This window comes from Paraliomyxa miuraensis (assembly GCF_026337845.1).
Lineage (GTDB): Bacteria > Myxococcota_A > Polyangia > Nannocystales > Nannocystaceae > Paraliomyxa > Paraliomyxa miuraensis.
Window position 1 is genome coordinate 576,715 of the sequence record NZ_JAOVZF010000164.1, and the last position, 57,044, is coordinate 633,758.

The window sequence follows — 57,044 nt, forward strand, 5'->3', positions numbered from 1 at the left end:
GGGTGGCGTGGCGGCGGATCACCCGGCTCAGGTCGGAGACCACGTGCTGGGAGCTATCGTAGGCTTGTGTGAACCTGGGGTCGGTGGTGATGTCGCGGCGGATCAGCTTGACGGCGACCGGCCGCCGCTCGAGCTCGTCGAAGGCCTCGTAGACCGCACCGAAGCCGCCCTTCCCCAGCAGGCCCAGCACGCGATACCGCCCGGCAATGCGTTCCGGCATGGGCCGGTCGTCTTGCGGCTCGCCCATCGCTGGGGCGGCGTCTTCGTTGCCATCCGCAGATGTCATCGGGCTCACGGGCGTGGGGACGAACGAGGAGGTCGGGCGGAAAACGCCGAACGGTAACCAGGGTGACGCAACGCGACAACCACCATCGTGGTGACAGGACGGGCAGCCCCGGAGTGGCGAGGCCGGCTGTGGTTGGTGACGGGCGTTGCCCGTATTTCAGGCATCATAGCAAGGGATGGGTACGGGCATCGAATGGGACGCCGTTCTTCCAGGGTAGGACATCCTCCGCCCTTTGGCCTCCTCCAAACGAGGGCGGTCTCGCTTGTTGGCTTAGCGCACGCCGGTCGATGGTTCGGTCGAACCTGCGAACACAGCGTGGGATCGAGGCAGGAGCGAGGACGTTCGGGTCAACGCCGTGGGCCCCATGCAGGGACTTGGCCATCGCGGATCGCGGCGAAGCTCGCCCGGCCGATCGCGGCCTCGCCGGTGTCGACGGTGTGCTCGTACGCCCGACGCTCGAGGTCCAGACGCACGGCCTCCGGCTGGCCCAGGCCATCGAGCAAGGCTTGCTTGAATGCCGCGACGGCGGTGGGCGAGCGCTTGCACAGGTGGTCGGCCAGCGCCTGCACGCGGGCGAGGCCCGCGTCGACATCGGACACGAGCTCCTGGACCAACCCGATGCGATGGGCCTCGGCGGCATCGATGGTCTCGCCCGTACAGCCCAGGCGGAGCGCCTGCGCGGGCCCGACGAGCAGGGCGAGCTCCGCCGTGCCGCGGGCTCCGGGCAGGATGCCGAGGCCCGTCTCGGGCAGGCCGAAGCTCGCGGTGGGGGTGGCCAGCGCGTAGTCGGCGGTCAGCACGTACTCGGCCCCCCAGCCCAGCGTGACGCCGTGGCTGAGGACCACGTGGAACAGCGGCAGACGTCGCAGGCGTCGCATCAGCTCGCGCTGACGCAGCACGTGCGCCTTGACGCGGTCGTCGTCCCAGCCCACGCGCTCGGTGACGTTGGCCCCCGCGATGAAGATGGGCTTGCCCTTGCTCGAGACCCGGCGGCTGGTGGTGCACAGGCAGCTCACCGAAGGGTCGGCCTCGAGCAGCGTGCACAGGGCAGCGAGTGCGTCGAGCTGCTCGCTGCCCATCTCGTTGGCCTTGCCGTGCTCGAGCTGCAGCACCAGCAAGCGGCGAGGGGAATCGAGGGTGGGGTGGAGGGCTGCGATGGGGCCGAGGTCCATGACGGAAGGCGCAGGGTAGCACCGGCGCCGTGGCGGGCCTGGCCCCACCCGATCACCAAGAGGCGCGGAGGCGTCCGGCGTGGGCTCGAAGGCGCCTCTGGGGGTGCGTCCTCGGGGGCTTGTCGGGCACGGGCGATCGGTTAGCATCCACCGCGATGCCGACCGAGCGCAACGACGAGGAAGAGGCGTACTTCAAGGCGCTGGAGATCGAGCAGCGGCGCAAGCTGCGAGAGAAGCTCGAGACGGCCGCCAAGGACCTGGCGGACAAGCAGGCCATCGCCGACTCGGTGAAGACCGAGGATCTGTCGGTGGCCGAGCGCATCAAGGCGCTGGGCTTCTCGGGCGAGTCGTCCAAGGTGTTCGACCTGCTCCCGCTGGTGCACGTGGCCTGGGCCGACGGCTCGATCCAAAAGGGCGAGCGGGCCGCGATCCTGCGCGTGCTCGAGGCGCGCGGCGTGGCACCGGGCTCGGAGGGCTTCACGCTCATGGAGAGCCTGCTCGAGGAGCGCCCCAGCGACGAGTACATGCAGCAGAGCCTGGCGGTGCTCAGGGAGCTGGTGGGCAATGACGGGCGCAGCGCGGAGATCGTCGACCTGTGCCAGACGGTGGCCTCGGCGGCCGGCGGCTTCCTGGGGCTGGGCGCCAAGGTCGACGACAAGGAGCGCGCGCTGATCGAGGAGATCGCCCAGCAGCTTCGCGGCGGCTCGGACGAGCTGCGCAAGAGCTTCTAGTGATACCCGCAGATGTTGCCCTCGGTCGTCATGACGATGGTCCCGCCGTCGCGGAACGCGATGGTGATCCCCTCGTCCTGCGCGTCGCCGAACATGCCCTCGCAGAGGGTGGGGAAGGTGCGGGTGATCGGGGGCATGGGCGTGGTCCAGTCGTGGTGAACGTCGAGCGGGTGCAGCAGGATCCGCTGCGCTCGTGCGGCGGCGACGTTCGGCGTCATCATGTGCAGCAGGTGGATCTCGTTCCACATGCGGGTCATGAGCGTCTGCATGCGGCAGAAGTCCTCGGGGGACAGCGCCAGCGCCAGGAGCGACAGCGCCCGTAGCTCGCGCCCCTCGTCGAGCACCACCGGCATCCCCATGCGAGCCATCGCCAGGCGCATCGTCTTGATCACGATGCAGTCGTCGACGAACCCGTAGCCCCCCGGAGCGTCGTCGCACACGAGGGTCGCCGGCTGGACCAGGTAGGCCAGCGCTCCCAGCATCGCCATCCGCACGTGGGGCGACACCTGGGCGTGGACCAGCTCGACCAGCTCCTCGACGTGGGCGGGGAGCTCGAGGATGAGCCGCAGCTGGGCACGCGCCAGCAGCAGCGCCGCCAGTCGATCGACCTCCGAGGCTTCCGGATCGGCGTCGACCAGCGCCAGGGAGACCGGGCGTGGGATCAACCGAAACGGCTCGGGGTTGCGGGCGAGCACCTGCTCGGCAAACGCCACCGCGTCGCGCTCCACGTCCAGACGGCTGATCACCGCCACCTTCTCCTCCACCAATCGAAACAGCATCGAACACACTCCCCAGCGGCACTGCATGACCGCCCGAGTGGAGGCTAGCCATCACGAGCACGCTGTCGACAGCGCAGGAATCGGCACGCAGCGACGGGGCCGGCGCAAGCCTTGCCGCGGCGGCCCGTGGGACGGGTCGCGTGGCTACTCGAGCACGCGGAACTCGATGCGACGGTTGTTCGCCCGACCTTGCTTGGTGGCGTTGCTGTCGATCGGCTCGTCGGGGCCGGCGCCGCGCGTCGTGATGCGACCTTCGTCGATGCCGTGCTCGACCAGGTACTGCTCGACCGCAATGGCGCGGCTCTCCGACAGGCGCATGTTGGCCTCGCGGCTGCCCGAATTGTCGGTGTGCCCGCTGATCTCGATGCGGATGGTCGGGTACTCTTGCAGCACCTTCACCGCTTCGTCGAGCACGGGCAGCGAGGTCTTGGTGAGGGTCGCCTTCGAGAGCTGGAAGTTGACGCCCTCCAGTCGTCCCGTGAACTGCTGGATCGCATCGGGGACCTCGTCGGGGCAGCCGTCGCCGTCTTCGAAGCCGTTGTAGGACTCGGGCTCGTCGGGACAGGCGTCGTCGGGGACGAGGATGCCGTCCTTGTCGGCGTCGGCCTGCGGGCAGCCGTCGGGCTCCACGCCGGCCTGGTCGGGGCAGGCGTCGTTCTCGCCGAGGAAGCCGTCACCGTCGGGATCCTCGGGCGAAGGGCAGCCATCGGGAGCCACGCCGGGCTCGGTGGGACACGCGTCCTCGCCGTCGAGGAAGCCATCTCCATCGCCGTCGCGCGGGGACTCGGGCTCGGGTTCGGGCTCGGGCTCGGGCGTCGGATCGTGATCGCGCTCGCGGCCGAGGGTGAACGAGAGGCCCAGCAGCACCTCGAGGGAGTTGGTGGCTCCACCTTCGGTGCCGCGGCGCGGGCTGATCACGTCGCGCAGGTCGAGGCGGATCGACCAGCGCCGATCGATGAAGACCTTGGTGCCGATGCCCAGGTGGAATGCGGGGTCGACGTCGCGTCCGAGGATCAGCGGATGGCTGATCACGCCCAGCGCGCCGGCACCGAACACCGCAAACGGGACGATGCTCGCGAACGGGAGCTGTCCCACCACGTGCCCGCGTGCCGTCCACAGATTGGCCGTGTAGCCGTCGTCGAGGGTGGAGGAGGGCATGAAGGCTCCCTCCACCTCCACGCCGAGCGCACGCAACGGAAACCAGCCCGCGCGCAGGCCCACGTCGGGGGCCACGGAGGCGAGCGGACGAAAGCCCTGGTGGGGAATCGCGGGGCGGGGCTCGAACAGCTCGAGATCACGAGCCGGGAAGAAAGCACCGCCGAAGGCGCCGAGCTCGAGCATGCCGCGCTCGGGCCTCCAACGCTGGAGCCACGGACGATCCTTGCGCTTGCTCAGCGGGGGACCCTTGGCGTCGCCGCGCTTGCCGGGCTTGGCCTCGTCGGCGAGCTTGGCCTTGCTGCCGAGCTTGGACTCGGCGAGCTTGGCCTTGCTGCCGGGCTTGGCCTTGCTGCCGGGCTTGGGCTCGTTGCCGGGCTTGGCCTTGCCGCTCGCATCGCCGTCCGGGCCCGCCGAGGCGCTGGCCGCAGGCAGCCACACGAGGCCCACCGACAGGCGGAGGGCGAGAAGCCGGGCAGGAGAGCGCATGGTTGCCTATCAGCGTGCCATGCCCGGAACAGAGGGGAAATTTTACGGCGTTTCCGGGCTACATGTCGGGCCGTGGGTGACCGAAGGACGACGAGGCCTTCAGCCTCCGCGGACGAGGTCGCCGAGCTTCATGGCCACGCTCATGTCGCCCTCGAGGCGCAGGCGGCCCTGACCGAATGCAGCCATGGGGTCGAGCTTGCCGCGGAGCATGTCGTCGAGATCCGCGCGGCTCATGTGCACCGTGCACTGCGCGTCACCATCCTCGTTGCTCACGCGGTTGGGTGACTCGGTGGCGTCGATCCGGATGACCCCGTCGTCGCCGAGGTCGAACTTCAGCACCGCACCCAGCTTGGAGTCGAGGCCCACCTTGCGGCGGATCGTGTCGGTCAGGTCCCTGATACCCATCGGATCAATGGTTATCCCACCGAAGGCCAATGGCGTCCAGTTTCACGGCGAGGGCGCGAACACGCACGAGCGCTCCCGCGCCCATCGGGTGGGTGAATCCCTTGCGGGTGAGGGTCGAGGTGCACCAAGGGGACGTCAGGATGGCGCGAATGGGGGGATGCGATCCTGGCGACGAAGCTCGCGGGCGAGCAGGGGGAAGCGACGGTCGAGGTATGGGAGGTCGAACAGGCCAGCTTGGTAGTCTTCGTACCAGCCGGCTCTGGTTTGCTTGCAGTCTTCGTCGTTGAGTCCAAGCAGGCCGATGGTGGCCTCGATGCGCGCGGTCAACTCGGCAGGAAGGCCCGGGGCCGGATGGAGCTGGAAGCGAACGAGCTCGAGCCGGAACCATCCGTCTTGGATCTCGAACGGGTCGAGCACCTCGGCCGCGACGCCCTTGCGAGCATTCATACGGGCGCAGGCGAAGCGGTAGTTGCTCCACTCATAGGCGAGGCGAACGTCGAGCGACTTGGGGACGTAGTGGTCGACGGTGTCGGTGCCCGTGAAGGGTTCGACGTAGAGGCAGGAATAGGCGCAGATCCTGCGGTATGCTTCGGCGAGCTGTGGCAGGCAGCGGCGCCAGAGCGGAGGGAGATCGTCGTGGCGGAGGTCCTCGATGCGATCGGCCTTCTTGCTGCGTCGTGGGCCGGGACGCTGTACCGTGAGCGATTCACCGATGAGCTCGGCCAGGGCGCTGTGCCCCGGCTGCCGGACCCTGGCGTCGAAGTCGTAGGGCTGGGGCTGGGGTTCTACGCGGATCACCGCACCCCTCGCTGCTCGAGGAAGTAGCCCCAGCGGGCCCAGAACGGATCGTCGTCGGGGAGCACGCGGCGGAGGGCTTCGTCGGCTTCGCGGAGCTTGGGTGGGTCGGGTGCGGGCTCGCGGAGCAGGGCGTCGGCTTGCTGGAGCGCGGCCTCGGCCTCGAGCGAGCGCGCCGTGGGGAGGTCGAAGACCTCGGAGGTGAGCCAGCGATTGTGGCTCGCCGATCAGATCGCTCGCCTTGACGTGCTCCTGCCAGGTCCACACCAGCATGTACGCGAGAGCGATGATGCGACGCATGCCTGCCGACGCATGTACCACGGGCACATCCTGGCCGTAGGACATGCGGAGGGTGGGAATGTCGCGGGCTTGGAAACCGAGACGTGTGAAGTCACCGGGGACGAGTCGCTCGTCGGCGGATGGTGAGAGGCTCTCGAGCACGGCCCCGAGCTGGTCGAACGGTTGTCCTTGTTCCTTTTGCCAGCTCGCCCAGTCGCGGATGAGCCCCTCGCAGAGCGAGACTCCATTTCGCGTGAGACCTTGCCACACCTCGGTCGGGTTGAAGACGAAGCTCGGAAGCTCCTCCCCTTCGACCAGCTGCTCCGCGAGCCAATGATTGCGAGCCGAGTCCCAGACCGCAAGACCGCCGTCGACCAGCGCGTAGAGCACGATGCCGCGGGCATCGCCTTCGGACTCGTTCGCAGGATGCCAACCCTGACTCCGTCGATCCCATTCGATCGTCGGAGCGGGCAGCCACGTGGACCCGCGGAGGTTCCCTTGGGTCCGAGACGAAATCGACGCCTCGTGCACCCCTCTCGGCGGTCGCGCCATCTCCCGCGCCCACGTCTGCGTGAGCGCCCACCAGGCCACGTCGAGCAGGAAGCTCTTGCCGAGCCCGTTGTCCCCCGTGATGAGGTTCAGGCGCTCGGCGAAGTCGATCTCGAGCTTCGGGGCCGGTCCGACGTTGGTCAGCTCGAGGTGTCCCAGCATGGTCGGCGCTCCCCGACTACTGTAGCCGCGCCGCCGCTCGCTTGGCGATCTCCGTCCCCACCTCGCTGCACCGGGCGGCCTTGGCCTCGCCCACGATGTCGTAGGTCAGCGGCTCCCCGGCCTCGAGCACCTCGACCACGGCGTCCTCGATCGCGGTCGCGGCCTTGCGCAGGCTCTCGTCCTGCTTGCGGTCGGCGAGCCAGTCCAGGCCCTCCTTGACCGACAAGATCATCGCGATCGGGTTGACCTTGTCCTTGCCCGCGTGCCGGGGGGCGCTGCCGTGGATCGGCTCGAACATGGCGTGCTCGCGACCCACGTTGGCGCCCACCGCCATGCCCATGCCGCCCTGCAGCACCGAGGCCAGGTCGGTCACGATGTCGCCGAACATGTTGGTGGTGACCAGCACGTCGTAGTACTCGGGCTGGCCGATGAGCCACTGGGTGAAGGCGTCGACGATCGCGGTGTCCTTCTCGATCTCGGGGTACTCCTCGCCGATCTCGAAGAACACGTCGCGGAAGAACTGACAGCCGTGCAGGACGTTGTCCTTGACGATCGCGGTCACCCGCAGCTTGCCGTCCTTGGGCGCGCCCTTGCCCCGCCGCCGGCACAGCTCGAACGCATGGCGGATGATCTGCTCGCTGGCCCGTCGCGTGATCACGCGGGTGTCGATCGCCACGTCGGTCTTGCCGCCCGGCTGGAGCTTGCCGCCGGTGGGTGCATAGAGGCCCTCGGTGTTCTCGCGCAGGAACACCATGTCGACCTGGCCCGGCTCCCACACCTGCTTGTGCGCGCCGTGGATGCGGTGTGCAACGCCCTTGTAGAGCTTGACCGGCCGCACGTTGGCGTAGAGGTTCAGCTTGATGCGGTTGCCGATGACGGGCGAGAAGCCCGCCATCTTGCCGTCATGGCGCAGCACCGGGCCGCTGCCCTTGGGGTCGGGCCAGCCCACGGCCCCGAGCAGGATGAGATCGGCGGCGGCGCAGCGCTCCTGCGAGCCCGCCGGCCAGTCGTCGTCACCGTGCTGCAGGAAGTACTGGCCACCGCAGGGGATCTCGTCGATCGACCACGTGATGCCGAGCGGCTGCGAGACCGCGTGGAGGACCTTCATGCCCTCGGCCATGACCTCGGGACCGGTACCGTCCCCTGGGAGCGTGACGAGCGAATACGCCATGCCGGAGGTGTACCGCAGGGCACGGGAGGCCCGGGGGTGAAGGCGGTTGCGAATCCTCACCCGTTGGGCGCGTGTGCCGGTGCGACGGCGAGAGCATCCCGTCTCGGGTGACAGCCCTGCGGGACACCGTGCATGATCCCGACATGGCCCCACGCCGAATTGGCTCATGGCTCCCCCTCTCGATCGCCTTGGTCGCGGTCGGTGCCTGTGCAAGCACCCGCGATCACGTTCGCGAGCACCAGGGCACGCAGACCCTGCGCCTGGTCAACGCGACGGCGGCCCCGATCTGCAAGGTCCACGTCGCGAGCCGTGACGAGCGCCTGTGGGGTCCGAGCTGGATCGACGGGGCCGTGGCTCCGGGCGAGCAGGTCGAGCTCGCGGTGCGCCCCGACGACTACATCCTCCGCGTGGGCTCGTGCAGTGGTCACACCACCGTCGTCGCGTACCATGTACCGGTCGATGACGACCTCGCGGTGGTGGTCCACGATGGTTACCCGAGCGCCGCGACCGACCCCGGCATGTCGGAACTGGCGCTGCCCTCGTGGATCATGGACGAGCACGCGCGGCTCGTCGTTCCCGGAGCGAGCACCGATGGCGTGGAGTTGCGTGTGAACAACCAGTGTGCCCGGGACCTGCGGGTCGTGCTCGGCGGAGACCCGAGCACGCGCTCGGGCGCACCCTCCACGCTCCCGGCCCGCGCGTCGCTGGACTACTTCGCGCCCGTCGGTACCGATCTGTGGCTGGTCGACCCGAGCTACCGCGTCATCGCGCGCACGGAGCTCTCGGCGAGCACGCGACGGGTCGCGGTGGCGCCGACGTGCGATGGCTTCGTCGAGGGGTGAGAGAGCTGCGCTCACTCATCGCGCTCGAAGCTCTTCATCTCGTCGACGATGCGTCTCGCCTTGCGCAGGCTCCCCCCCGCAGCAGCGTCGTCGAGCCGCTCCCCCAGGCCGCCGCGCGCTGGATGATGGGCCCAGCGGCGGAAGAGCCAGGTGCCGAGCAGACCCACGAACCCGAGCAGGATGCCCAGGTTGGCGGCGAGCGGGATCCGGGCGTACAGATCCACGCCGAGCAGCACCGCGAACGACACCATCGCGAATGGCACCCACAGCACCCACCACGGCAGCCCCACTGCCATGCCACAGCGGATGTAGAACAACCGCAGGCTCGCGAGCTGACGCTGGATCACGACCACGGGCGCCGCGTAGTCGATCCGGAACATCCGGCCCAGCATGATCCCCGCGAGCATGGTCACGATCACGCCATAGGCGTGCACGACGATGCCCGCGATCAGCACGTGTGGCACGTCGCTGTGTGGCTGCCAGGCCGCCACGCCGAGCACGATCACCACGATGCCCACGAGGATCTGTACGACCTGGCCGAACACGAGCGGCCACAGGCTGTGTCGCGCCCTGGTGAGACGCTCGTCCCGCAGCTGCCGCAGGAGGAGCGCCTCCTGTCGCTCCATCCGGCGGTCGAGCTCCTGCCACGCAAGCTTGATGTCATCGGTTGCCATCTGAAGTCTCCAGTCGGTCGGTGTCGTCGCCGAATGCGCCCTTCATGCGATTCTTGAGGCGGTTCAACTTGGTCGACACGTTCGTCGCGGTGATGCCGAGGATGTCCGCAATGTCCGAGTTGCTGTGATCCTCGAGGTAGAGCAGCAAGAGCGCTCGGTTCATCTCGTCCAGCGCATCGATGAAGCGGTACAGCGCCAACACGCGTTGGTCATGTTCGAGCGCATCGTCGGCTCCGTCAGCGAGTTCGTGGGGCGCGTCGCCGAGCGGCACCGTGGGCCGCCGTACCTGATAGCGCATCCGCGAGATCGCGACGTTGAGGGCAATGCGGTACATCCAGGTCGAGAACGAGCGCGCCGGATCGTAGGAAGGGAAGGCCCGCCACAGCTGCCCGATGATCTCCTGGCCCAGATCCTCGCGGTCGGCCTGGTTGCGGCAGTACGTGTGGGTGATCTTCAGCACGATCCGGCGGTGCTGTTCGATCAGGGCACAGAACGCCTGCCGTCGCTGCAGGCTCGGGGTCTTCGCTCCCATCCGGGTCCTCGGCTCCGTCGCCCCGTGATTCGCCGGCGCCGGGAGATCGTCACACGACCCTCGCCCCGGATGCGACGAGCCGCTGGGAGGGGCCCAGGAAGCACGAATTTTCCAGGCTACGAGGTAGGCGAGGGAGCGGGAGACGAGAGCGCATGGGCCCAAGATGATGCATTCGAGCACTATGCTTGGATGCATCATCCGTTCAGGCTGCGGTGTGGTCCACGATCAGGACCTCGCCGAGGGCCCCTTTGGGAGCTGGCGTTTCACTGGGTGCCTCGCTCCATGGATGACCCGGCCCGAGCCCAGCCCCTCGCGGCCCCTATGCCCTACGTCGAGCAATCCCGGACCCGGGCGGCTCATGCTCGCCACCGCGCAGGCGGTCCGGCGGCAACCGTCTGCCACGATCACGGGCCGATCAAATATCGAGTGGGCAATCATCTCTCGGTCTCGCACCGGTCCTCCTGGGCCATCGTGCTCGGTTCGACGTTCGAGCGCCGCGAACCCCGTTCCATTCGTGCCGTATTGCCTGCATCGAAGTTGCCATGCCACCATGGCCGTTCGTGGGCTCGCACATCGAGATCGCCGTGCGATCGTTCGCTGGCGGTCGTTGCTTCGCACGCGCCATGCTCGGCGTTGCGATCCTGGTGGTCACACCTGCATGCGGTGACGACAGCGGCCCTGCTGGATCCGGCACGGGCGGCGACGAGATGCCCGACGACCAAGACCCTGGCCCGGGAGGACCGAGCTGCCCCGCACAGGTGGCTCCGCCCCCGGGGTGGTCGCCCGACGACTTCGAGGCCCGCGCACAGCCGGGGACGATCACGCGCGTGGTCACCCTACGCGGCGACACCCCGCCCCCGGTCGAACCCAGCTCAGGCCATGCCGCTCACGCCGAGCCGTTCGCCCTGACCGCCCCGAGCCGTCCCTTCGGCGCGACCACCCAGGGCCCGCACATCCACGAGCGGTGGGGTGAGTCGCGCAAGCTCGAGCTGTCGTACTGCATCACCGCGGTCCCTGGCGACGACGCGGAGAACGAGGACAACTACCGCCGAATGATCCGCTCACTGGCTGACACCACCGCCGAGTGGGAACGCGTCACGGGGGCGAACTTCGTACACGTTGTGGGCGACGATACACCTGGGGTTGATCCATATCCTACCCTGGCACCCAACGGCGACGTGATCCTCAGACCAGACTGTGCCGCGGGTACGCCATCCTATTTTGGTTTCCTTACCTATTCGCTGGGTGCCACGCAAGGAGTGACCAACCCGGTTCCCCAAGCTTGGAACGACCCAGACCTCGACCCCGTTGGGGGAATACTTACACGCGCGATGCTGCTCAACGGCGATCTGCTTTGGAACGTCGACGAGTCACTCCTCCGTACCGTTCTTCGGCACGAACTCGGCCATGTCATGGGGTTCGTCCACGAGGAGGTCAACCACCCAGGTTCGGTGGGAGCTGGTTGTAGTGACGCAGATCCACGCCCGGTCACCCCTGTCGATTCTGCATCGATCATGACCACGCCGGGGTGCACGGGCCTGTCCGACGGCGCTGAGATCCTCACGCACCGCGATCGACTCTCCGGCTTCTACTTGCATCACACTCCACGTTCACGGTTCGAGACGAGGCCACCCACCATGGGCTACCGCTACGGTGGAATCCCGGGCGGGGGCGCGGAGCTCCTCTGGCATTCCGAGGGGTCCATCCAGGGTTTGCTCTGGCGTCCGCAGGTCGTGGGTAGCGCGATCTCGTTCATCGAGCAACCGTTCCCGTACTGGTCACCGAACAAGAACCCACCCGACGGCTGGTACCCCAACCAGAGCGAGGTCGTCATCCCGTTACGCATCGCCGCGCCCGACAGTTTCGGTTTGCTGTTCCATGGCCCCGGCTCCGATGTCCGTGACTTCGTCGTGCTCAACTCGGGCGGAAGCACGACCGCCATCGAGTGGTCGCACGACGCCTTTGCGGTGCCCGTGGTGGGTCGCTTCGACGGCTCGGATCTCGCGCGCGACGTCGTGTATCTCTACCAACCGGGCACCGAACAGAGCACTGCGCTCGTGACCTCGAACGACCAGGTCTCGGTCGTCACCGAGGTTCCGCAGCAGACCGCCTACGCCTACCCCCTGGCAGCCCCCTACCGTGGCGTCCAGCACCCCGACGACATCCTGTGGCTCGAGCCTCAGGCTGGGGGCAACGTGATCGCTTGGCGCCATGGTGGCGGACTGCTCGACCTCGTCGAGGTCACCACGACGGCTCGAGGCGACCTGGGACTCGTCCCCGGTGAGCACATCCCAGCCATCGGAGACTTCAACGGCGATGGCTTGGCCGACATCATGTGGCAGGGGGTCAGCAACCAAGCCGCTGGCTTCTCCGAGATCGAGGACGTGCTGTGGCTCTCCCAAAGCACGGCGAACGAGCTCGTCTTCGCAGTCATGCCCAAGGCAGTCGGCAGGACCCATCGCCCATTCGTGGGCGACTTCGACGGCGACGGCATCGACGACATCTTCTGGCACCGCAGCTGGGGCATGGTCGCCGAGGGCCCGTCGGCGTTCACCACCGACCCGAGCTACATCTGGTACTTCGACGCCACAGGTGGCCACGCGACCGAGGCCTTCGTGCTCGAGGGCGATTACAGTCCCTATGTGGGCGACTTCGACGCCGACGGCTGCCACGACATCGGGTGGTTCGACGCGGTCGGTGACGAGCTGCACGTGTGGCGGTGCATCCCAGGGGCGCGTGACTTCGATTGCGCAGGCGTCGCGCCGACACCGCCAAACGCTGCACCGGTCGGCATGCACTGGGGATTCTAGCCATGGTTGCATCGAACACACACGAAACGGGGGAGCCCTGCTACAAGGGAGACGAGGTCATGAGGAGAGTCATCATCACCGCGGCGGTCTTGGTGTCGCTGGGCGTGGGCTGTGAGCCCGAGCCCCAGCGCGACCCCGAGCCGCCCGGCACCCTCGAGTACGGGCACCCCCACACCCAGATCTTCCGGCTCGATCGCCGCATCGACATCATCGGCATCAAGGGCGACGACGATCGTCGCGAGTGCGGGATCCTGAGCGAGCGCGCCCACACCGAGCTCCAGAACACGCTCTCGGCCCTCGATCCCCACGCAGACCACGGCCATGATCCCAACGATCAGAGCTGTGCTCCCGGAGCCTTCGTCTACATCGAGGGCTTCGAGCACAGCCCCTTCGCGTGCGACTTCCAGTGCTGCGGAACCGAGCTCGCCCGCGCTGCGTTGATCTATTCGCTCATCGAGCTGCACTTCGAGGACTCGGGTCCGCTCGTGTTCGATGGCGAGCCCTACATCGCCATCGAGCCCGACACGCCATGCCCTTGAGGGTGGCCCGGCGTGCCATGCCCGTGACGGTGCAACTGGGTATCGCGATACCCGACCGCTACGGCATCACCCCGAGACACGGCATCGGCCGCCCCGTGCTGCCCTCGTCGGTCTCCGAGCCACCGCCCGTGCTCGACGCCCCCGCGTCGCCCTCGCTCGCGCTCGAGCTGCTGGGCCCCTCGCTGCTCCCGGCCGTGGTGTCGCCGTCGTCCCCGGTCGCACTGCCGTCGCTGCCCCCGGTCGTGCTGCCGTCGACCTGCCCGGTCATCCCCAGCGTGCTGCCGTCGTCCTCGGCGGTCGACGTGGTGACCGGCCCCACGTCGAGGCACGGCATCGGAGTCGGGGACGGACCGTCGTCACCGCAGGCCACGGCGAGACCCGAGAGCGCGAGCGCGATGAAGCGCTGCCGACGGGCCAGGATGGCGGCGCGATCGGGATCGTCGGTACGGTCGTCCATCGGCTCGACGGTATCACGGGCGAGGCGCGCGATGGTCAGTGGCGGTGCTCCCCGCCACGTCGCAAGATCCTCGGCGTGGAGACATCGAGCCAGCCCAAGGTCGAGGTCGCGCTGCGCCAGGCCGGTCCCGAGGACGCGGCGCAGCTGCTGCCGTGGATGCGGGACTTCAACGCGAGCGAGGGCATCGTGGTGGACGAGCACGCGCACGCGCGAGCGCTCGACCGGCTGCTGTGCGAGCCGATCCTCGGTCGAGTGTGGATCCTCGAGCACGAGCGCGAGCCGGTCGGCTATGCGGTGGTCACCTTCAACTTCGATCTCGAGCTACCGGGACTCGACGCGTTCCTCACCGAGCTCTACGTGGTGCCGGAGCATCGACACCGAGGAATCGCCCGCCGGGCGCTCGTGATGATCGAGGCCGAGGCCGCCGTGCTCGAGGTGATGCGACTGCAGCTCGAGGTTCGCTCCGACAACGACCCCGCGCGCCACTTGTACGGCGGGCTCGGCTACCACCAGAGCACCCGGCTGCTGATGGGCAAGCGGCTGGGTTCGAGTGGCGCTACGACCCCGCCCTCCGGCTGAGCAGCACGCCATCTGCCGCCTCGACCACGACGAACGCAGGATCGAGCGTCTCCTGCAGCGACACGTGCGAGGCGACGATGCTGACGATGCCCTCGAGCAGATCGCTCTGCGCCTCGGGAGGCACGAGGAACCGTGGATCGTCGAGCGTCTGGCTGCCAAAGCGCAGGCCGAAGTGGGCGATGACGTCGTTGGCCAGCTTGGCGCTGGTGCCCGTGGGCGTCGAGCACGAGCGATCGCCGAGGGCGAGCACCCCCATGCCCACCTCCAGCAAGACCGTGACCACCTCGCCATCGATCGGCTCGCAGAAGTCCGCGACCACCACGTCGTAGGCGAACGGATCGGTGGCCTCCGGCGGCATGAAGTCGATGGTGCCCAGGCTGTCGACCAGGTCGAAGAAGGGCTGGACGTCACCGACCCCGCAGCCCTCGGCGTCGATCCGCGGATCGCAGTCGGCAATCCACAGGATCGTCAACGGGCCCTCGCCCGGAGCCACCCCGGCCAGATCGTGGAATACGTTGGCCATCAGCTCCAGGTTGACGGTGGGGATGCCCGACTTGCCCCACGCCGAAAGCCGCGACTCGGGGCTCAGCGGCCGCTGCTCCGGCCAGGCCCTCGTCGGCCGGCGGTGGACGTCCGGCTCGCTCGCGGTGGTCGTGCCGTCGTCACTGCTCGTCCCGTCGGGATCGTAGGTCGTGGAGTCGTCGTAATAATCGTAGGTCGTGGAGTCGTAGCCGTAGTCGTCGTAGCCGTAGTCGTCGTCGGGGATCCCCCAGCGCACACAGCCGCCGAGCACGAGCGGTGTCACGAGCAAGAGCAGTGATTCGCGGCTCGCCATCAGAACCTCCCCGTGAGGCCGAGGCCAGAGAAGCCGCGCCCGAAGCGGGGCGCGAGCGAGAGTTCGTGGTGCTTCTGGGCACGCTTGACCCCAGCGCCATACATGAGCAGCCCGGCCCCCGCGGCAGAGATCGCCGCCCCCGCGGCCACGGTGAACGTCGAGAGGTTCTGGCGGTTCTGGACGCAGGAGTACTCGAGGCAATCGGTGGTCCCGATCCAGAGGAACAGCCGGGCCATGCCCATGCCGAGCAGACCCAGCGGCAACAAGGTCGATCCCGTGATGATCATGGGCACCCCATCGGGCGCACGGCCGGAGTAGACCGAGTAGGGCGCGCGCTTGCGGGCCCCGAGACCAGTGAAGGTGATGCCCAGTCCATAGCTGGAGGCGGCGAGGGTGTGCATGGCGAACGAGCCGATGCTCCCGTCGGCACACTCCCCGGTCGAGCTGTTCGGCCCGCAGTTGTTGCGCCAGGCGGCATTGCCCACGAGTGACATCGGCACGGCGACGAGCACCAGCAGCGGACCGGTGACCAGCATGCCGAGGCCGGCGGCGGGACTCGGTTCGGGTCCGGCCGGAGCGGTGCGTGACGAAGGAGCCAGCTCGCCGCCGGAAGCAGGCTGGACCGGCGCGGGCGTGGGCTGGACCGGCACGGGCGCAGGCTGGACCGGTACGGGTGCGGGTTGGACCACCTCCGCTGCGGGCTGGGTCGGTGCAGGCTCTCCCGCGGGCGCGGCGGATTCGGTTGCCGGAGCGGGCGCGGGTGCAGGCGCAGGCGGGGAGGTCGTGTCCGTCGGCTGGACGGACAGGATCGAGGCGAGCACCAGGTCGAGGCAGAACATCGGTCCTCTTCAGTTCCGATCGGAGCGTCCCCCGATCACCATCCCCATCGTACCGAAAACCGAGTCCAAGGGGCCACCGCGCTACGCCGGAGCAACGGCGTTCGAGCACGGTGGTCGTCTTCGGTCGGACCGGGTCCGCCCGATCCTGGAGGCAAGGCCCCTCACTCTGGCGCCGCCACATCGACCGCTCCGGCGCGCCCCGAGGGCACCCCGGTCACCAGCACCGTGTGCTTGCCGGTCACGTAGACCTTGCGTCGATGCTGCTGCAGATAGCGGCGCCAGAACGCCACGCCCTTGACCAGAAGCGAGAGCTCGGGCTGGCGAAAGTTCTTCATGCGCGCACCGTGGAGCTGCTCGCCGTCCACGTAGCGGCAATTGGGCACGCCCAGGATCACGCTCCCGTTGGAGCGCAATCGCTGCTGCACCACGTGGCGCAGCACCGCGCGGTCGTCGACCCCGGGGCTGTGCAGGGTGCCCAGGGCGATCACCAGATCGAACGGCTCGCCCAGCGGAAGCTCGGGCAGCGCGGCGAGCTCGGCACACACGAAGTGATGGCGCGTCGAATCGGAGAACCGCGAGCGCGCCACCTCGATCGCCGATGCGCTGTGGTCCACGCCCACGAAGCACCCCGAGCGCGCGAGCTCGGGCCACAGCGTGCCGAGCAGCTGCAGCTCCTCACCGGTGTTGACCCCGAGATCGAGCACGCGTGCCCCGGGTCCCAGCCCCACGCGCTCGAGCGCATCGGCCAAGTCGAGCACCAGACCCGGATCCTCGGCCTTGTCGATCCGCTGGTAGCCGGAGCCGGCGCCGTACTTCTCGGTCACCGGCACCGCGTCGCCGGGCTCCCAGCGAGCAGTCGGGTCGAGCGGCCGCAGCTCCAGCCGCATCAGGCCCTCGCCGTCGGGGCGCGGAGTGGAGAGCCGCAGACCCATGCGATCGGCCAGGTCGACCCACACGCGCAGCGGCCGGTGCCGATGCGCACGCTCGCCCACCACCACGGGCTCGCCCGCGTAGCGTCCGGCGCCGCGATCCGGGTCGAGCACCCGCAGGCGCACCACCCCGGCCCCCTCGAGCAGGCGCGACCGAATGTGCTCGATGATCGACGTGAGCGGCTCGCTCGCGAGCACGGGGGCGTCCGATTCCATGCAGCATCATGCCACGGATGTCCGACGCTCCCGGGCTCGCTCAGCGGCCGGCGGGCTCGCCCAGGTAAACCGACAGATACCGCACCAGCATCAGCTTGGTCTCCTCCACGATCGCATCCCCGCGCACCGGGTCGGGGTCGCGGGCGAGCACCAGCATCATCGAGGCCACCGTGTTGACGACCATGGTCGCGACCACCTCGCGCCGCTCGTCGCCGAGCGTGGGTACCCACCCGGCGAACAGAGCGGCGGTCGCCTGCACCAGCTCGCGCAGCAAGGCCTCGTCGGCCTCGGCGTACTCTCCATAGATCTCGAGGTTGCGCCACACCGCCTGCATCATCACGTTGCTCTGGTGCAGGCGGCGAAAGCCGTCGATGAAGCGCGACAGCAGCTCCGACCACGGCTGCCGCACCGGGTCGGGACCCAGGAGCTGCGCGTAGCCCTGTCGCGCCAGCTGCATGCAGCGCTGCGCCACCTCGCGAAACACCGCGGTCTTGTTGGGGAAGAACTGGTAGAGCGAGCCGATCGAGGTGCCCGCCCGCGCGGCGATCCCCTCCATCGTGGTGTCGGAGAAGCCGTGCTCGGCAAACGACTCCGCCGCTGCCTCGAGGATCGCCTCGAGCCTGCGCTGGCTGCGCTGCTGGGTGGGGCGCCGCCGCCGAGCGCCTCCGGCCTCGGCCACACTGCCCCGCGAATGGCCCTCCACGGCCCTCTTGGCCGCCTTCTTCGGGCTCCTGGTCTTCGTGCTCGTCCCCACCGCTCGACAAAATCTGAGGCAAGCCTCATGTTCTTGTCAAATATGAGGACGGCCTCACATTCTCTCGGTCGCTGGCTCGGGTTCGATGACGACGGACTGCCCCCGGGTCCCTCCGGACGCAATCCCTTCGCGGTGCTCGCGTTGCTGCGAGATCCGCTGCTGCACCTGACCCGCGCGCGCGAGCAGTACGGCGATGCAACCTGCTTTCGCGTGGGCCCCTTGCGCTTCGTGTCGGTGGCCAACCCCGACTACGCCCATCACGTGCTGGTGGGCAACCATCGCAACTACGTCAAGAGCCGCAACTACGCGGGCCTGCGCCTGGTGATGGGCGACGGCCTGGTGACCAGCGAGGGCGAGCACTGGAAGCGGCAGCGCAAGCTGGCCCAGCCCGCGTTCCACCGCCAGCGACTGGCGGCGCTGGCCGACACCATGAGCGAGTGCGTCGGCGAGCGGCTCGACCAGTGGGATCAGCGGGCTCCCGCCAACGTCGACGTGCACGAGGAGATGATGCAGCTGACCCTGCGCATCGTGGGCCGCACCCTGTTCGGGACCGACCTCGGCACGGACCTCGGCGCGCTCGGTCCCGCCGTCACCACCTGCATGCACAAGGCCAACGAGTACGCCGAGTCGCTGGTCCGCATCCCGCTCTGGGTGCCCACGCCCAGCAACCTGCGCTTTGGTCGGGCCAAGCGCACGCTCGATGCGATCGTGCACGGCATCATCGAGCAGCGCCGCACCGACCTCTCCCGCGGCGAGGCTCCCCGCGACGACCTGCTCGGCATGCTGATGGCCGCCACCGACGAAGACGCGGCCGAGGTGGCCAGGTCCGAAGACGAGTCGACCGGCATGACCAACCAGCAGCTCCGCGACGAGGTCATGACCCTGTTCCTGGCCGGCCACGAGACCATTGCCACCGCCATGAGCTGGACGTGGATGCTGCTGCATCAGCACCCGGAGGTGGCCGCCCGCGTGCGCGAGGAGGCCACCTCCGTGCTCGGGGGCCGAGCGGCTCGCTTCGAGGACCTGCCTCGGCTCGTGTACACCGGCCAGGTGATCGACGAGGTCCTGCGGCTCTACCCGCCGGCGTGGATCGTGGAGCGGCAGGCCCTGGCCGAGGATCGCCTGGGTCCCCATCGGATCCCCGCAGGCACCGTGGTGGCCACGGCGCCGTGGGTGTTCCACCGCCACCCTGCCCTGTGGAAGGATCCGCTGCGCTTCGACCCCGATCGCTTCGCCCCCGATGCCCCCGCGAGCCTGCGTGAGCGTCACAAGCTCGCCTACATGCCGTTCGGTGCCGGCCCTAGGATCTGCATCGGCAACCACTTCGCGCTGATGGAGGCCAAGATCATCCTCGCCACCGTGATCCAGCGCTACGCGGTGGAGGTATTCGACCCCGAGTCGATCGGGTTCGATCCGGCCGTGACCCTACGCCCGCGCGGAGGCATGCGGGGCCGGCTGCATCGGCTCGCGGATCTCGACCCGGCGCTCGCCGCCTGAGCCGACCCGGGCTATCGCGCCTTCCCCGGCATCGCTACCCTCCGGCGCATGCTCTTTTGCAGCGTCGAGCTCGCAGCTCGCATCGAGCAGGCCGAGGCACGGCTCGTCGTGGATTGCACCCGGACGGCCGCGCGCGAGCGCGAGGGTCAGCAGACGTTCGTGCTCCCGTTCGCGGGTGGCTGGGCCGCTTACTCCGGCCCCGGCTCGCCGCTCGCCAAGGTCGCCGGGGCCGGCTTGCAAGGTGCCTTCGTGCCGGACGAGCTCGAGGCGATCGAGCAGGCGTTCGCACGGGTGCGAGCGCCGGTGCAGATCGAGCTGTCGTGCCTGGCCGATCCGTCGATCGGCCGCCGGCTCACCGAGCGTGGCTACGTGCTGGTGGGCTTCGAGAACGTGCTCGGCCGCCGGCTGACCCCGGCCGCGCCCGACCGGCCGCCGATCCCATCGGCCCAGGGGGCGGCCCAGGGGGCGGCCCAGGAGGTGGAGATCTCCCCGGTGGAGGGCGACGGGCTGGCGGCGTGGCTCGACACCGTGGTGACCGGCTTTGCTCACCCCGATGGACAGGGCGTCGAGTCGCACGAGGAATTCCCCCGCGAGAGCCTCGAGCCGGTGATGGGCAGCATGGCCCGCACCGAGGGCTTTCGCTGCTACCTCGCCCGCCGCCACGGCGAGCCGGCCGGCGGAGCCTCCATGCGCATGCACGAGGGCGTGGCCCAGCTGTGCGGCACGTCCACGGTGCCGGCTCACCGCCGTCGCGGGGTCCAGGGAGCCCTGTTGGCCGCGCGCCTGGGTGAAGCCGCGTCCGCGGGCTGCGATCTGGCCGTGGTGACCACTTTGCCCGGATCTCGCTCGCAGCACAACGTCCAGCGCCATGGGTTCGAGCTGCTCTATACCCGCGCGATCCTCGTGCGCGAAGCCCTGACCTCCTGACCAGTCCGGCTCACGCCCAGCTCGTCGATCTCCTGGAGATCCTTGGCCAAATTCGCGGTCGGCCGGCGCCGGCGGGGGCTCGAGCCGGCCGCGTCTCCCACCCGGCCGGGCCGGCCTCGAGTGCCGGCCCCGAGCGCCGACCCGAGTGCCGGCCTCGAGCGCCGACCCCCGCCCGACCCCCATCCGCCCCGAGGATCATCCCAACGGCCTTGCCCCAAGGGCCCTTGGACGCGATCATGCGCCACGGTGCCAGTGCCGCGGATGCGGTCCCCTCGGCTGGCTCCGCCGACTTCCCGGGAAAGATCATCCAAGTGTCGACGCCACCTCGTCCTCGGGTCCTCCTCCGCGCCGCGCTGTCCATCTGCTCGCTCGCTGCCGCGCCCCTCGCCGCCGCCGCCGTGCTCGTTGGCGCGCCGTCGGAGGCCTACGCAGCCAGCGGCACCATCAGCGGCGTCGTCACCAACGCCGGCACCAAGGAGCCGGTCGAAGGCGCGCTCGTGATCCTCCAGTGCTCCTGTCTACAGGAGGCCCGCGAGACCCAGACCAACTCCAATGGCCTCTACGCGTTCCGCGACCTGCCCCCCGGCACCTACACGGTGCAGGTGCTGGTCGGCCAGGCCGACGTGTCCAAGGTCGCCACCCTCCCCAGCGGCGCCAAGTTCCGCGCCAACTTCTCCATCGACCCCGACAACGAGTTCCGTCGCGTGATCCGGGTCGAGGCCCAGCCGGTCGAGCAGAAGACCTCCGTGGGCCGCACCGTGAGCATGGAGGAGTTCCGCAACATCCCCATCGGCAACTCCACCAGCCGCGACTTCACCCAGGTGGTCGAGAGCTCCGCCACCGCCTCGCGCGACGCGGCCGGCATCAGCCTGGCCGGCACCACCGGCGCCGAGAGCAAGTACGTGGTCGAGGGCGCCAACGTCAACAACCCCGCGTTCGGCACCGTCGGCGCCTCGATCGTCCAGGAGTTCATCGAGGAGGTCGAGGTGCAGGAGGCCGGCTACGACGCCGAGTACGGCGGCGTGGCGGGCGGGCAGGTCTCGGCTCGCCGCCTGTCGGGCACCAACACCCTGCGCGGCGTCGCCCGCTTCACCTACACCCCGCGCCTGGCCGAGCCGCGCTTCATCCAGGGCACCGACAACGCGGTCCGGGCCACCGAGACCCCCGACTTCGTCATGCAGGGGGTGGTCGCCGCCAGCGGTCCCATCATCAAGGACAAGCTGTTCTGGTCGGCCGGCATCTCGACCACCGGCGGCCGCAACTCGCTGGTGCAGACCTTCCACAACCGCATCGACAAGGACGGCTCGGGCGGCTACGAGGACTGCCCCTACAAGAACGGCGACTTCGACTGCGCCGATGGTGGCGACTACATCGCCACCGAGGAGTTCGCCAACCAGAAGTTCTTCACCGGCGGCGTGCAGGCGGGCTACCAGTTCGGCCTCGACTGGGCCATCAATCCCCGGCACCGCATCCGCGCCACCGTCAGCGGTACCCCCAGCTTCGTGCGCCGCACCTACCGGCGCTCGGCCACCAACCCGTTCAACCCCACGCTCACCGCCGATCCGCTCGGCGGGGCCGCGCTGACCGCCAACGGCGTGGTCAACGAGCACTTCGGCTGGGACCGCTTCAACTTCTTCAGCACCGCGCTCGGCTACCTCGGCCGCGTGGCCGACGACAAGATCGAGATCGACGCCAACGTGTCGTACTCGCAGTTCGCCAACGAGCTCGCCTGGCGGCTCGACCGGCCCGAGCTCAAGGACATCCCCACCACCCAGGAGTCCGACACCGAGGGCGAGAACCTGTTCGAGTTCCTCGACCGCGACGGTCGTCTCGACCTGGTCCCGGGCGTGGCCGAGGCCTGCAACGCCTCGAACCTGCCCGGCCTGGCCTGCCCCGTGCGCCTGTGGCTCTCGGGCGGCATCGGGGCCTTCGGCGTCGACCGCAGCCGTCGCGTCGAGAGCCGCCTGGCGCTCACCCACTTCTTCAATGCCGCCGGCTCGCACCAGGTCAAGTACGGCATGCAGTTCGAGCACCTCGCGCGGCGCACGATCTCGCAGTACTCGGGCTCCAACTCCGCCGACTTCTACGACAACTGCTCGCAGATGGGCCTGGGTGGCCAGGCCGACGACGAGGGCGGCGAGTGGTGCTACGACGCCGCCAACAACGACTACGTGATCTCCACCGCCAACCGGGTCGACAACCACCGCTACATCCGCGTCGACACCGACAACCCCGACCTGCGCCAGTCGCTCGGCTACGGCCGCGTGCGCAAGGAGCAGGGCGAGCTGCGGGCCATCTCGACCCCGCTGGGCGCCGGCGTGCGCGTGCCCCGGTACGACGAGACCACCACCACGCAGAACTACGCGTTGTTCCTGCAGGACCGCTGGGCCATCCTCAGCAACCTGTTCCTCTCGGCCGGCGTGCGCTGGGAGCTGCAGGACATGCGCGACATCCTGGGTGATCGCGCCATCCTCATCTGGGACAACGTGGCCCCGCGCGTGGGCGTCGTCTACGACTGGACCGACGAGGGTCGCAGCCGCCTGTTCGCCAGCTACGGCTGGTTCTACCAGCAGCTCCCGCTCCAGCTGAACTCGCGCGTGTTCGGCGGTCTCGTCGACGTGTACCGCACCTACCGCAACGCCCAGTGCCAGGGCCAGCAGGTCACCATCAACGGCGAGACCTTCCCGCGCGAGGAGAACGGGCAGCCCACCGAGTACTGCCCCGACTTCGCCCAGGGCACCACCCAGCTCACCGAGGGCGCCGTGGTGCCCAAGCTCAAGGGTCAGTACAACCAGCAGTTCCAGATGGGCTACGAGCAGGAGGTCATCGAGGACCTCACGCTCGGGGTGCGCTGGCTCCACACCAACCTCGGGCGCGCGGTCGAGGACATCTCGACCAACGGCGGCCTGAACTTCATCATCGCCAACCCCGGGGTCGAGGTGGCGCAGGAGGACATCCAGCGCCAGCAGGCCCAGTGCGACGAGCTCGATGCCCAGCTCCAGTCGCTGGAGATGGACGACCCCTCGCGGCCGCAGATCGCCCGCGAGCTGCAGCGCTGCTCGTTCCTGGCCGACGCGTTCGGCAAGATCAACTCGCTGTTCGACCGTCCCACCCGCAACTTCGACGCCTTCACCTTCGAGGTGAAGAAGCGCTTCGCTCGCAACTGGACGCTGCTCGGCTCCTACACCTTCAGCCGCACCGTGGGCAACTACGACGGCTTCGTCGATCCGATCACCGGCGCCATCAACCTCGGTGCGAGCGCGCAGTACGACATCCCCGAGCTGGTGCGCAACAGCTTCGGCCCGCTGTCCAGCGACATCCCGCACCGCGTCAAGCTCGACGGCTTCTACTCGTTCGACCTGCGCGAGGCCGGGCGCCTGACCCTGGGCACCAGCTTCCGCTTCACCTCGGGCTACCCGATCTCGCTCAAGGCCGGCAACAACCTCTACGGCATCGGGGCCGTCTACGTGGTGCCGCGCGGCGCGGGTGGTCGCGTCGAGCCCAACTACTTCTGGAACTTGAGCATGAGCTACGCCTATCCCCTGCCCGGGGACCTCGAGATCGAGGCGGCGGCGCGCGTCATCAACATCACCAACTCGCGGGCCGTGATCCGAGTGGACGAGATCTACTCGTTCCAGAACACCCGCCCGGTGGCTGGCGCCGACCTCAACGACCTCAAGCACACCAAGATCCAGAACCAGGGCAACCCCACCGAGTTCTTCCAGCGCACCGTGCTGGCGCCGCAGGGCAACTTCGGCGTGGAGACCTCGTTCCAGACGCCACTGGCGGCGAGCTTCGAGCTGCAGCTGCGATTCTAGCCTCGGCCCCCGCGGGCAGCGGTAGGCAAGCATCGGCTCGAGCTTGCCCTACTCTGCTCGCGGCGTAGGTCGCGGTGGTAGACGACGCCTAGCCCGCTGGGACGCGCGGACCCACCGGCCTCGCGACCGCCGAGCTCCGACGTCCATGGCAGGACCCTCTCGTGGAGGTGGTAGGCTAATCGAGGGCGCTCGACACCCGCCGCGCCGTGCCATGCTCCCGTTCTTCAATACCTCCGGTCCGTGCATCCCGGGCGAGCACTACATGCTCCCGCCCGAGCGCCGGCTGGACGACGTGCTCGCGCTCATCGAGGCACGTCGCTACTTCACGCTGCACGCCGGGCGGCAGACGGGCAAGACCACCAGCGCGATGTGGCTCGAGGATCACGTCAACGCAACGGGGGACCGTTGGGGGCTGTGGGTCGACCTCCAGACCGCGCGCGAGAAGCCCGACGTCGAGCGGGCGATGAAGGTGATCCTGGCCAGCTTCGAGGACGTCCTCGCCGCCCGGCGTCCGGATCTTCCCCGGCTGCCGCGCGACGAGCTCGATGCCATGCTCGCCACGGCCGACCGAGCGTTGCTCCGCTACCTTCGGCGCCTCGTCGCCCTCGACCCACGCCCGCTGGTGCTCCTGCTCGACGAGGCCGACGGTCTGGTCGGCGAGGCGATGGTCTCGTTCCTCACCCAGCTGCGGCATGGCTACATCGAGCGCAGCCGCGTGCCGTTTCCGGCCAGCGTGGTGCTGGTGGGGCAGCGGCAGGTGCGGGACTACGCAGTGCGGGAGGAGGAGCGCCAGGCGCTCGCGTGGCTCGGCACGACGTCACCGTTCAACATCACCGCCGAGGCCACGACCTTGGGCCCCTTCACCGAGGCCGAGGTGGGCGAGCTGCTCGAGCAGCACACGGCGGCCACCGAGCAGCGGTTCTCGCCCGAAGCCGTGGCGCGAATCGGAGTGCTGGGCCGCGGGCACCCATGGCTCACCAACGCCCTCGCCGATCAGATCGTGCGCCGTGACGTGACCGATCGCGCGGAGGAAATCACGGCAGCCCACGTCGACGCGGCCAAGGAGACGATCATCCTTGAGCGCCGCACCCACATCGACTCGCTGGTCGCCCGGCTGCGCGAGGACCGGGTGCGGCGGATCCTCGCGCCCATGCTGGTGGGCGACCGCGCCACGGGCGACGTGCTCGACGACGACTTTGCCTACGTGCTGGGCCTGGGCCTGTTGCGCGCCAGCGGGGGCAAGTACGAGATCGCCAACCCGATCTACGCCGAGGTCCTTCCTCGTGCGCTCACCTACAACCAGCAGATGCAGATCGCCAACGAGCCCGCGTGGTACGTGCGACCCGACGGCTCGCTCGACATGCCCAAGCTCATGGCCGACTGGCAGGAATTCTGGCGCAAGGATGGGCACCTCGCGGCCGACGGCTTCCACTACCGCGAGGCGGGTCCACACCTGATGCTCATGGCGTTCCTGCAGCGGGTGGTCAACGGGGGCGAGCGGATCGAACGCGAGTACGCGCTGGGTCGAGGGGCGCTCGACTTGCTGGTGGAGTGGCGGGGGCATCGACACGCGATCGAGCTCAAGCTGCGCCGCGATACCGAGACCGAGACCGAGGCGCTCGACCAGCTCGTGCGATACCTCGACCACGCCGGGCTGCCCGAAGGCTGGCTGGTGATGTTCGACCTGCGGTCGACGCTGCCCTGGAAGGAGCGGTTGACCACCCGCGAGGTGGAGCACCGCGGCAAGCCGGTGCACATCGTGGGGTGCTGAGGACGGCGGGGCAGCGCCACCCTGCTCGAGCGCAACCTGGCCCTCAGCCCCACCGACCGCATGAGACAGCACGATGAAGCCCACAGGCTCTACTTCGAGAGCCGGCGATGAGCCATGCTCGTCCTCCTCAACAGGGCGGATCGTTGGTGTCCGACCGGGCTCGTGGGCTCGTGGCTCGGATCGAAGATCGAGACGCGCGTCTCCTGCGTCAACCGGATCGCGGTGCTGGTGCCGGTGGCGGTGCCGGGTGGGGCTCGGGCGCCGGCGTGGGCTCCGGCGTGGGATCGGTGGTCGGCACGTGCTCTTGTGCCTTCTTGCCCCGGCCCGGCTTGCGCTTCGCAGCGTCCGTGTGTGGCGTGGACCACCACCCCACCGGGCTCGCGTCGCTGCTGAGCAACAGCTCCACCCGGCGATCGAGCTGGTGCTTGCGTTCGGCCGAGGGGCGGTACACGGGGCGAGACGCTCCCTCGCCGCGGGTCGAGATGCGGCTGGCATCGAGCCCCTCGCTCACCAACCACGCACGAACTCGCTCGGCGCGGATGAGGGCAAGGGACTGCGGCTCGTCCTCGTCGGTCCCGGCGTGGCCCACGATCAGCAGGCGAGCGCTCGGATCCTTGCTCATTCCGTCGGCGAGCATCGGCACCAGCTCGGGATCGGTGGGGACGTCGGCGGAGCCCGACTCGAACAGCAGCCACTCCGCGTCCCAGCGCAGCCGACAGTGACGACCGGCCCGGCACGGCGCGTAGAGCTCGGGCCTTGCGTTGCCGCGCAGGGCGAGTTCCCAGCGTGCGAGCAGCCAGGCCCGGTATGCATCGGTGAGCTCGGGGGCGAACGCCGGCGTGCTCGCGGCCGGAGCATCGACGTGCGCCGGCGTGAGGTCCGGCTCGGACGTATCGGCCGCAGCACAGCGACCCGCGGCTCGGTCACAGCGGTCCGGGGAGCACTGCGCGTCCTCGGTGCACACCTCGCAGCTGCCCTCGATGCACACGAGCCCGGCGTTGCAGTCGGACGTGGCGGTGCAGGGCGGCGGTGACACCGGCGCCTGCGAGGGACCGGGCTGTGTGGTGGGCGGCTCGGTGCAGCGGAACTGCTCGCAGCGGGGCTGAGCCGGATCGGTGCAGTCGGCGTCGGTCTGGCACTCCTGGCAGACGCCCTCGACGCAGCGCTCGCCCTCGTTGAGCTTGCAGTGCTTGTGGTGGTTGCACGTGGGGTAGGGAGGAGCGCACGCCGGGCTCGCGGCGAGCGTCAGCCCCAGCGCGAGCCCCATGCACCACGTGCTCCGTGTCGTCGGACCGAGCATCTGGCCTCAATTGGTATCCTCGCGCCGGGTCAGCGGCAAGCGAAACGGTTCCATCGACCTCATGACGAGCACCGGGCGCTGCGGCGCACCGCGGATGCTCCGGCCGGGGAGGCCAAGGCCGACTGGGCTTCCGCTCACGGCCGATCGAGCTCGCCTGGCAACGACGACTCGACTCCTGCTCATCGTCGTCGCCGAGGCGCGAGGTGGATCGCGAGCCCGCAGACCACGTTGTAGCCAAACGCCGCCTTGGACACCGGGCGGTCGAGCGGCCACTCGAGGGCGGTGACCGTCGACTCGAAGAAGAAGCCCACGCCGAGATCCTCGCGGATCATCTTCCACGCCCGGATCTGCACGGGAAACGCGAGCGCGACGTACGAATAGTTGCCGAACGGGTAGTGCTGGATCGTGAAGTCCAGCTCGTCGGTGCGGTCGGCGGCCTGGAGCTCGCGAATGTGGTCGCGGTGGGCGTCGGGATCGGGCACCTCGGAGTGCCCGGGCCGATTCGGGGTCAGATTGGCGCCGATGCGTAGGTTGGCGAGGTCGACCTCCGCGGTTACGAACCACCGCCCCATGCGAGGCACGACCGCGCGGGGCGGCTCGGTGAGATAGACCCCCAGCCCGCCAAGCCCGAGCTCGACGCCCAGCAGGTTCATCGCGCCGCCCATCGACCAGGTGTTGGTGTACTGCAACCGGACCGAGGGCGCGTAGTAGAGCCGGCGGTGGCCGGTGCGGCTCCATCCAACGAACACCGGGACGTCCTTGCGCGAGCCCTGCACGCCGGGCTCCCATGTCATCGCCCGGGTCGCCCCGCTGTTCTGCCACCCGGTCCCGGCCTCGATCGTGTGGCCCGCCCGAGGCTCGCCCGCGTGAGCCTCGCCGATGAACCTCAGGGCCACCATCACGAAGCCGAGCAGCATCGCGAGGGTTTGGACGACGAGCGGGGGACTCGGAAGCGAGCGTCGGTGCATGGCCAGACGACCAAACACCGGCGCTCCGACCAGGTGTCACCGCACGACGGTGATCGCCACGCCCCCTTGCTTGCGTCCCGCCTCGACGTAGCGGTGCGCCTGCACGATCTCCTCCAGCGCAAAGCTGCGATCGAGCACGGGGCGGATCGCTCCCGCCTCGATCAGCTCGCGCAGCTCGATCAGCTCCGCAGTGGTACGGCTGGCCGTGCCGAGCACCAGCCGCTTGCGGCTCGTCAGCGACACCCACCATCCCCGCAGCATCAGCAGCACCCGGAAGTTCGGCAGCACGTAGCGCCCGCCGTCCCTCAGCGCCCGTACGCTGCGACGAAACGGGCTGCGCCCCACCACGTCGAAGATCACGTCGTAGGTCTCGCCGCGTCGCGTGAAGTCCTCCCGGGTGTAGTCGATGACGTGGTCGGCCCCGATCGAGCGCAGCATCGGGAGCTTGTCGCCGTGGTCGACCGCGGTCACCTCGGCCCCGTAGTGCCGGGCCAGCTGCACCCCGAAGGTCCCGATGCTCCCGCCGGCTCCGTTGATCAACACGCGCTCGCCCGCGCGGAGCTCGGCCTTGCGCAGGAAGTAGAGCGCTTCGAGCCCACCCAGCGGGACGATCGCGGCCGTGGCGTGGTCGACGTTGGCGGGCTGGCGGGCAATCGCTCCACCGTCGGCGATGATGGGGACGCGGCGGAGCTCGGCATAGCCACCCAGGCCGAAATCGGTGGCCACGAAGACCCGGTCGCCCACGGCGAAGCCCGTGACCCCCTCGCCCACCTCCACGATCTCCCCGGCCAGCTCCTGCCCCAGCACGGTCACCCGCCGAGGCCGCCAAAAGCCCACGTACAGCCGAAGCGGCAGCCGGAACAGCAGCGGTAGCGCGAGCGACCGCATCTCGCAGTCTCCGGTCGAGACCGAGGTGGCGTGGACCCGCACCAGGACCTCGCCCGTGCCCGCGACCGGGTCTGGCACCTCCTGCAGCCGCAAGACCTCCGGAGGGCCGTAGCTCGTCCAGACGACAGCCTTCATCGCGGTCGACCATGCCACTTCGCGTCGCGAAGGACGAGCCTCGGCGATCCGCGGGCTTGCAATCGATTAACGTATCGGTTAAATATTTCCGGAAACGGAAATCATCTCTCTCGAGGAGCCCACACCCATGAAACCCACTCCCAAGGACTGGCCCCGCATCTCCAGCGCCGTGTTCTACGAAGACCCCGCCGCGGCCATCGACTGGCTGTGCACCGCCTTCGGCTTCGAGGTCCGCCTCAAGGTCGAGGGTGAGGGCGGCAGCATCGTGCACAGCGAGCTGACCTATGGCGACGGCCTCGTCATGGTGGGGGGCCTGCGCACCCACGAGGAGGATCCGAACCGCATCCCCTGCGCCAGCCCCCGGGGCGTGGAGGGCAAGAACACGCAGGCCCTGTGCGTGTTCGTGGACGATGCCGAGGCCCACTGCGCGCATGCCAAGGCCGCCGGGGCCGTCATCGCCGACGTGCCGGCCGTGCACGACTACGGGGACGACTACTGGGCCGACAAGACCTATCGCGCGGTGGATCCCGAAGGGCACCACTGGTGGTTCATGGAGCGCGTGCGCGGCTAGGAGCTCCCGAACTCTCGTGAGCACCGCGCTCGACCAGACCCTCGACGCGCTCGCCGACCCGGTGCGCCGCGCGGTGGTGGACCTCCTGGGCGAGGAACCACGCCGCGCGGGCGCCCTGGCCCAGGCGCTGTCGCTGAGCCCACCGGCCATGAGCCGCCACCTCCGGGTGCTGCGGCGAGCGGGCGTGGTGGAAGAGCAAGCCCACGAGGACGACGCGCGGGTCAGGATCTACCGGCTGCGCCCCGAGCCCTTGCAGGAGCTGCGAAGCTGGGTCGACGAGGTCTCGGCCTTCTGGGGCGATCAGCTCGAGGCGTTTCGCGTGCACGCAGAAGCGAGCGCTCGCACCAAGACGAAGGCCACCAAGAAGGCGAGGCGCCCGCGATGAACGACGGTGTGCAGCCCCGGCCGGGCGATCAGGCCAAGGTCAGCGTGAGAGTGGCCGTTCCGCGGCCGGAGGCGTGGCGGATCTTCACCGAGGAGATCGACCAGTGGTGGCGCCGCGGGCTGAAGTACCGCGTGGCCGGGTCGCGACGCGGAATCGTGCACCTCGAGCCGGGGCTCGGAGGACGACTGTTCGAGTCGTTCGAGACCAAGCAAGGCACGGAGAAGGTCGTGCAGACCGGCGAGGTGATCGGCTGGGAGCCTCCCGAGCGCCTGCTGCTGCGCTGGCGCAACGTGAACTTCAAGAAGGACGAGAGCACCGAGGTCGAGGTGCACATGGCGGATGCCGCAGGCGGAAGCGCCACGCTGGTGACCGTGATCCACCGCGGCTGGAGCGAGATCCGGCCGGACCACCCCGCGCGCCACGAGCTGCCGGTGCCCGCATTCGTGCGGATGATGGGGCTTTGGTGGGGCGAGCTGATGACCTCGCTGCGCATGCACGCCGAGCGCAGCGAGTGAGCTGGGCTGGCTCCCCGACCGGCCTCACCGGTCCGAGTGATCGCGTCGACCGAGCAAGTGATCGTCGATGCACTCGGGCAGCCGGGCCGCCGCGCTCGACTCACCCACGGCTTCGAAATGCTCGGCCATCAGGCCCACGCCCACCAGCTCGCCACGGTGGACGAAGGTCGGCCACTGCTCCCCGCCGGCCCGGGAGACGAGCCACTCGCGAGCGCCCTGGGCCAGCCGCTGGCACCAGGCAGCCTCGGAGTGCGTCCACGACGACAGGCGCGCCACCAGATCCCCCGATGCGGCCACGGCCGCCCGCGTCTCGCGACACGCTCGAAGCGAGGCTGGACCGCGGATTGCCGTGGGCACGGCCACGGCACCGGTCCGCCCAACCATCGCCCGAGGTGCGCTGCGCAGACAGTGGGCTGCGATCTGGCTGAACCCGCAGTCCTCGTCGACGAGCACCACGTCGAACGTGCGCAGCACGCTGCGCCAGGGGGTGCTGTCCACGAGGGGAATGGTGATTCCCAGACCCAGGAGGAAGGCGGCACCGAGGATGAAGACGCGGCTGTGCATGGACGACGATCTCGAGCTCATGGTGCGTGCTCCTGCAGGTATTCGAGGTAGCGCCGGTAGTCATCGTGTCGACCGCGCTCGAGCAGCAGGCTGTAGTAGAGGTTGTCGAGCGACCGCCGGCTGCGAAGTCCCTCGTCCTCGGCGCGCTGGTAGGCCTGCTCTCGCTGCTCCATCTTCGCCTCGAGCTGGGCCATGGCCTCCTCGTAGCGGGCTCGGTACGCGGCCGGATCGAGACCGTACGCCTCGAGGTGGTGCACCCCCGAGCGCAGCGCGACGAGCTGCGCACCGTCCTTGGTCGTGGTCACGCGATCGTCGACCCCGTGGGGAAACCGGCCCGGACGTTCCTTCCAGGCCGCGGCCACGCACCGCGCCCAGGCCCGACAGTCGGAAGCCATCTCGCTGGTCTCGGGGCTGTGCTCGCCCGGAATGGTTCGCGGCTCGACCGCGACCACGGTGGTCTCCCCGTCGGGGGAGCGCTGCAAGACCACGTCTTGATCCCAATTGCAGCGGCCTCGCTGGTGTCGCTCGTGCGAGCGTCGGCACTCGGCCACGGCCCGGCCGAACGCGTCGTCGGTGACGAGGCCCTCGAGCCATGGGATCAGCTCGGTATTGCTGTCGACGTCGAGGAGGACGGCATCGAGCGGCTGCTCGAGCACCTGGTCGAGGAGCTCCGGGTCGAGCTCGCTGCTGCGCCACCCGGCGGAGGGGATCGCAGGATCGACGGCTCGCACCACGACTCCCACGCCCCGGCCCTCGCGACCGTCCTGAGCTCCAACGGGCACGGGCGCGTCTTCGCCGGGCGAGTGAGCACGCAGCTCGGCGTGACCGAGGTGCGAGGTGCTGGCGCGAAGCACCAGCAGCCCCAGCACCAGGGCCACGAGCACGCCGCCCAGCAGGATTCGTCTCTCGTCGTTCATCGAGACCTCGTCCCACCGGTCGGAGTGTGTCTGCAAGGGGCCGACGCTCCGACCAGCGGGTCTTCAAGCCAGCTAGATGGTCAGGTCGGGACAGGTCGTTCGATCTTCGTAGCAGGTGATGTCCCAGCCGCTCCCGCAGACGATGCAGCTATTGGACCCGTCGGCCTCGCAGAACAGGTTGTTGTACCCGCAGTCACGGGCTCCGAGCTGGGGTGGGGTGGTGAGGTTGGCCTGCGCCGTGGTGGGGGCCCAGGTCATGCCCAGGCCGACGATGGTGCCCGCGAGGCAGGCAAGGATGGCTCGCGTGATCATGATGTCTCTCCGTCGCTGACCCTGACTCGTGCCGCGAGGGGAGCAAGTGCGAAAGTGAACGAATTGGGCTCCTGTGGTGGCATCGAGCGGGCTGTGCGTCCGGTCCACCGACACGAAGGCGCGGCCCCATGCCGAGCGGGGGCAACCCTAGTATCCTCCCGAGCGAGGAGGATCCCATGACCCGATCCAATGCTCTGCTGCTCGTGGCCGCGATGGCGGTGCTGGGTGGCTGCACGTCCGGTCCGGCCAAGGTGTGCGCCAAGATCGACGAGCTGGCCACCAAGGCGGCCGCCGGCGGTGACGAGGGGGCCAAGCGCCTGGCCAAGACGACCCAGGGCGACGACACCTGTCTCACGCGCATGCAGACGCTCCACCAAAACGATCCAGAGGAGTTCGATCGATCGGCCGCCTGCATCGAGGGAGCGACCGACCTCAAGCAGGTGCCGCGGTGCATGTTCGATGCCGCGGGGGTCAAGGAACGACTCGACGCGATCCAGACGCCGCCTCCGGGTGGCGCGGTGCCGAGCTCGTAGCGCTCGCTACGGGCCGAGCGAACGGGCGCGCGTACGTGCCCCTCGGGGCTCGATTTTGGCGTGGGCCGCCGTTTGCGTCGCTCTGCGAACGTTGCAACCCTGTCATCCATGCAGCTCGATCCCGACGACATCCACGCGCGAGCCGAGGCGTTGGTGGGTCAGGTCATCGGGGGCCGCTATCGCCTCGATGCGGTGCTGGGCATCGGCGCGATGGGAGCGGTCTATCGCGGCTACCACACGGGGCTCGAGCGCTCGGTGGCGGTCAAGCTGCTGCACAAGGATCTGATGGGCAGCGAGGAGATGCGCGCTCGCTTTGCGCGAGAGGCATCTGCGGTCTCCAAGCTCGACCATCCCAACTGCGTGCGGGTCACCGACTTCGGCAACGACGAGGAGTATCAGTTCCTCGTGATGGAGCTGCTGGAGGGCACGCCGCTCGGCCACGAGCTGCAGCAACCGCTCCCGGCCGAGCGCGCGCTGGGGATCATCGACGAGGTGCTCGCGGGACTCGAGCACGCCCACGGCCACGGCCTGGTCCATCGTGACATCAAGCCCGACAACGTGTTCCTGGCGCGCGACGGCGACAAGGTTCGGGTCAAGCTGCTCGACTTCGGCATCGTGAAGCTGCAGGAGGGCTCGGGCAACAAGCAGCTCACGCAGATGGGGATGATCTTCGGGACCCCCCACTTCATGAGCCCCGAGCAGGCCACCGGGGGCGAGATCGACGCCCGCGCCGATCTCTACGCGGCCGGGGTCGTGCTCTACACGATGCTCGCGGGGCGGCTGCCGTTCGACGACGACGATCCGCTCAAGGTGCTCCGCCAGCAGATCCGCGACGAGCCGCCTGCGCTGCCAGACGACGTGCCCGATCCCGTGCGGGGGCTGGTGACCAAGCTGCTCGCCAAGAAGCCCGAGCAGCGCCATGCCAGCGCGGCCGAGACCCGCAAGGCGGTCGCAGACGTTCGCGAGGCGCTCGCGCCCGCACCCCAGCCCGCACCCCAGCCCGCGCCCACGAGTGGAATGGCAGCGACCCCGGGCACGCTGACGGTGCCCGCGATGCCCGGGGCGGCACCGTCGCCAGTCCCCGCGGGTCCTCCCGTGATGGTGCCGCCGCGTGGGGGCGGGCCCGCGTGGGGGCCACCCTCGAAGACGACGAAGCTGGCCGCCGGGGGCGTGGGGGCGCTGCTGCTGGTGGTGATCATCGCGGTGGCGGCGGGGGGAGGCGACGACGAGCCTGCGGCGCCCGCTCCCGAGGCTCAGGCCGAGGCTGCGCGCTCGGGTCTCGAGGCGCTGCTCGGGGGCTCGAGCGAGGCGGGCAAGGCGAAGACCGGCGAGGCGGGGGAGGACGCCGACGGGGAGGACGCCCAAGAGGACGCGCCCAGCAATCGCTCGCTCGAGGCGAACTACACCGGGGTCGACCTGCTCATCGCGGCCAAGCAGTACGAATCCGCACGCATCACCCTGGGTCCGCTGCTCGAGGCTCATCCGAACGACGCGGGCCTGCACCGTCGCATGGGCCAGGTCCTCGTCGCGCTCGCGGGCGCCGACAACCGCGCGGCGGCGCTGCAGAGCTACGCCTCTGCGATTCGAGCCGACGCGGGGCAGCTCGACGACGAGACCTTCATGACCGAGCTCGGCGAGCTGCTCGACGACGCCAAGCTCCGCGAGCCCGCGGTAACGCTGGCGATCGAGCTGCTCGGTACGCGGATGGACGATCAGCTGCTCGAGTGGCTCAACGTGCAGGGCAAGCCGCTGCCGTTCGAGTCCCGGCACGCGCTCATCACCCACCTCGAGGGGCACGACCGCGGGCAGGAGATCAGCCGGCCGCTGCAGCGTGCGCTCGATCTGTGGCAGGCGTCGGAGGCCGAGGACCCCTGCGCGGCGTTCGGCCGTGCGCTCGAGGACGCCAGCGCCCACCCCGACAGCTTCCTGGTGGGGACGTTGCGGGGGGTGACGGTCCCCACGGGGTCGGCTCCCAAGGACGACGCCGAGCCCGCCGCGTGTCCCGGGGCAGCCGACCAGCTCGAGAAGGCCCGTGCCACGCACGACCGGATGTTCGCGGGGATCGACCCCGTGGTGCCCAAGGCCTATCGGGCGCGACCGTCCAAGGGCACCAGCAGCTCGGGCGGTCGCAAGCGGCGTCGCTGAGGCCGCCAAGAACAGGCACGCGAAGCGTGCCGGCAGGCCCTGCGGCGCCGCCAGGCGACGCCCCCAAGCGGGCCGCCAAGAACAGACACGCGAAGCGTGCCTGAGGTACGGTCGCGGCCGATGCAGGCCTCCTCTCGCGACCCCGACGTGGTGGTGATCGGCTCGGGCCCCAACGGGCTCACGGCGGCCTGCGTGCTGGCTCGCGCCGGGATGCACGTGCTGGTGCTCGAGGCCCATCCCGAGCGCCCGGGCGGGGCGGTGGGCTCGGTGCAGAGCACCCTGCCCGGCTTCGTGCACGACGTGGGCGCAGCGTTCTTCCCCTGGGGGGCGCTCTCGACCGCGTTTCGCGAGCTCGATCTGGTGGGGCATGGATTGCGCTGGTGCTCGTCGGAGATCGAGAGCTGCCACCCCGCACCCGATGGCACCTGGGCCTGCATCTCGCGTGATCACGACGTGACGGCCAGAGGATTCGGCAGCCCCGAGGACGGCGAGGCTTGGCGCCGCGTGGCCACCTGGTATGCGGGCATCGAGCCGCACCTGCTGCCGCTGCTGATGGAGCCGTTTCCCGCGATCGCGCCGATGCTCAGGCTGCTGCCCGTGAACCTACTGCGGCTGGCCGGGGTGTTCCTCTCGAGCGGGCGCGGGCTGGCACGGCGATGGTTTCGCAGCGAGGCGGCACGTCGCGTGCTCCCGGGCCTGGCGCTCCACGTGGACGTGGGGCCCGACGACTGGTTCGGCGCGGCGCTGGGCTTCATGCTGGGGATGACCGCGACCACCGGGGGCTACGTGGTGCCCGAGGGCGGCGCCCAGTCGATCGCCGACACGCTGGTGCGCGTGCTCGAGCACCACGGCGGCAGCGTTCGCCTGGGCGCGCGCGTGGACGAAATCGTGGTTCGCGACGGCCGGGCCCATGCCGTGAGGCTGGCCGGGGGCGAGGAGATCACGGCTCGCCAGGCGGTGCTGGCCAACACCGACGCAGGCGCGCTGTTCTTGCGCCTGCTCGAGCGCGAGCACGTACCGGGCCGGCTGGTGGAGTTCGCCCAGTCCTACCCGCGGGGCTGGGGCACGTTCAAAGTGGACTGGGCGCTCGCCAAGCCGGTGCCCTGGTCGGTGGAGTCAGCGCGCCTCGCCTCGGTGGTGCATGCGGGGGACGACCTCGATGATCTCTCGCGGTTCACCGCGCAGGTGCGGCGGGGCGAGCTGCCCGACAATCCCTACCTGGTGGTGGGTCAGCAGAGCCTGGCCGATCCCACGCGCGCGCCGGAGGGCAAGCACACGCTGTGGGCCTACTCGCGGGTCCCGCCGCGGCTCGAGGGGGGGTGGTCGGCCCATGCCGAGGCGTTCGCCGATCGCGTCGAGGCACGGCTCGAAGGGCTCGCCCCCGGCTTTCGCAGCACGATCCTCGGGCGCGCCGTGGTCAGCCCGCCCGACCTCCAGGCGATGGATGCCAACCTCGTCGGTGGAGATCTCGGCGGCGGCTCCAACGCATGGAACCGCCAGCTCTTGTTTCGCCCCGTGTTCCCCTACTTCCGCTACCGCATGCCGGTGGAGCGGCTCTATCTGTGCTCGAGCTACGCGCATCCGGGTGCCGGAGTGCACGGCATGTGTGGCTACAACGCGGCCCGCATTGCCCTCCGCGACATCGCGTGATCGCTCCGCGCTTCGCGCCGATCACGCAGTCCTTGTCTCCCCCATCGACCTGGGTTAGCCTGGGGTCATGAAAGTTGGGTTTATAAGTTTTGCGGTGCTGAGCGCGTCCCTGTCGCTGGCTTGTGGCAGTGACGGACCCGCGCCCACGCTGGGTCCCGATCCCGAGCTCGACCCCGCTCCAACGCCCGACGAGGATCCCCATCCCGAGCTCCCCCTGCCCGAGCCCGACCCCTTCCTCGAGCAGTACGCCGAGGTACAGGCCGAGGCGGCCCAGATGTCGGTCGACGCCTTCCTCGCCCGCTACCCCGCCCCCGAGATGGTCGCGAGCCTGTCGTACGACCCGCTGTCGTCGGTCTTCCTCGACGAGATCACCGCGTTCGCCGGCATCGATCCGGCGCAGCAGGCCGTGCTGGCCGATCAGGGCTTCGTGGCGCTCTCCCATGCGCCCGTCGACACGTTCGAGTCGGGCTACCACGATCTCTACTATGCCGATCTTCCGGTGCTCGTCACCAGCGACAGCATCCTCTATGCATTGCATCGCTCCTTCGATGCGATCCTGATGGATCTCGAGCTCGTGGCGCTCGAGCCCGAGCTGCGCCTGCTGCTCGCCGAGACCCACGTGGCGCTCGGCGAGGCGATGAGCACCAGCGCGCTGCCGCCTGGCCTCGACACGGCCGCCAACGACCTCGACGTGTACCTGACGGTGGCGCGCCAGCTGCTGTCGGAGACCCCGATCGAGCCCGTCGGTGACGTGGGCAACCTCGACCGCGTGCAGGCGATCCTCGACGGCGTCGCGGCGGAGGGGATCGGGCACCTGCAGCTGTTCGGGGCGAGCTACGACTACGACTTCAGCCAGATGAAGCCGCGCGGGCACTACGAGGACGACCCCGTGCTCCAGCGCTACTTCCGGGCCATGATCTGGCTGGGCCGCACCGATCTAGCCATGGTGCTCTACCCGCCCGGCGAGCCGGTCCAGTTCAATCGCACCGCGCTCGAGGGCGCCGTGCTGCTGCAGACGCTCATGGAGGACAGCGGCGCGCTCGCGCGCTGGGATCGCATCGACTTCGTGCTCGGGCGGATCATCGGCGAGCGCGACAGCATGAGCCCCGCCGACGTGCCGCAGTTCCTCGCCGACGCCGGCATCGCCGACCTGTCGCAGCTCGCCGCGACCGCCGACGAGAAATTGCGCGACGCGCTGATCGTGGGTCGCTACGGCATCCAGCGCATCATGTCGCAGATCATGTACACCAACCCGATGGATCCGCCGCTGCGGCTGCCGCGGGTCTATCAGCTCCTGGGCCAGCGCTTCACCATCGACTCCTACGTGTTCCACAACGTCACGTACGATCGCGTGCTCGATCTGCGAAGCGGATCCAAGGTGACCCGCATGCTGCCCGACGAGCTCGACGCCCAGTTCGTGCTGGGCTCGAACGCCGCCGCCCAGCACCTGGCCCCGCAGCTCCAGCAGTACCCCTACCAGGGCGTGCTGCACGAGCTGCGCTTCCTCGTCGACAGCCACCCCGCCGACTTCTGGGAGGCCAACTTCTACAACGCGTGGCTCTCCGGGATCCGGGCCCTGACCAACGCCGACGAGCGCCCGCAGTACCCCGAGGCCATGCGCACGGCTGCCTGGCAGGACAAGGCGCTCAACACCCGTGCCGCCGCGCGGGGCGAGCTGCGCCACGACACGCTGCTCTACGTCAAGCAGTCGTACTCCGGGGGCATCGGCTGCGAGTACCCCGATGCCTACGTCGAGCCGGTCCCGGCCTTCTATGCCCGCATGGAGAGGATCGGCGTGCTGGGGCGCACGATGATGGAGGAGCTCGACGCCATCGGGTACGGGCTGCCGAGCGCGACCCAGTACTTCGAGGGCTGGGAGACGACCATGCAGACGCTGCGGCGGATCGCGGTCAAGGAGCTCGACCAGGAGCTGTTGTCGGGCGAGGAGATCGCCTTCCTCGGCGGGACGATCGAGCAGGAGATCGTGGGCTGCGGCGAGGTGGTCTACGACGGCTGGTATCCCGGGCTGTTCTACGATCCAGACACGGTGGCCGAGTTCGCGCCGACCATCGCCGATGTGCACACGGCCCCGACCGACGAGGCGGGCAACGAGCGCGGATGGGTCCAGCACATGGCCACCGGGCATCCGGTGCTGATGGTGCTGACCGTGCCGCAGTGCGACGGACCGCGGGCGTACGTGGGGCCGATCTCGAGCTACTACGACGTGTTGACCGAAGGGTATGATCGGTGGTCCGACAGCGACTGGAGGGCCGCGCTCGATGGCGGCAGCGAACCGGCACGGCCGGGATGGACGGGGTCGTTCCTGCCGTAGCGGGGCGGGGGGCCCTGCGCGACGCCTGGCTGGGCAAGGTCGATCTCGTCGCGGCCCGGAACGAGGTTCGACTCGTGGGAGGACGGTGTACCGAACGGCGTGGCCGGTGACGGTAGTATTTCGTGCCTGCCGTTTGCCATGCTCGGCTCAGTGGCAAGACTGAGAGTCGATGGAGGCGCCGGGCAGCCGCGGAGCTTCGATGCGCGGCGAAACAGCGCTCGTGGCGCTGGCATGGGCGCTCCAAGCGGGCGCGTGCGGCTCCGATGATGAGGTGGCGCTCGGCTCCTCGGTGCTGCCACCGCCCGCGCCGAGCTCGACCTCGATGAGCGATAGCGGGGATGTGCCGCCGGACGTGGGTGAACCGCTGCCCGAGGGGTGCGGGGATGGGATCGTCGATCCGGAGCAGCTCTGCTATGCGAAGCAGCGCGTGGTGTGGGCCGACCTCGACATCGAGTTCTTGTCGGCCCCGCGCATCGTGACGACCGATCTCGACCAAGACGGTCGCGACGAACTGCTCGCGCTCGCCAGGCCAATCGACGACCCGTTTCCCGACATGATGTCGATCGTGTACGAGGACGGACGATTCGTGAAGCGCTGGCAGACCGAGCCTGGGGTCGGCAGCTTCGGGGTGGCCAGCGCCGATCGGGACCTTGACGGCGATGGTGACCCGGACGTCCTCTTCCAGTACGGCCCAGGGATCGTCTCGTATCACGAGAACCTCGGCGGCACGCTCGCCCCGGTCACCCACCTCGCAAACACGTGGTACGGAGACGACGACTGGCTGGCCAGTGGGCTGCCCGTGCCGATCGATGGCGACGGCGACGGCGAGCTCGAGAAGATCGTGGCGACGATGTGGATGCCCGGGGAGGTCCGCGGAGGGTGGATCTTCGAGCGGGAGGGGGAGACCTGGCAAGGAATCGAGGGGCCGATCGAACTCTCCGGGTGCCAGAGCTTCGGAGAGTCGCTGTTCGGCGATTTCGACGGAGACGGCGTGGACGACTTCGTCGTTCGAGAATTCGGAGACGTCTGCGACCCGTACGTTGCGGACTACGATCCACAGTGGTGGCGCTTCTACGTGTTCCTGACGCGGCCGAGCCTGCAGACCGTCGAGTACGTGGGCTCGTTCCCGGCCGGAGGGACGCATGCCATTGGCATGTACCGGGTCGACTTCGACGAGGACGGGAACCTCGATCTGATCTTCAGCATCTCCGGCGGCGTCGCGTTCATCCGTGGGAACGGCGACGGAATGTTCGAGGAGCCCGTGGTGCACCATACGGACGCCATGGGATTGGATGCATACATCCTGATCGATATCGCCGAGTTCGACGGAGACGGCCGACCGGACGTGTTCGCAAGGGTCGATGGCAAGTACGTCGTTGCTTCACTCGAGCCAGTGCCGGATCCCGCACGACTTCGCCCCGTCGATGGGTCGGATGGGTTGGATGTTTACGCCGTGGCCGATCTCAATGGGGATGGACTGATGGACATCCTCCTCGAGGATCTCAAGGGTGACGCAATACCCCGAGATGGGATCGCCTTGCTTTCCACCCCGTAGCTCGTAGACCGCATTCCAGGAGGGTACGTGGTGCGCGCGTCGAAATGGCGTGCGCGGACGTGGTGATGTGCCTGGAAGCCGTGGCGGAAACCATGGAGCACAGCATGAGCAACTACAACGGAGGATACTCTCAGCCCTTCCTGCCGGTCACGCTTGGAATGATGCTCGCGTGCGGTGGTGGCGATCTCGATGCACCAGGCAATTTCTCGACCTCCGTGGCCGACGGAAGTGATTCTACGAGTAGTCCTGACGATTCCGGTCAGCTGGATGAGACCGCGGGGGCTGACGAGACAGGCGGGTATCCGCAGGCCGAAGTACCGTGCCATATGGCCGGAATGTATGGTGTCTATGACGCTCATTTCGAGGGGATGCCGTATCCAATCGCGGTGAAGTTCGACTGCGGGCCCGAAGGCGTGCTGTGGCAGGCCGGTCCTGGAACCAAGCTCAACGGGGCCGGCGGTATCGACGACTTCGACATCGTCGTCCACCACCCCGCACCACTGGTCGGCGCCCCGCCCGATGAGTGCAACCCGCAGAATACCAACGACAACCCGCCCGACACGTGGCCTCCGAGCGACATCGGGTTCCCCAGTGCGTTCCTGGGACCTGGGAATGGCTTGAATTCCGTCTTTCCGGAGGCGATGCCGCCGCTGTCTCCTGGTCAGCACTTCTATGACACACTCGCCGAGGATCTGGCTCGACGGGGCATGGTGGTGTTCAGCATTCAGCCTCCTCCGAACTCGAACTGGAGCTCCGAGAAGCGAGAGAAGGCCCTGGCGTGCGCGATGCACTGGGCGCGGGATCCCAATGCGACCAATCCCTGGTCAGGCGTCGACGACGATCCTCCACGGCTCGCGCACAGCACGTTCGTGGTCGGCCACAGTCGCAGCGGCTCGGGCGCGTACCTGCTGCCCGCGTCGCTCGACTCCTACGCGACGTCGTTGTCGACGACGATCGGTGAGTACGAGCTGTGCAGCCATGCCGCGATCGCGCAGCGATACGGCGACGGCACCATGGTTGGCGCCGGAGACCCCACCGACGTCGGGCCCATCACGGACGTGAGCTCCCCGCCGTTCCTCGGCCTGCTCGGATCGATCGACGACGACACGCTCGGGGATCAAGTCGCTGCGTACGACAACCGCCTCTCCGACGACGCGTTCAGCTCTCCCCAGGATCCCGCGGCCGCAGCGGAGAACGACGCGGTGCTGGCCAACGTGTTCGGCGTCACCCACACCGACTGGGGTGGTGTGGTCCGGACAGTCGGCTCGCACTATGGACGGGCGCTCGGCGACGTCCTCGGCCCGTTCTTCGTGGGGAGGTTCGCAGCATGGACGATCTTCCAGGACGCCACCGCGCGGGAGGAGATCCTCCGCTCCGCCGATCTGCCTCCCGAGGGTGGCAACCCTGCAGATGGATTCCACTGCGCACTGACGGGCGTCGACTGGCAGGGCCACCTCGTCGACTTCCATGACGTCGTGCAGCAGCGACCTCTGACGTTCATCGACTACACGCAAGGCCATGCGCCGCCAGGTGCGGACCGGTTCATGATCGACAACCTCCATCGCCCGATCTTCGGGTGCGGCCCCAACCTGGGAGCCTCGACCCTCGGTGGAGCGGTGACCGTGTCCGGCTCGGGGGGCAACGCGTGCACCAACACTAGTCCTGCGCTCTACGATGACCTCTCGGACAGCAGCTACTTCTCGCACGACACCGCGGCGCTGCGCGTCGACTACGGCGGCAACCCCATGGATGAGCTCATCATCGAGTGGTCGCTCGAGGACGACGGCGCACCGCTTGCGGGTATCGGCGGCTTCACGCACCTGAGCCTGCGAGCGGGCCGCCTCTACGAGAACCTCGACCCGGAGGAGTGCAAGTCCGAACATGCCGCGCTCTCGTTCGAGATCGATCTCGTGGACCAGAGCGGCGTGGCGCAGGCGAGCACGGTGGTCACCGAGCCGATCCTCGAGCCACACGACGAGCTGACGACCTACCAGGGAAACACCAACTGTCGTGCGCACCACTTCATGCAGACGATCCGCATTCCGTTGACCCGCTTCGCGCCGATCGCCATCGAGGATCTCGGTGCCATCCGGCTGCGGTTCTCGTCGGATCAGGTGCAGCACGTACTGGTCGACACGATCGAATTCACCCGGGATCCCTCGAGTATGGGACTCGTTGCGCCTGGCTACCAGGACACGGCGTGGAACTGCCCCGCGACGGCCGGGCTCGCTCCTGTCGAGAAGTCGTGTCTGGTCGAGCCCGACAAAGGGACTTGCGGCTCGACCATCATTTCCCCCGTCGCGGTGCCCACCGTCCACGGCCCTCCCGGTGATTTCTTCGAGGGCTGGGTCGTCCACGCACCCAAGGGCTGGGTGCTCGACCCGAAGCACCCGACCGTCGAAGAGCTCGATCTCATCACGCAGGCCTGTATCGCAGCATGCGAGATCGAGTGGTCGGACGATCACGACGTGCATGCGAACTGCACCGCACCGGGCACCTTCGCGACCCCATCCCTACGCCTCACTTCGGCCATCGGTCCAACCCAGCAGATCCCCGACTCGCTGGCCGACGGCCACGGCATCTTCCCCGGCCAAGCGCTCGCATGCGATCTCGAAGGCGACTGCTGCAAGGTCTTCGACGAAGCAGTCTGCGCGGCAAGGGCCAAGCGCACCACCGAAGCGCGCCAACCTCTGCACCGTGGCGAGGAGCACCTGCTCGAGCTCGGCGGAGGCGAAGACGGGAGCCGGGTCGAGTTCATCACGCCCAATGCGATCACCTCGATGAACCTGAGCGGCGAGCTCGGCTACTCCGTATGCCCCGAGGGCGAGACCGGCACCACCTGCCCGTTCTACCTGGGCTCGCTGTTCCTCACGAGCACGAACCCGGCAACGATCGCCCACACGTGCCCGGACGGCTCTCCGCTGTCGCTGGACGCCGGCGACCTCGACATCCATCTGCTACAGCCCGCGATGGGCATCGCCGATGCGAAGTCCTACACCAAGGCATTCCCGGCGGGCGCACTGCTGCTGCAGGCCGATCTCACCGTCGATGGCGTCCCGTACACCGTCCGCGGGGTCAACGAGGATCTCGTCACGCTCACCGCGGGCCACGCTGGCCTGTTCGCCGCCACCATCGACATGACCGTCCCCATCCCGTGCGGCGACGACGTGCTCCCGCTAACGATCCGCTTCGAGCTCGCCACGAAGTCGGTGCTCGGCGAGCCGCCCATCGCCGCGATCACCACCCCTACTTCGGTCCCGTGCCCGACGGTGCTCCCGTTGATCTCGAGCGTGGTCGACCCGGATGGCGACCTCGATCACCTGCGCTGGTACGTCGACGACGTCCTCGTGCACCCGGAAGTCACCACCCTCGCGGTGACCAGGGACCACGAGCTGAGGGTGGTCGCCCGCGACGCACGAGGGGCGACCACCACGGTTACCAGGACCGTCGCATGTGAATGATCTCTACTCACTATACTTGCGAGCGCCCGCGCGGCCTGGGGCCGGGCGGGCGCTCGTCGGTGGAAGCGATGGGGCTATGCGGCGTTCGAGGTGGGAGTCGGCTCGGCGGCGTCCTCGGCTTCGTCGTCCTCGTCGTCCTCGTCGGTGATGGTGGACGGGGCACGACGGCTCGAGTTCAGGAACCCGAGGCGGCGGAGCAGGTTGCGGTCCTTGATCGCGGAGCGGGCGATCTCCGACCACTCGAGGTACCAGGCCCACATGGCATCCTCGGCTTCGGCGAGGCGGGCGTTTTCCTCTTCGAGGTCGGGGAGCTCCGCGGGCTCGTCCTCGATGGAGCTGACTTGCTCGAGCAGCTCCTTGGCCTCGGCGATCACCGCAGGCGTGAGACCGCGGCGTTGGAGGAGCTTGCGGGCGTCCTTGCCGGCCTGGCCGTGGCCACCTTCGGCCCGGGTGAGCTCGGCGACGCGCTCGACGAAGGTGCCCACCGAGATCACCACCGCCGCGCCAGCGGTCTGCGAGAGGTTGAGGAACACGCGAGCGTGGATCTCGGGGTAGTGGCGCAAGAGCGTCGCGTTGGCGACGGGGAACCACTCGTTCTCCCAGCGATCGAGCTGCTCGATGACGGCCGGGTTGGGCGATCGTGGGGGAAGGACTGCGAGCGATACGTCGGTGACGCCTCGCAGCAGAGAGAGTCCTTCCTCGAGGTCTTCCTTGCCGAACCCTCGAGATGCGAGCGCAGACGCGATCTTCTTGTTGCGGAGTCCGAGCAGCAGCTTCAACACGCGCTCGGCCTTGTCACCGATCCTCTTCTTGGCCATTGGGGGCCTCCTCCTTGTTAGCGAGAGTCAACGTAGGGGACCAGAGATGATGCGCCAGTGGTTTTGGTGGTTGGGTGAAATCGAGTGGGTGGGTGTCACCAATGGAGCACATCGAGTTGGTGGAAGTGGACCGTTCGGGGACGGGGGAGGGGCGGTGGTCCGGAGATGGGCGCCCCCCGGTCGGTGAGCGAGGGCCCCGCGGGGGCAAGCGGGGTGCGAGGTGGGGGCGCCAGGTGGTCGAGGTGGGGGCGCCAGGTGGCGAAGGTGGGGGCGGTGGGTCGGCGAGGTGGGGGCGGTGGGTCGGCGAGGTGGGGGCGGCGGGTCGGCGAGGTGGGGGCAGGGGTGCGCGAGGTGGGGCGGGGGTGGTCGGAGCGAGAAAATTCGCTGATGGAGCGGAAATTCGGCTCAGCCTTCCGCCTCGTGATCGAGGCGGCCCCATTGAAGCCCCACCGGCGCACCGCACGGAAGTCGACGGGTGCCTCCTTCCGCCTCGTGATCGAGGCGGCCCCATTGAAGCCCCGAGATGTACCTCGTCACATCCAACACGGATGGGACTTCGCCTTCCGCCTCGTGATCGAGGCGGCCCCATTGAAGCATCAACGAGCCAGCTCGCGAATAGCCTGCGCACCCTCCCTTCCGCCTCGTGATCGAGGCGGCCCCATTGAAGCCCGAGAACAGCGGCGGCTCCAGCTGCGCCGTTGGCGTCCTTCCGCCTCGTGATCGAGGCGGCCCCATTGAAGCAGCCTGGCGCTGCACGAACGCTCTGACACGATTCAGCCTTCCGCCTCGTGCTCGAGGCGGCCCCATTGAAGCCACGTCCCCGCCACGGGCGACGGCGCGAGCTCGATCCTTCCGCCTCGTGCTCGAGGCGGCCCCATTGAAGCAACTCCTGCGTGGCCTTGGTGAGTTCGTCCTTCCACCCCTTCCGCCTCGAGCTCGAGGCGGCCCCATTGAAGCGTGCAAACACACTTCGGGCCGGGTGGGCTCACCCAGTACCTTCCGCCTCGTGAGCGAGGCGGCCCCATTGAAACCGCAGAGCGATGTATGCGACGGGCCATCGTCAGTCGACGCGCATGCCGGTCATCATCGATCCGAGCGCCACGAAACGACCCCGTTGTTCCACGCCTTCGTGCCGTCGCTCGCGCAAGCGGAGCAACTGAGCACGCCGTGAGGGCTCGATACCCGTAGCGTCCATGATAATCTCGATCCCCTCCGCCCCCATGACGACCACCTCGGTGGATGCGAAGCCTGCGATTCGGGCCCGGTGGACGCAGATGCTGCTCGAGGGTCTCGATGTCCGGCTCAGCGACGTCGAGCTCTCCTGCGTGCGCCCACGCCTCGAGCCCGCCCGGCTCGCCTACATCCGGAGGCTCGACCCCCTCGAGTGGCTCGACATCGAGACCCACATCCACGTGCTCGATGCTCTCTACTGGGGCCTCGGCAAGCCGCGCTACGTCGCATACTACCGGGAGACTGCGCGCAGGATCCTGCACTCGCGCCTGCTGAAGACGGTCGCGGTGGCCGGTGCCCGCGTGTTCGGCCGCGCCGCGCTGGTGCGCGCGTTCCCCCGCGGATGGAACCTCGTGATTCGCGACTGCGGCATCCTCGAGGTCGCCCGGGACGATGCCCGTGGCATCACCGAGATCGTGCTGCGCGAGATGCCGCCCGTCGTTGCACGCTCCGAGGCCATTCGCCTCGCCACCGCGTCATCGATCGCCGCCGCGATCGACATCGCGGGCTACCTGGGCAAGGTCAAGGTCGATCCCGGCCCCGTCCGTGATCGCACGTTCGTGTTCCGCATCAGCCTGGTCGTCGAGCCACCAACGCCGTGAACGAGCGAAAAGCCGAGCCCAGCCGGTTCAGTCGGGGTGTGGGGCCTTGCAGAAACCCGGGCGGCTGTTGGTGCAGTTGAATGCGGACCACTCGCCCTGGGTGTTGATGCCCACGCAATTGGAGCCGAGATTCTCGCCAGGTGGTACGCCGTTGGTCCAGTTGGTGTAGCCGACCGGCGAGCCATCGACCCAGGTGAACACGGTCTCGTTGCCGATGTCGTTGAGCCCGATCCAGGTGGCGCCGCCGGGGACCATCAGCGCGAGGAACAGGTTCTCCTCGGCGTCGTGAATGCTGGCGAGGTTGGCCCCAAAGCTCGAGCACTGTGGCTGCAGATCGGTCCAGCGACCGCCACCGCACACCCAGTAGGCGTACCCCTGGCGCTGGAGGAGCGTGCAGCCGCTGCACTCCTCGTTGAGCGGCGACCACTCGTCGATCAAGCCGTCACCGTCGTTGTCGATGCCGTCGCACTCTTCCGTTGGCAGCGGATCGCCCGAAGAGCTCGAGCCGGCGGTGGTGCCGGTCGTGCTCCCGCCGTCGCTCGAGCTCGAGCCTCCGCTCGTGCTCGAAGAGCCCGTGCTCGAAGCACCCGTGCTCTCGTCCTCCACCTCGATGCACTGACCCACCAGCGCAGGCGCGGCGAAGCGACCGAAGCGCAGGCCGGAGGGGCAGCGCTCGTCGGGGTGCGCGCAGTAGCCGGGGGCGACGCAGCGGCCGTCGCGCTCGGGCGACTGACACTGCACGTCTTCCTCGCAGGCGAACGGCGCGCGATCGATGCACGCCGAGAGCACTCCAAGGGCGCACACGAGCAAGACGCGACCCATCGCAGCCAGCCCGTTGGTAGCAGGCCTCGCCCGGCGGCGCCAGCATTCACCGCTCGTGGCCGCCGTAACGGACCTCGCGAAACGAGCACGAGAATTCCGTGGACGAGCGCCGGGCTGCGGCGACTTGGCGGGTGTGAGACGGATGGAGACGAACGGGCGCGAGCGCGCGCCGCTGAGGGGGGCCGGGGTGCTCGCCATGGCCGCGCTGCTGACGACGGGCTGCTACGACGGGCTGTCGAGCTTCGCAGGGGCGGACGACGACGGCGAGACGGCAGGCCCCCACGGCGATTCCCACGATGGGGGCGACGACTCGGGCGAGCCCGCGGGCTGCGATGGCGGGGCGCCGATGGCCGCACCCCGACCGCTGCGGCGTCTGAGCCCGGCGCAGTACCAGAACACCATGCGCGATCTCCTGGGGGACCCCGGGTTCGTCGCCGAGTACGACGCCACCGAGCCGCTCATCACGGAGCGCGCGGTGCGACAGCTGCGTGACGGGGCCGAGCTGGCGCTCGGTCGCCGGGCGGAGTGGACCAACCCCGTGTTCCCTTGCGACATCGAGGGGCCCTCCGACGATGCGTGCGCCGAGGCGCTCATCGCCTCGCTCGCACCACGGGCGTTCCGGCGGCCGCTGGTCGACGAGGAGCAGCAGTGGCTCGAGGGCGTGTACCTCGATGCTCGCGCCGAGCTCGGCTTCACCGACTCGATGGAGGTGCTCGCCGCCACCGTGCTGCAGGCGCCCGCGCTGCTCTACCTGGGTGAGGAGGGCACCGCGGTCGTCGATGCTCCGCAGACGCTGCGTCGCCTCACCGATCACGAGCTGGCCAGCCGCCTGAGCTACTTCCTGTGGGACACGATGCCCGACGACGCGCTGCGGCAGACGGCCGACGCAGGCGAGCTCCACACCGACGAGGGCCTGCGCGCGCAGACCGAGCGAATGCTCGAGGACCCGCGCGCCCGCGGTAGGCTCGCGCGCCTGTTGTGGAGCTGGATGCAGCTCGACGGCGGCATGCTGCACTTCTCGCTCGAGGAGGCCGACAAGCGGGCCGACCTCTACCCCGAGTACGGCCCCGCGCTGCAGGAGGCGATGCGGATCGAGCTCGAGGCGTTCGTCGACGACGTGCTGCAGGGCGACGCCAGCTTCGAGCGCCTGATGACCAGCACCCGGGCCTACGTCAACGGGCCGCTCGCGGCGCTCTATGGCGTGGAGGGCGGGTCCGCTGGCGAGGACGAGTGGGCGTGGGTGGAGCTGCCCGCCACGCAGCGGGCCGGGGTGCTCACCCGCGCTGCGTTCCTCTCGGTGTTCTCGAACACCGCAGCGCAGTCGCCGATCCGCCGGGGCACGTTCACGCTCGAGGAGGTCCTGTGCTTTCCGCTCGGCGACCCGCCCCCCGATGTCGACGACACCCCGATCGACGGCGGCGAGCAGCCCGGGGGCAGCGAGGTGTTGACCGTGCGCGAGGCCACCGAGGCCCGCACGGGCGAGGCGGCGTGTCGCGGCTGCCACAGCGTGATCAACCCGGTGGGCTACGCGTTCGAGCACTACGACGCGATCGGCCGCTGGCAAGACGAGGAGCTCGTCAGCGGCCTGCCCGTGGACGCCAGCGGGCTGCTGCAGGGCAGCGACGTCGACGGACCCGTGCACGGTGCGGTGGAGCTGAGCCAGACCCTGGCCGGCAGCGCGCAGGTGCGGGCCTGCTTCGCCGAGCGCTGGCTCGAGGAGGCGCTCGGCGGCGAGCTCGGAGCGCTCGACGAGTGCGCGAGGGATCGCGTGGTCGATGCGTTCACGGCCAGCGGCGACATGCGCGAGCTGGTCACCGCCATCGTGCTCAGCGACGGCTTCCGCCACGTGAACCTGGCCGAGGGCGAGTAGGCCGCCAACTACGAGGAGACCACGACCATGCTCAAGTCATCTCTCAAGCACTCGGGACGTCGAGCCTTCTTGCGGGGCGCAGGTGGAGCCGCGCTCGCGCTGCCGCTGCTCGAGTACACCCATGGCCACGCGTGGGCGGCCGACGGCGAGTCCGCGCTGCGGTTCCTCACCGTGTTCACCCACGGCGGGACGATCTCCAACATGAACAAGACCACCCGCTACGACGGGACCGGGGCGCAACACGGGGAGGACCTGTGGCGGCCCGCCGACCCGAGCAGCGAGGCGCTGGTGCTGGGACCGATCCACCAGCCGCTCGAGGCCTGGCGCGACAAGCTCGTGGTGATCGAGGGCATCGACAACAAGTCGGCGATCAGCCAGGACCAGTATGGCCTGGGCGCGCACGGGATCTCCAACGGCTCGGTGCTCACGGCCCAGTCGGTGACGGAGACCGGAGGCGCCTCGCTGGCGCAGGGGCCCAGCATCGATCACGTGCTGGCGCAGCGGCTGGCGGCGCGACAGCCGGTGCCGTTCGACGCGATCCATCTCAAGGTGGCCGGGCACCAGTACGGCACGCCGTACTTCTCGGGGTCGCAGCAGGCGGTCTCGGGCGAGAGCAGCCCCAAGGCGGCGTTCAACGCGATCTTCGACGGCGTGAGCGGGGGGCAGCCCGACCCCGAGATCGTGCTGCGCAACACCAAGCGCGGCTCGGTGCTCGACGGGTTGATGGAGGGCTACGGCAGCTTCCACGGACGCGTGAGCGCGCGCGACCGCCATGTGATCGAGGCGCATCTCGATCACCTCGCGGCGCTCGAGCAGCAGCTGCAGGATCCGGTGATCTGCAACCCGCCGCAGGGCATCGAGGCCGACGGCGGTCCCGGAGACGTGGTGGGGCCGCTGATGGCCGACATCATCGTGGCCGCGATCCGCTGTGGGCTGACCAACGTGGCCAACCTGGAGATCGCCGACATCCTCACGCCGTGGACCAGCGCGGGGGCGCTCGAGGGCAACCTGGGGCTCGACTTCGCGATCGGTCACGCGCTGCACCACCAGGCCCGCGACATCGGGCCGACCGGGCCGCTGTCGGCCCTCTACGACGACTGGATGGCCTACACGCTCGAGAACCGACGCTGGCGCATGAGCCTGATCGCACGGCTGCTCGAGGGGTTGGACGACCCCGATTTCATGGAGGGCGACGCAACGGTGCTCGACAACAGCCTGCTCTTGTGCACCAGCGAGTTCAGCAACGGGTCGCGGCACAGCGCGTGGAACCTGCCCGTGCTGCTGGCGGGCGGAGCAGGCGGGGTGCTGCCGACGGGGCGGTTCATCACGTACAACCAGCACGCGCAGGGGAACCCGCAGACCTTGCAGTACACGAGCGACGAGTCGATCCACAACCTCTATACGTCGATCCTGCAGGCATTCGGCGAGAGCGACGGGCACTTCGGCAACGATGCGGCGCAGCACCAGGGGCCGCTGCCGGGGCTTCTCGGGTAAGCAACTCAGAAGCGCAGGACGAGGCCGCCCGAGCCCGGGCGCAGGGCGACCCGGTCGGTACGCACGCGACGGGCGACCACCGCCCAGCGAACCGCTCCGCCCACCACCAGCGTACCGCCCGCGATCATCAAGGACAGACCCACGCGGCTGAGCGCGTACGCCCGGTCGATGTGATCGCCATAGGTCGCGACGTCATGGGCCTGCCGGGCCGCGCGCTCGTCGAGGTGGGCTTGGCCGTAGAGTCCGCCGCCGATGGCCAGGACCGCCGCTCCGGTGCCCACGAGCGCGCCGCCCAGCGGATCGCGGGCCCACCGGGCCCGAGGCTCGGGCTCGTCGGTGGCCTCGGTGGCTGGAGGAGGAGTGGGCTCGGGCTCGGGTTCGGGCGCAGGCTTGGCTCGCTCCAATAGCGTCTCGCACTCGGCGATGTTGTCCTGCGCCGCGAGCGTGGCGGCACTCGAGGGAACCGCGGCGATGAACTCGCGGTAGTGCTCGATGGCCAGCTCGCAGCGCCCACCGAAGCGCTCGGCCTGGGCCTGGGCGTAGAGGTACTTGGGATCACCCTCGGCGGCGTAGGCCTCGGCTGCGGCTGTGGCGGCCTGATCGTAGTCTCCCGCCGCGAACGCGTCCTCGGCCCGCTGCGCGGCACTGCGCGGCGCGGTCGCGGCAAGCAGAAGCACGGCGAGCAGACCCGCGGGGCTCATGGCTGCGACCCCGGCGGATAGAGGGCGTTGCGATCGATGGTCGACGACGAGGTGGTCTTGGGCTTGCGGGGGCGTCGCTTCTTGCGCTTGGTCGACCGCACGGGCTCGGTGGGGCTCGCGGGCTCCGTCGCCGCTTCGGCGGGCTGGGCCGGCACGGCCTCGGGGGGCGTGGGCTCGGTCCCGGGGGTGGGATCAGACGTAGGCTCGGCGTGAGCCGAGCCCGCGGGCGCCAACGAGGTCGGCCTCGTCTCCACGGAGCGCGTCGTCATGGGCTCGCGCACGGCGGGCTCGTCTGCCGCAGAGTCGAGTCGAGGCCACAGCGCGATCGTCACCGCCACCGTCGCGGCCAGCCCGGCTCCCGCGAGCACCCACGGCAGGAGCACGCGCGGAGGCGAAGGCGCGGGCATGGCCGTGGCCGTGGGTTCGGGCAGCGTGCCGAGGTCGGTGTGCGGGTGGGCGGGCGCGCCGAACAGCTCCTTCATGTGCCGCGACAGCTCCACGGCAGAGAGTCGCAGGCCCTCGGCCTGGGCCACCGCCTCGAGCTCCACGTGCATCGCCTCGGCGGTGGGGTAGCGCTCGTCGGGCTCCTTGGCCAGCGCCCGCGCCACGATGCGCGCCAGCGCAGGCGGGTAGCTCGGGTCGATGTCCTGGGGCGGCACGTAGTCGACACGCGCGGTCCGACCCATCATCGCGAACTCGTTGGGAGCGTAGAACGCCCGCACCCCGGTGGTGGCCTCGTACAGCAGGATGCCGAGCGCGAACACGTCGCTGCGGCGGTCGATCCGCTCGCCGAAGCACTGCTCGGGCGACATGTAGCCCGCCTTGCCCTTGGTCTGCCCCTCGGCCGTCACCGACGTGCGTCCCGCCGCTCGCACGATGCCGAAGTCGGTGAGCTTGACGGCCCCCGTGTACGAGATCATCACGTTGGAGGGCGACACGTCGCGATGCACCAGGCCGAGCGGGCGACCGTCGGGGCCGAGCTGATCGTGGGCGTAGTGCAGCGCCGCGGCCACTCCCGTCACGATCGTGAGCGCACAGGCGCGCGGCAGCGGCAGCACGTCGTTGCGCCGCAGCACCTCGAGCAGGTTGGCCCCGTGCACGTACTCCATCGCGAAGAAGTACTCGCCGTCTTCCTCTCCGATGTCGGTGACGTGCACGATGTTGGGGTGATCGAGCGTGGCCGCGATGCGGGCCTCGGCCAGGAACATCTGCACGAACTGCGCGTCCTCGGCCAGGTGCGGCAGCACGCGCTTGAGCGCCACGATCTTCTCGAAGCCCTCGATGCCCGCTTGCCGGGCGATGTAGAGCTCGGCCATGCCCCCGACTGCGAGCCGCCGGATCAGCGAGTAACGCCCCATGCGGGTGCCGAACGGCAGGCCGCGCGCGCTCCGGCCGTTGGCGTCGTCCCCCACGGTCCCACCATAGCCAGCAGGCCACGGCGACTGCAAGCTAGCGTCGTGCGTTGGCGTTGGCGTTGGCGGTCAACGGTCCCAGCGAGCGCTGCCAGCCGTCGAGGTCGGCCATCAGCGACTCGCGCAGTCGCCCCGGCCGCGTCATCTCCAGCACCAGCTGGTGCACCTGCTCGCGCGCTCGGGCGAGCCGGCTGGTGATCGTGCTGGGGTTGGTCTCCAGCACTGCGCCGATCTCCGCCGTGGGCATGCCTTCCCAGTAGAACAGCTCCACCACGATCTGCAGATCGGTGGGCAGCTGGGTGAGCGCCATCAACAGCACCTTGTGCTCCTCGCGGCGGGCCGCGACCACGCTCAGCGAGGTTGCCACCCCCGGGGTCTCGGCGCCCGCGAAGCGCATCGCGTGCTCGTGGCGCCCTTGCTTGCGCAGCACCCGGAGCAGCTGGAGCCGGGCAATCCCGAACAGGTAGGCACGAAAGCCGGCCTCGGCGCGATAGCGCTCCACGCCCTCGACCGCGGCCAGGAACGTCTGCTGGGTGAGGTCCTCGGCGAGGTGGGTGACCTTGAGGTCGAAGAAGCGCCGCACGCTGGTGTAGTGGCGCTGAGTGAGCGCGTTGGCGGCTGCGGCATCGCCCGCCCGCCACGCCCGCAAGAGCTCGATGTCCGAGGCGGCACCGAGGCCGTTCACCACCGCGAAGCTACCATGGCCACACACGTGCGTGAACACAAGGACCGAGTCTTCGAACGGTGAATGAATAACGCGTCCGTGGGTACTCCCCCAACCGAGACGATGCGGCGGCCCGAAGGGCGGTCCAACGAGGAGGCGCTGCTGCGCCACGAAGGAGACACCGACATGACGCACTCATCCATCATCCGTTCGTCCGTGCGCCGAGCTGCGCTCGGTCTCACCGCTGCTGCCTTGCTCCTTGGGACCGCGTGCGACACCGAAGGCGAGTTCGATCTCGAGGCCCAGGCCGAGCTGGAGGACGCTGCCGATGCTCCCGGTCTCGCCCACGCGGCCGCAACGGACCTCGTGGCCGACGTGGACGCCCCCGTGACCGCGGCCACCACGGTGCACGAGTACGTGGGCGTCCATGGCTCCGGCTCGATCGCGGATGGCGACGTCGTCATGATCAAGAACTGGTGGCGAGGCTACCTGGGGTGTGCCGCAGACGGCGACGGCACCGTCGGCACGAGCAACCCCAGCGAGCTCGACTCGTACGCGTGGCTGGTCCACCGCACCGACATCGATGGTGACGGCACCGACGAGCTACAGTTCGAGCAGGTCGACGGTGCCGGCGGCACCGGGATCTACCTGAAGATGAACGGCGAGGGAGAGGTGTTCTGCGACATCATCACGGGCATTGGGGATGCCGCCGCATGGAACACCGGGGGGCTGTTCGTGAGCACCGGATTCTACAAGCGAGCCGCTCGGCAGCTCATCAACTTCAAGCACGACCTGTGCCTCCAGATCGACGGCAACGACGAAGGCGCCAGCGCGACCTGCAACGGCTTCATGCACAAGCTGTTCACCTTCGAGATCATCGCCCCGGCCTGAACGTCCGCGGGGCAAACAGAGTAGAGCTTTGCGGGGCAAGCTGTGCGCACCGCCTGCCCGCCGCGGCCGCGGGGCGGCCTCACCAACGCCCCCCTTTGGGGGGCAAGCTGTGCGCACCGCTAGCCCGCAGCGGCCGCGGGGCGAGCAGAGTAGAGCGCCCCGGTCGGCCTCACCAACGCCCCCCTTTGGGGGGCAAGCTGTGCGCACCGCTAGCCCGCAGCGGCCGCGGGGGGCTAAAACTAAATCTCGAGCCCCTTCTGCGCGCAGATGTCCTGCAGCTTGGTCTTGTCCGCGCCCTTGAGGCGCTTGAGCACCCACTGCGCCTTGCTCTTGTCCTTGAGCCGGCAGGCCGCGGGGCCCATCACCCACAGCGCGTCGCTCGAGGGCTTGGCCCCGTACGACTGCTTGGCCAGGCGGTAGGCCGCGGACGGATCGGTGAACTGCTTGTCGCGGGCCTCTTGCAGCGCGGCCGCGGCGTCCACGGTGGGCTTGGGCTCGCTGGGCTGCTTGGGCTGCTTGGGCTTGGGCTGCTTGGGTCGCGGCTGCTTGGGTCGCGGATCTTCTCCGGCCGAGTCGTCGATCACCTCGACCGAGCCGTCGTCGGCCGCGCCGTCGTCCTCGACCGGCTCGCCGTCGTCGACCACGGCCACGTCGTCACCAGCATCGGCCGCTCCATCGTCGGCCGGAACGGGCGTGCCGCCTTCGGCCGCGGTGGGCGAGCCGCCGTCGTCCGCAGCGGGCGTGCCACCACCGTCGGCGGTGGGATCGGGCGGAGGCGTGACCGCCTTGGCCGGCTCGCCCGACTGGCCCTTCTTGTCGCCAGCCGCAACCCCGCCGGTGTCGTCACCCTTTTGCGTGATCACCCAGAAGACCGCCAGCGCCACCACGCCCAGCACCACGATGGCGAGGAACACGTAGAGGCCGGTCTTCTTGTTGCCCTCGGGCTCCGCGTAGCCGGGATGGTAGTGGCCGGCCGGGATGGGGCCGGAGTCGACGACCCCCATGCCGCCCATGCGCTGCGGCGGCGTGATCGGCTGCTGCCCCGATTGCAGCGCGGCGATCTCCTCGGGCGACAGCCGCGGCAGATCGGCGCTCGAGCTGACCAACATCGGCTCCATCGTCGCGCCGTCGTTGGCGGCACCGCCCGTGCGGAAGTTCAGCGGGCTCTTGTCGACGTCCTCGGTGATGGCGAGGTGGTAGTCGCCGATCTCCACGACGTCGCCCTCGCGGAGCTTGGTGCGCCCCTCGATGCGATCGTTGTTGACCTTGATGCCGTTGTAGCTGCCAAGGTCTTCGATGACCCAACCATCGGACTCGGGGAACAGCCGGGCGTGTCGCCGAGAGACGTTCTTCTCGGTGAGCTGGATCGTGTTGCCTTGCTGCCGGCCGATCGTGATGGCGTCGCTCGCAAGCGGCACCACGGTCGTGGAACCCTCGTCGTCCTCGATAATCAGGCGGAGGGACATCAAGAACCCGAGGTTAGGAAGCAGCGCCGAAACCTGTCAAGACGGCCCGAGCGGAGGAGAGAACGCCGATTCCCCCTTGGGCCGCCCTGGGGCCGGATCGTTCGGGTTCATACCCTCGAATTCCTCGCTCTGGGAGGCGCGATCCGTACCTCCGACCAGGGCGCTCCGTGCGGTCAGGAGTCGTGATACAGGATACACGCTCACACCTTCTGCGTGGAGCTCGGGAAGGCGCCGGGTGAGGACCTCCACCACCTCGGCGGAGGGGTGGGCGATGGCAATCACGGGAGCCTCCCGGCTGCGCCGGGCGGCTTCGTCGAGCGCGGCCTCGATGGCAGCGGCCGAGGGGTCGTGGTCGAGGAAGACGTCGCGAGACGAGGTGGGCACCCCGTGCGCGCGAGCGACCGCCTCGGCCTCGGTGGCCGCGATGGTGCGCGAGTCGACGAAGAACAGCGTGCGATCGTGGAGAACGGCCATCACCTCCCCCATCGCGGCCGCGTCGGGGGTGAGGGCCGAGCCCATGTGGTTGTTGACACCGGCCGCAGCGGGTACTGCGGCCAGCGCGTCCTCGACCTTGGCCCGAAGGGTTACGGGATCGTCGGTGCGCAGCAGGAAGACCTCGCGGGCTTCGTCGCCTTGGTGCATCTGGGTCGGATCGAGCGGCTCCATGGGCAGGTGCAGCATGATCTCGCGCGGTCGACGACGGTCGCCTCGCAGCCGCAGCTGGACCCCCGATGCATAGATCGAGCCGGGCAGCACGCTGAACGTGAGCGGGAAGCGTAGCGCGAGCAGCTGCTCGAACAGGTGCAGCTCGCGACCCACGTCGTCGATGACGATGGCGAGATGACCGCTGG

Annotated in this window: 49 protein-coding genes and 1 CRISPR repeat array (2 of these 50 only partly in view); of the genes, 22 read left to right on the plus strand and 27 right to left on the minus strand. The window is 69.1% G+C overall.

The features are described 5' to 3' along the window. Both OEB96_RS45440 and OEB96_RS45445 read right to left on the minus strand, forming a co-directional pair. Positions 1-220, minus strand: the start of a protein-coding gene (locus OEB96_RS45440) for a serine/threonine-protein kinase (protein WP_266223265.1). 3,344 nt of this gene lie to the left of the window's left edge; 220 of the gene's 3,564 nt are visible here — the first part of the coding sequence; its start codon is at positions 218-220; its stop codon lies beyond the left edge, outside the window. Positions 221-633: 413 nt separating this feature from the next. Beyond that, on the minus strand, positions 634-1,458 hold the full coding sequence (locus OEB96_RS45445) for an enoyl-CoA hydratase/isomerase family protein (RefSeq protein WP_266223266.1): 825 nt from the start codon (positions 1,456-1,458) through the stop codon (positions 634-636). A 155-nt stretch (positions 1,459-1,613) separates the two neighbouring features. Between OEB96_RS45445 and OEB96_RS45450 the strand changes: the two genes are divergently transcribed. Further along, positions 1,614-2,189, plus strand: a complete 576-nt coding sequence (locus OEB96_RS45450) for a TerB family tellurite resistance protein (protein WP_266223267.1) — start codon at positions 1,614-1,616, stop codon at positions 2,187-2,189. Here OEB96_RS45450 and OEB96_RS45455 read toward each other — a convergent pair. The 5 genes from OEB96_RS45455 to OEB96_RS45475 form a co-directional block, all read right to left on the minus strand. Next, entirely contained in the window at positions 2,186-2,968 is a 783-nt protein-coding gene (locus OEB96_RS45455; RefSeq protein WP_266223268.1) for a hypothetical protein, read from the minus strand. The two genes, OEB96_RS45450 and OEB96_RS45455, sit on opposite strands and share 4 nt — an antisense overlap. 144 nt (positions 2,969-3,112) lie before the next feature. Beyond that, complete coding sequence (locus tag OEB96_RS45460) at positions 3,113-4,612, minus strand: OmpA family protein (protein ID WP_266223269.1); 1,500 nt, start codon at positions 4,610-4,612, stop codon at positions 3,113-3,115. Between the two features lie 99 nt (positions 4,613-4,711). Then, positions 4,712-5,017, minus strand: coding sequence for an SCP2 sterol-binding domain-containing protein (locus tag OEB96_RS45465; protein WP_266223270.1), 306 nt, complete (start codon positions 5,015-5,017; stop codon positions 4,712-4,714). A gap of 135 nt (positions 5,018-5,152) precedes the next feature. Further along, positions 5,153-6,802 (minus strand): AAA family ATPase, encoded by a 1,650-nt coding sequence (locus OEB96_RS45470; protein WP_266223271.1) that lies wholly within the window; start codon positions 6,800-6,802, stop codon positions 5,153-5,155. Positions 6,803-6,818: 16 nt separating this feature from the next. Further along, complete coding sequence (locus OEB96_RS45475; protein ID WP_266223272.1) at positions 6,819-7,973, minus strand: isocitrate/isopropylmalate dehydrogenase family protein; 1,155 nt, start codon at positions 7,971-7,973, stop codon at positions 6,819-6,821. A 143-nt stretch (positions 7,974-8,116) separates the two neighbouring features. Between OEB96_RS45475 and OEB96_RS45480 the strand changes: the two genes are divergently transcribed. Further along, positions 8,117-8,815, plus strand: a complete 699-nt coding sequence (locus OEB96_RS45480) for a hypothetical protein (RefSeq protein WP_266223273.1) — start codon at positions 8,117-8,119, stop codon at positions 8,813-8,815. An 11-nt stretch (positions 8,816-8,826) separates the two neighbouring features. On the opposite strand, the gene OEB96_RS45485 is transcribed toward OEB96_RS45480, so the two are convergent. After that, positions 8,827-9,489 carry a hypothetical protein gene (locus OEB96_RS45485; protein WP_266223274.1) on the minus strand — a complete coding sequence of 221 codons (663 nt, stop codon included), beginning with the start codon at positions 9,487-9,489 and terminating at the stop codon, positions 8,827-8,829. Then, positions 9,476-10,021, minus strand: coding sequence for an RNA polymerase sigma factor (locus OEB96_RS45490; RefSeq protein WP_266223275.1), 546 nt, complete (start codon positions 10,019-10,021; stop codon positions 9,476-9,478). Before OEB96_RS45490 ends, OEB96_RS45485 begins: the two co-directional genes overlap by 14 nt. A gap of 1,052 nt (positions 10,022-11,073) precedes the next feature. Between OEB96_RS45490 and OEB96_RS45495 the strand changes: the two genes are divergently transcribed. Continuing rightward, on the plus strand, positions 11,074-12,831 hold the full coding sequence (locus OEB96_RS45495) for an FG-GAP repeat domain-containing protein (RefSeq protein ID WP_266223276.1): 1,758 nt from the start codon (positions 11,074-11,076) through the stop codon (positions 12,829-12,831). Positions 12,832-12,890: 59 nt separating this feature from the next. Further along, complete coding sequence (locus OEB96_RS45500) at positions 12,891-13,370, plus strand: hypothetical protein (protein ID WP_266223277.1); 480 nt, start codon at positions 12,891-12,893, stop codon at positions 13,368-13,370. 58 nt (positions 13,371-13,428) lie between these two features. Here the strand turns inward: OEB96_RS45500 and OEB96_RS45505 are convergent, their stop codons facing one another. Further along, on the minus strand, positions 13,429-13,827 hold the full coding sequence (locus OEB96_RS45505; protein ID WP_266223278.1) for a hypothetical protein: 399 nt from the start codon (positions 13,825-13,827) through the stop codon (positions 13,429-13,431). A gap of 75 nt (positions 13,828-13,902) precedes the next feature. On the opposite strand from OEB96_RS45505, the gene OEB96_RS45510 reads away from it, so the two are divergent. Continuing rightward, positions 13,903-14,406, plus strand: coding sequence for a GNAT family N-acetyltransferase (locus OEB96_RS45510; protein WP_266223279.1), 504 nt, complete (start codon positions 13,903-13,905; stop codon positions 14,404-14,406). Here the strand turns inward: OEB96_RS45510 and OEB96_RS45515 are convergent. The 4 genes from OEB96_RS45515 to OEB96_RS45530 all read right to left on the minus strand — a co-directional run bounded on the left by OEB96_RS45515 (position 14,384) and on the right by OEB96_RS45530 (position 17,928). Then, positions 14,384-15,241, minus strand: coding sequence for a hypothetical protein (locus OEB96_RS45515; protein WP_266223280.1), 858 nt, complete (start codon positions 15,239-15,241; stop codon positions 14,384-14,386). The genes OEB96_RS45510 and OEB96_RS45515 overlap by 23 nt on opposite strands. After that, positions 15,241-15,891, minus strand: a complete 651-nt coding sequence (locus tag OEB96_RS45520) for a hypothetical protein (RefSeq protein ID WP_266223281.1) — start codon at positions 15,889-15,891, stop codon at positions 15,241-15,243. Before OEB96_RS45520 ends, OEB96_RS45515 begins: the two co-directional genes overlap by 1 nt. 350 nt (positions 15,892-16,241) lie before the next feature. Continuing rightward, on the minus strand, positions 16,242-17,225 hold the full coding sequence (locus OEB96_RS45525; protein ID WP_266223282.1) for a class I SAM-dependent methyltransferase: 984 nt from the start codon (positions 17,223-17,225) through the stop codon (positions 16,242-16,244). Positions 17,226-17,265: 40 nt separating this feature from the next. Further along, on the minus strand, positions 17,266-17,928 hold the full coding sequence (locus OEB96_RS45530) for a TetR/AcrR family transcriptional regulator (RefSeq protein WP_266223283.1): 663 nt from the start codon (positions 17,926-17,928) through the stop codon (positions 17,266-17,268). Between the two features lie 93 nt (positions 17,929-18,021). On the opposite strand from OEB96_RS45530, the gene OEB96_RS45535 reads away from it, so the two are divergent. The 4 genes from OEB96_RS45535 to OEB96_RS45550 all read left to right on the plus strand — a co-directional run bounded on the left by OEB96_RS45535 (position 18,022) and on the right by OEB96_RS45550 (position 25,992). After that, a complete protein-coding gene (locus OEB96_RS45535) occupies positions 18,022-19,476 on the plus strand; it encodes a cytochrome P450 (protein ID WP_266223284.1) in 1,455 nt (484 codons plus the stop codon). Between the two features lie 48 nt (positions 19,477-19,524). Then, positions 19,525-20,403, plus strand: a complete 879-nt coding sequence (locus tag OEB96_RS45540; protein ID WP_266223285.1) for a GNAT family N-acetyltransferase — start codon at positions 19,525-19,527, stop codon at positions 20,401-20,403. Positions 20,404-20,714: 311 nt separating this feature from the next. Further along, a complete protein-coding gene (locus OEB96_RS45545; RefSeq protein WP_266223286.1) occupies positions 20,715-24,221 on the plus strand; it encodes a TonB-dependent receptor in 3,507 nt (1,168 codons plus the stop codon). Between the two features lie 211 nt (positions 24,222-24,432). Then, complete coding sequence (locus tag OEB96_RS45550; protein WP_266223287.1) at positions 24,433-25,992, plus strand: endonuclease NucS domain-containing protein; 1,560 nt, start codon at positions 24,433-24,435, stop codon at positions 25,990-25,992. A gap of 208 nt (positions 25,993-26,200) precedes the next feature. Here the strand turns inward: OEB96_RS45550 and OEB96_RS45555 are convergent, their stop codons facing one another. The 3 genes from OEB96_RS45555 to OEB96_RS45565 form a co-directional block, all read right to left on the minus strand. After that, positions 26,201-27,292, minus strand: a complete 1,092-nt coding sequence (locus OEB96_RS45555) for an OmpA family protein (RefSeq protein ID WP_266223288.1) — start codon at positions 27,290-27,292, stop codon at positions 26,201-26,203. 179 nt (positions 27,293-27,471) lie between these two features. After that, positions 27,472-28,209 (minus strand): hypothetical protein, encoded by a 738-nt coding sequence (locus OEB96_RS45560; protein WP_266223289.1) that lies wholly within the window; start codon positions 28,207-28,209, stop codon positions 27,472-27,474. Positions 28,210-28,296: 87 nt separating this feature from the next. After that, positions 28,297-29,283 (minus strand): NAD(P)-dependent alcohol dehydrogenase, encoded by a 987-nt coding sequence (locus tag OEB96_RS45565; RefSeq protein ID WP_266223290.1) that lies wholly within the window; start codon positions 29,281-29,283, stop codon positions 28,297-28,299. A 127-nt stretch (positions 29,284-29,410) separates the two neighbouring features. Here OEB96_RS45565 and OEB96_RS45570 point away from each other — a divergent pair, with 127 nt between their 5' ends. From OEB96_RS45570 to OEB96_RS45580, 3 genes are read left to right on the plus strand one after another with little or no spacing between them, the layout of a single operon-like run. Then, positions 29,411-29,854: a VOC family protein gene (locus tag OEB96_RS45570; protein ID WP_266223291.1), complete on the plus strand. Its 444-nt coding sequence runs from the start codon at positions 29,411-29,413 to the stop codon at positions 29,852-29,854. 16 nt (positions 29,855-29,870) lie between these two features. Then, a complete protein-coding gene (locus OEB96_RS45575) occupies positions 29,871-30,239 on the plus strand; it encodes an ArsR/SmtB family transcription factor (protein WP_266223292.1) in 369 nt (122 codons plus the stop codon). Further along, a complete protein-coding gene (locus tag OEB96_RS45580; RefSeq protein ID WP_266223293.1) occupies positions 30,236-30,754 on the plus strand; it encodes an SRPBCC domain-containing protein in 519 nt (172 codons plus the stop codon). Before OEB96_RS45575 ends, OEB96_RS45580 begins: the two co-directional genes overlap by 4 nt. 24 nt (positions 30,755-30,778) lie before the next feature. On the opposite strand, the gene OEB96_RS45585 is transcribed toward OEB96_RS45580, so the two are convergent. The 3 genes from OEB96_RS45585 to OEB96_RS45595 form a co-directional block, all read right to left on the minus strand. Further along, positions 30,779-31,339: a hypothetical protein gene (locus OEB96_RS45585; protein ID WP_266223294.1), complete on the minus strand. Its 561-nt coding sequence runs from the start codon at positions 31,337-31,339 to the stop codon at positions 30,779-30,781. Further along, complete coding sequence (locus tag OEB96_RS45590) at positions 31,336-32,235, minus strand: hypothetical protein (protein WP_266223295.1); 900 nt, start codon at positions 32,233-32,235, stop codon at positions 31,336-31,338. The genes OEB96_RS45585 and OEB96_RS45590 overlap by 4 nt, the downstream gene beginning before the upstream one ends. Positions 32,236-32,307: 72 nt before the next feature. Next, positions 32,308-32,547: a hypothetical protein gene (locus tag OEB96_RS45595; RefSeq protein WP_266223296.1), complete on the minus strand. Its 240-nt coding sequence runs from the start codon at positions 32,545-32,547 to the stop codon at positions 32,308-32,310. 176 nt (positions 32,548-32,723) lie between these two features. Here OEB96_RS45595 and OEB96_RS45600 point away from each other — a divergent pair, with 176 nt between their 5' ends. The 6 genes from OEB96_RS45600 (at position 32,724) to OEB96_RS45625 (ending at position 44,223) form a co-directional block, all read left to right on the plus strand. Beyond that, positions 32,724-33,080: a hypothetical protein gene (locus OEB96_RS45600; protein ID WP_266223297.1), complete on the plus strand. Its 357-nt coding sequence runs from the start codon at positions 32,724-32,726 to the stop codon at positions 33,078-33,080. Positions 33,081-33,188: 108 nt separating this feature from the next. Next, positions 33,189-35,225: a serine/threonine protein kinase gene (locus OEB96_RS45605; RefSeq protein WP_266223298.1), complete on the plus strand. Its 2,037-nt coding sequence runs from the start codon at positions 33,189-33,191 to the stop codon at positions 35,223-35,225. A 120-nt stretch (positions 35,226-35,345) separates the two neighbouring features. Next, complete coding sequence (locus tag OEB96_RS45610; protein WP_266223299.1) at positions 35,346-36,875, plus strand: phytoene desaturase family protein; 1,530 nt, start codon at positions 35,346-35,348, stop codon at positions 36,873-36,875. A 94-nt stretch (positions 36,876-36,969) separates the two neighbouring features. Further along, positions 36,970-39,207: a DUF3160 domain-containing protein gene (locus OEB96_RS45615; protein WP_266223300.1), complete on the plus strand. Its 2,238-nt coding sequence runs from the start codon at positions 36,970-36,972 to the stop codon at positions 39,205-39,207. Positions 39,208-39,406: 199 nt separating this feature from the next. Further along, positions 39,407-40,762: an FG-GAP repeat domain-containing protein gene (locus tag OEB96_RS45620; RefSeq protein ID WP_266223301.1), complete on the plus strand. Its 1,356-nt coding sequence runs from the start codon at positions 39,407-39,409 to the stop codon at positions 40,760-40,762. A gap of 386 nt (positions 40,763-41,148) precedes the next feature. Then, complete coding sequence (locus OEB96_RS45625) at positions 41,149-44,223, plus strand: hypothetical protein (RefSeq protein ID WP_266223302.1); 3,075 nt, start codon at positions 41,149-41,151, stop codon at positions 44,221-44,223. A 74-nt stretch (positions 44,224-44,297) separates the two neighbouring features. On the opposite strand, the gene OEB96_RS45630 is transcribed toward OEB96_RS45625, so the two are convergent. Next, positions 44,298-45,041, minus strand: coding sequence for a hypothetical protein (locus OEB96_RS45630; protein WP_266223303.1), 744 nt, complete (start codon positions 45,039-45,041; stop codon positions 44,298-44,300). Positions 45,042-45,450: 409 nt separating this feature from the next. Continuing rightward, positions 45,451-46,072: a CRISPR direct-repeat array (repeat unit 36 nt; unit sequence CCTTCCGCCTCGTGATCGAGGCGGCCCCATTGAAGC). A 189-nt stretch (positions 46,073-46,261) separates the two neighbouring features. On the opposite strand from OEB96_RS45630, the gene OEB96_RS45635 reads away from it, so the two are divergent. After that, positions 46,262-46,873, plus strand: coding sequence for a hypothetical protein (locus tag OEB96_RS45635; RefSeq protein WP_266223304.1), 612 nt, complete (start codon positions 46,262-46,264; stop codon positions 46,871-46,873). 27 nt (positions 46,874-46,900) lie between these two features. Here the strand turns inward: OEB96_RS45635 and OEB96_RS45640 are convergent, their stop codons facing one another. Beyond that, positions 46,901-47,695: a C-type lectin domain-containing protein gene (locus tag OEB96_RS45640; RefSeq protein WP_266223305.1), complete on the minus strand. Its 795-nt coding sequence runs from the start codon at positions 47,693-47,695 to the stop codon at positions 46,901-46,903. A gap of 142 nt (positions 47,696-47,837) precedes the next feature. Here OEB96_RS45640 and OEB96_RS45645 point away from each other — a divergent pair, with 142 nt between their 5' ends. Continuing rightward, positions 47,838-49,565 carry a DUF1592 domain-containing protein gene (locus tag OEB96_RS45645; protein ID WP_266223306.1) on the plus strand — a complete coding sequence of 576 codons (1,728 nt, stop codon included), beginning with the start codon at positions 47,838-47,840 and terminating at the stop codon, positions 49,563-49,565. Between the two features lie 27 nt (positions 49,566-49,592). Beyond that, on the plus strand, positions 49,593-51,059 hold the full coding sequence (locus OEB96_RS45650) for a DUF1552 domain-containing protein (protein WP_266223307.1): 1,467 nt from the start codon (positions 49,593-49,595) through the stop codon (positions 51,057-51,059). 5 nt (positions 51,060-51,064) lie between these two features. On the opposite strand, the gene OEB96_RS45655 is transcribed toward OEB96_RS45650, so the two are convergent. Genes OEB96_RS45655 through OEB96_RS45665 form a run of 3 tightly spaced genes read right to left on the minus strand, consistent with a single transcriptional unit; the run spans position 51,065 to position 53,857 of the window. Continuing rightward, the gene (locus OEB96_RS45655; RefSeq protein ID WP_266223308.1) at positions 51,065-51,760 is read right to left on the minus strand and encodes a hypothetical protein; all 696 of its coding nucleotides are present in this window, start codon (positions 51,758-51,760) and stop codon (positions 51,065-51,067) included. Next, positions 51,757-53,172 carry a serine/threonine-protein kinase gene (locus OEB96_RS45660; protein WP_266223309.1) on the minus strand — a complete coding sequence of 472 codons (1,416 nt, stop codon included), beginning with the start codon at positions 53,170-53,172 and terminating at the stop codon, positions 51,757-51,759. The genes OEB96_RS45655 and OEB96_RS45660 overlap by 4 nt, the downstream gene beginning before the upstream one ends. A 37-nt stretch (positions 53,173-53,209) precedes the next feature. Next, positions 53,210-53,857, minus strand: a complete 648-nt coding sequence (locus OEB96_RS45665; RefSeq protein WP_266223310.1) for an RNA polymerase sigma factor — start codon at positions 53,855-53,857, stop codon at positions 53,210-53,212. A gap of 78 nt (positions 53,858-53,935) precedes the next feature. On the opposite strand from OEB96_RS45665, the gene OEB96_RS45670 reads away from it, so the two are divergent. Continuing rightward, on the plus strand, positions 53,936-54,727 hold the full coding sequence (locus tag OEB96_RS45670; RefSeq protein WP_266223311.1) for a hypothetical protein: 792 nt from the start codon (positions 53,936-53,938) through the stop codon (positions 54,725-54,727). A 239-nt stretch (positions 54,728-54,966) separates the two neighbouring features. Here the strand turns inward: OEB96_RS45670 and OEB96_RS45675 are convergent, their stop codons facing one another. Together OEB96_RS45675 and OEB96_RS45680 are read right to left on the minus strand one after the other, a co-directional pair. Then, positions 54,967-56,193, minus strand: coding sequence for an FHA domain-containing protein (locus OEB96_RS45675; protein ID WP_266223312.1), 1,227 nt, complete (start codon positions 56,191-56,193; stop codon positions 54,967-54,969). A gap of 36 nt (positions 56,194-56,229) precedes the next feature. Further along, positions 56,230-57,044: the 3' portion of a divergent polysaccharide deacetylase family protein gene (locus OEB96_RS45680; RefSeq protein ID WP_266223313.1), read on the minus strand. The gene runs 250 nt beyond the window's last position; the window shows 815 of its 1,065 coding nt (coding positions 251-1,065); its start codon lies off the right edge, out of view; the stop codon is at positions 56,230-56,232.

Coding starts and splice junctions, on each gene's coding strand:
- OEB96_RS45550 (WP_266223287.1), top strand. CDS start 24,433: ATGCTCCCGTTCTTCAATACCTCCGGTCCGTGCATCCCGGGCGAGCAC.
- OEB96_RS45505 (WP_266223278.1), bottom strand. CDS start 13,827: ATGGACGACCGTACCGACGATCCCGATCGCGCCGCCATCCTGGCCCGT.
- OEB96_RS45640 (WP_266223305.1), bottom strand. CDS start 47,695: ATGGGTCGCGTCTTGCTCGTGTGCGCCCTTGGAGTGCTCTCGGCGTGC.
- OEB96_RS45515 (WP_266223280.1), bottom strand. CDS start 15,241: ATGGCGAGCCGCGAATCACTGCTCTTGCTCGTGACACCGCTCGTGCTC.
- OEB96_RS45650 (WP_266223307.1), top strand. CDS start 49,593: ATGCTCAAGTCATCTCTCAAGCACTCGGGACGTCGAGCCTTCTTGCGG.
- OEB96_RS45595 (WP_266223296.1), bottom strand. CDS start 32,547: ATGATCACGCGAGCCATCCTTGCCTGCCTCGCGGGCACCATCGTCGGC.
- OEB96_RS45585 (WP_266223294.1), bottom strand. CDS start 31,339: ATGAGCTCGAGATCGTCGTCCATGCACAGCCGCGTCTTCATCCTCGGT.
- OEB96_RS45590 (WP_266223295.1), bottom strand. CDS start 32,235: ATGAACGACGAGAGACGAATCCTGCTGGGCGGCGTGCTCGTGGCCCTG.
- OEB96_RS45605 (WP_266223298.1), top strand. CDS start 33,189: ATGCAGCTCGATCCCGACGACATCCACGCGCGAGCCGAGGCGTTGGTG.
- OEB96_RS45475 (WP_266223272.1), bottom strand. CDS start 7,973: ATGGCGTATTCGCTCGTCACGCTCCCAGGGGACGGTACCGGTCCCGAG.
- OEB96_RS45525 (WP_266223282.1), bottom strand. CDS start 17,225: ATGGAATCGGACGCCCCCGTGCTCGCGAGCGAGCCGCTCACGTCGATC.
- OEB96_RS45580 (WP_266223293.1), top strand. CDS start 30,236: ATGAACGACGGTGTGCAGCCCCGGCCGGGCGATCAGGCCAAGGTCAGC.
- OEB96_RS45655 (WP_266223308.1), bottom strand. CDS start 51,760: ATGAGCCCCGCGGGTCTGCTCGCCGTGCTTCTGCTTGCCGCGACCGCG.
- OEB96_RS45560 (WP_266223289.1), bottom strand. CDS start 28,209: ATGCTGCTCGGCTTCGTGATGGTGGCCCTGAGGTTCATCGGCGAGGCT.
- OEB96_RS45470 (WP_266223271.1), bottom strand. CDS start 6,802: ATGCTGGGACACCTCGAGCTGACCAACGTCGGACCGGCCCCGAAGCTC.
- OEB96_RS45645 (WP_266223306.1), top strand. CDS start 47,838: ATGGAGACGAACGGGCGCGAGCGCGCGCCGCTGAGGGGGGCCGGGGTG.
- OEB96_RS45490 (WP_266223275.1), bottom strand. CDS start 10,021: ATGGGAGCGAAGACCCCGAGCCTGCAGCGACGGCAGGCGTTCTGTGCC.
- OEB96_RS45600 (WP_266223297.1), top strand. CDS start 32,724: ATGACCCGATCCAATGCTCTGCTGCTCGTGGCCGCGATGGCGGTGCTG.
- OEB96_RS45570 (WP_266223291.1), top strand. CDS start 29,411: ATGAAACCCACTCCCAAGGACTGGCCCCGCATCTCCAGCGCCGTGTTC.
- OEB96_RS45610 (WP_266223299.1), top strand. CDS start 35,346: ATGCAGGCCTCCTCTCGCGACCCCGACGTGGTGGTGATCGGCTCGGGC.
- OEB96_RS45675 (WP_266223312.1), bottom strand. CDS start 56,193: ATGTCCCTCCGCCTGATTATCGAGGACGACGAGGGTTCCACGACCGTG.
- OEB96_RS45450 (WP_266223267.1), top strand. CDS start 1,614: ATGCCGACCGAGCGCAACGACGAGGAAGAGGCGTACTTCAAGGCGCTG.
- OEB96_RS45540 (WP_266223285.1), top strand. CDS start 19,525: ATGCTCTTTTGCAGCGTCGAGCTCGCAGCTCGCATCGAGCAGGCCGAG.
- OEB96_RS45445 (WP_266223266.1), bottom strand. CDS start 1,458: ATGGACCTCGGCCCCATCGCAGCCCTCCACCCCACCCTCGATTCCCCT.
- OEB96_RS45495 (WP_266223276.1), top strand. CDS start 11,074: ATGATCCGCTCACTGGCTGACACCACCGCCGAGTGGGAACGCGTCACG.
- OEB96_RS45535 (WP_266223284.1), top strand. CDS start 18,022: ATGAGGACGGCCTCACATTCTCTCGGTCGCTGGCTCGGGTTCGATGAC.
- OEB96_RS45620 (WP_266223301.1), top strand. CDS start 39,407: ATGCGCGGCGAAACAGCGCTCGTGGCGCTGGCATGGGCGCTCCAAGCG.
- OEB96_RS45455 (WP_266223268.1), bottom strand. CDS start 2,968: ATGCTGTTTCGATTGGTGGAGGAGAAGGTGGCGGTGATCAGCCGTCTG.
- OEB96_RS45465 (WP_266223270.1), bottom strand. CDS start 5,017: ATGGGTATCAGGGACCTGACCGACACGATCCGCCGCAAGGTGGGCCTC.
- OEB96_RS45500 (WP_266223277.1), top strand. CDS start 12,891: ATGAGGAGAGTCATCATCACCGCGGCGGTCTTGGTGTCGCTGGGCGTG.
- OEB96_RS45460 (WP_266223269.1), bottom strand. CDS start 4,612: ATGCGCTCTCCTGCCCGGCTTCTCGCCCTCCGCCTGTCGGTGGGCCTC.
- OEB96_RS45480 (WP_266223273.1), top strand. CDS start 8,117: ATGGCCCCACGCCGAATTGGCTCATGGCTCCCCCTCTCGATCGCCTTG.
- OEB96_RS45635 (WP_266223304.1), top strand. CDS start 46,262: ATGACGACCACCTCGGTGGATGCGAAGCCTGCGATTCGGGCCCGGTGG.
- OEB96_RS45555 (WP_266223288.1), bottom strand. CDS start 27,292: ATGCTCGGTCCGACGACACGGAGCACGTGGTGCATGGGGCTCGCGCTG.
- OEB96_RS45485 (WP_266223274.1), bottom strand. CDS start 9,489: ATGGCAACCGATGACATCAAGCTTGCGTGGCAGGAGCTCGACCGCCGG.
- OEB96_RS45565 (WP_266223290.1), bottom strand. CDS start 29,283: ATGAAGGCTGTCGTCTGGACGAGCTACGGCCCTCCGGAGGTCTTGCGG.
- OEB96_RS45630 (WP_266223303.1), bottom strand. CDS start 45,041: ATGGCCAAGAAGAGGATCGGTGACAAGGCCGAGCGCGTGTTGAAGCTG.